A 57,671-nucleotide genomic window follows, 5' to 3' on the forward strand; every position below is an offset into this window, starting at 1 on the left:
CGTTTTTCTTATCTGTTATTTTGGTGCCAGGAATATGATCACCACTATTATTATAAACATTGGTTGTTTGCTGTAGAAAAGTATAAAGAAAATGTGCGCCAAAACTCGCTCTTTGGGGTATTACCTCAAAAAAAGGACCGATACCGATAAACTCGCATAAAGCATTCCCCTTTATTCTGATATATTGTTCCGGTGCGCCCGCAGCGGAAGTCATAGCTTTAACGCTTAGTGGCCCGAAGTTTACACCACCTAACGGAGATAAAAAAAATGTTTTTGAGAGTGGAAACATATACTGAACAATAGGTCCGACTAATAAACTTGTACCCCGGGTGTATATTCCTTTACTCTTTTTATCAGAAATGGAAAGCCCACCTGTTACGGTAAACCCAACAGATAACTTGTCAATAATATGGTAGCCTCCTTTCATGGATAGTGTGGCAGCTGTACCAATATATTGACCAAATGGCGCCACAGAGCCAGTTAATCCCAATCCACCGCCAATCCAAAAATCACCTTTGTTAATCCTGAGTGTGTAAGGTTTGCTTTTTTTTATACCTGGGCCCGAATCTATATTTTGTGCGGAACATATTGTGATCCACCCTGAGGCAAATAAAGGTATGAGGAAAGCAATGAACCCGATTTTTTTTGGGATTAGTCTTTGTTCGTTTTTCATAGTAAAAAATTAGATGGTTGTAAAATTTCAAACATTCATCCTTTCCAGCTGGCAAAACCAGAAAGGCATATGCAAAAGCAGTTGTGTTTACCCGAAGTCATAGTGCTTTCTTTCGCATTTATCTTGTCATTTGACGATACGGGAATCTTTACTGGATGAGCGATGTGAAAGAATATATCCTATGACTCTTTTGCATTGATGGATAAGGAGATAACCTGGGGATTATTTGTGGGGGATTAATGTAGCCAATCACTTCTTTTATAGTCCAAAATTCAATACAGCAGGTATAGACCAAAAACTTCATTCAACATGATTAATGCATCTTTTGAGGTATCGTTAAGAGCAGTAGGTTATATCCTTTTGTTCCCTGCATCAAAACGCTGCTGAATGCCATTTTCGTTCTTTGGTTGCTGCATTGTCCACAATTAAATGTTTGACCATGCATAATAGTTGTCGCCATTTTTCCAATATGGTATCTGCATCGGCAATAACGGGTGTTTTTCTGTCAATCTCAAGCGTCATCGAAATCAGTTTTTTAACAGCCGCCGCCATGACAATTACCTGCATTGAACACTACTGTGAAAATATATGGTCGAAAAGCCACGTCAATAAATGTATTGTTTCTTCCACCCCTTCCATAATTGTAACAACGGACCAGGCTGAAAAGTTGGGTGGAAATGAAAAATAAGAACATTTTAAGCAGCTGGATAATTTCCTTCCAGCCCAGGCAATTGTTATACAGATACCTGCCCTAATTGAGGTAGCTGTAAGTTTTACAGGTCCGGATATTTTAGAACATATTTGTCCGGATAAAGCTATCTGATCCGCCCCGGACTGGACCCAAAATAGGAAAGAGGTTGTATCAAAAGTAATTTGATGGGCTTGAGAATCGCGTAAACGAAATTTCTCTCCATCAGGCACCCGGATAAAATCGGGTAAAAATTACTTTTGATACAGCCTCTTTTTTGACAAAATTCGGTAATAAAGATAATGTCTTATGTGTTTTCTAATTATTCAATCAAATGGTCAAAATAATATTCGTGCTAAATGGATAAAATCCGTAAACAATCTGGTAATTTATATCAAATGCGAACGTCCAAAAAACATCATATTTGTGTCAACATTTGATGTCAGATATAAACCCTATTGGATAAGTTTTAAAACCCGTTGACAATAAAGATATCATATATTGACCCTTCAAGAGATCAGTGTAGCATTTATTTAAAATGTGATCTCTGAATCTGCCCATAGGTTTTATTCATGAAGCGAGAACGAATTATTTGCTTATACTGCCTTGCTTTCATGTGAAATTCCTCCATTAAACATACGCACGTTATCACCTGATGCCAGGCTGATAACCTGAAAATGCCATGTAGTTATACTGTAAGCACTGCCTTATCCGAGGCAGGAAAATATGCTCATTCTTTTACCCAAAAACAATTATCAGTTATAAAAAAAGTATCAAAAAAGCTGAGCCTGAGGAAAATAAAACTGTCCAGAATACAACTGACTAACCTGGAAGCCATACAAGGAGCCAGAGGACTTGTTACTTCTTCTATCCAGATATGCGACGGGTGTGGTGGCAATAGCACTATTTCATGCGGAGGGAGCTGGTTATCCCTGTAGCTAAACCCATCATTCCAATTCAAAAAAATACCACTAAACTATTATTTCCTGTTAACAGGAATGTTGCTGTAGTATTTACAACTATAAAATCGTATACCCGTTACCGTATTTTTTATCACTAATTATAAATAATCATTAACATGAAAAAAGAATCAGTAAAAAAGTTAAGTCTGAGCATGATCAAGGTTACCCGCTTAAGCAGTAACGCAGCTCAATTAATTCGGGGTGGTAATGCAATTTCCGGGCCTGTAGGTCCTACAGGCCCCACTACAGTACAACCTGATCCATGTGCATCACAATATCAGGCATGTACTATGGATTGTACATTTGGCTGTACCCCTTGGTGATCTTTGTAAATAAATCACAAAAACGACAAAACCCGCTATAAGAGCGGGTTTTGTCGTTTTTGTGATTTATTTACAAAGCTTCTATGTGCACTGGAGTGTACTTTTCTCGAACCACTTCCAATTATTTCCTGATTGCGTGTAAATAATAAGTTTTGGAAATTCAGTTTGGTGGAGTTGGTAAAGCAAGGAATTAACCCTTTCTATAGCGTCAATCTAAATTTATTACTTGATGGTTAAATGAATAATTACATAATTAAATTAAGTTTTTTTTATCAATTTCAAATTTTTAGTATCTTAATAGGGATTTATAATTCAAGGGTACTAGAAAATAATCACGATAGTTGTTAATCATACATATGAAGCTAAGTAACACATAAATGGAGTAGCGTGTATATAAGGGAAGTACAATCGATATCATATGCTGACTTGAAATGAATTCATTGTCTATTCCTAATTCACATTTATCAAAATTATTAGGTTAAAGCTGATTTGTAGCTTATGTACGGTAGACCCAACCCCGTCTATTATAAGCCCAAACTGGTTTACGAGATTCTATTTGGTTTACCCAATAGCCCATGTATTCCTTTATTTGACTGATACATATCAACTCATTTTCAGGTACACCGTTTTTCATGATACGGGGGAATCCAGCCGTTCCGTTTTATAGTCATCCAACACCTTTTTTCTGGCATGACAGCAAGCTACAAACGATATAAATTTCACCCAAAATTGATATTATCTATGACTCCTTCAACTCATGAAATGCTCAGCATATCATACTGTACAGTAAGTATGAACAGGATTGAGCAGGTAAAAGTGACATTGCCACTTAACATAAAGGAAAACGAAAGGTTTAGTAATTTAAAATTCCTGTTATTGGATTATAATTCTTCTGATGGATTGGAAGAATGGGTACGTGAGAATTTGGAGGAGCACATCCTTTCAGGGAAGCTCACTTACTACAAGTATCACGATGCTCCTTTTTTTAATGCCTCCCATTCCAGGAACATGCTTTTCAGGCTGTCAAAAAATGACATTATTTGCAATGTAGACGCTGATAATATTGTCTATGGAGAGTTTACCGAGCATATCATGGCACAATACCGACGGAACCCGGAAGTATTAATTGTAACCGATCTCTCCAAAGAGAAGTATGATATGAGAGACGCGGTAGGACGATTTTGTTGCAGGAGGAACGACTTTATACAGGTAGGAGGATACGACGAGAGTATAGTCGGATATGGATTCGAAGACGTGGATCTTTATAAGCGTATTAGCCGGCTCGGGCGGGAAAAATGTGTAATTGATAATGCTGGACTACTCGCTGTGCTCAATCATAGTGATGAGGAGCGGGTAGTTAACGACTGGCTTGTGCAGAAGCATCATGCTATATTTATCGGTTCGAAGGAGGGCGGCCTTGAGCTGCTGATCCTGACGGACGACCGACGGTATATCAGGGGAACGGCTATAACAGGGCGCTACGAAAAAGAAAACTTCCAGTTCGGTTATGATGAAGGACCTTGCGGTGAGTGGGAACATAACGCAGATGGAACTTTTACCCTCAGACCAACAGGTGGAGAAACATTGCAGTTACAAGTTATTGATGAGAAAGAAAATTACCTGTTATCCGGTCAAGGTGAGCAGTTGTACCTGATGCGCCTTACCGAAACGGAAGGTGTAAACAAAGCGGTCATGTTATACAGAATGTCTGTAAATCAGGAGATATACCAAAAAAATATAGCTAACAATCACTTAACTGCTAATTCAAAAGGATTTGGCTTTGGACTGGTATATCAAAATTTTGATACCCAAACGCCAATTGATCTGAGTCAGTTCAGCTAAGAAGAGAGATGTCAGAAATATTCGCGCTGGACAAGGGGTTTCCCCAAAATAAAAATGGACAAACCAAGATCAATCTCGATTTGTCCACTCTCGTGCCCAGAACTGGATTCCTTATGTTCTGGATATGAATACTTTGTAAATAAAGTGTGTCAACTTTGTGTCGTCAATTAAAAACATTTCTGTTTTTCCACGTTTTTAACCCCTTCCTCCCTATCGTTACAAAAATAGTGAAAAGATGTCCACATGAAAAATATATCCTTTCAATAGGTAATGAGACTCCTCTATAGCACATTTGGTACTCTATCCGTTTATGAAGAACAAGTTGGATCTATATAGACATTTAAATTATATAGGGGGTGACTTTATAAATTATAAGTTATTATTTTGATAGTTGGAGTCTCTTCTTGTCCTTCCCCACTAAAAGGTAGAAGATATTTTGATCTTTTATTCATTAGTTAAATGCGCGTGATTACTAGGAGATTTAAATCAATATATCAGGTTCGAATCCTGTCAGCCCGACGAAGCTGAAAAAGCCTTACAACGATGCGTTGTAAGGCTTTTTTGTTGGCAGTTGAATTTGAGGATAATGGATTTATGTGAAGGCTAGGGTACTGCAAATAAGAAGGCCTGTAAGTCCAACTTACAGGCCTTCTTCGAAATTTCCCCAACTGGAGTTCAATCAGCACAGTATCAATTACTATTGCTGTTGGAAATTTTCATTAGCAATGGCAAGCAATTTTAGTCCGCTTTTCTGAAGGTATATTTAAAATCCCAGGCAACTCCATCTCCATCATTGACTTTCTGCGTCAGCAGGAATCCGGTTTCAGCATTATAAGTGTTAATAGCCTCAAATGTATTATTGATTGTGTTACCGTTTGCATTGTTGGAATTGGTCCATTTAGCGTAATTGCCGGCACCAAGAGGTACATCAAGGAGCTCATCATAAGTCACCATGTACAAATACAGGAACGGATTCTTCTCAAATGCATACTGGAATCCATTTGGCTTATTGTCGTAGAAGTAATTATTGGTATTTATGACAGTATATTTATTGCTGCCATCGATGTTTCTTCTACCATAGACAATATTTTTGGTAGTCAGGTTGCCACCAGATATAGTGTACTCAGTGTAACCTACATATTTGATCTTATCGTTGGTAATAGTATCTTTGCTTCCCATTAAGACCGCCTGGTTATTCTTCATGGTAAATTCTAAAGTCGATTTAGAAGGATTTCCAGTAGTCCATGAGATCATCGTGATTTTGTCATTATTATATACCACACTATCGTTGTATTGCACCTTGTTATTTTGAATATCTACATATTCAACTTTTTTGCATCTACCGTCAGCACCATATATGAAATTGTAGCGGTAACCCCAGTTGCCATTTCCTGTATTATCAGTAAACAGACTCTGGATAATATTATTCTTAAAAGCAAAGCTATCAATAGCCTGTCCGGATCCATTATCTACAACTGTTAGCGGCAGATATTGCTGAACGGAGGGGGTATTATCATCTTTATCTTTCTTTCCGCAACTGGTCATTACAAGAGCAAGCATTGCTGCGCCTGCAGCCATTTTTAACATCATTCTTTTTTTCATAAGTATTAAGTAATTATTAATAGCGAGCATAATTAGCATCTCACACGGACGTAAACAGGGATTGGGTACTGCATTACATTCCATGATTGCCGGATTGATAGTATTAGGTTTATAGGTATGGGACAATTTTTCCTGGCTAGAATAACAGTTGTTGGTTCCTCACAGGTTAAATACAATTAATAGCGTTGTTAAATCATTATCTCTAATTGTAAGACAGACTTTGTAGTTTTATATTCAGGAATTTCCTTCTGATTTCAATAATTGTTTTTGTTTTGTACCCCAGTAAATCGGCAAATAAGTTTCCTGGGAAAGAAATGATGGCATTGTTATAGTCCATTACTACATTATTATAAATCCACCCGGAGGCAGAAAGGCGGTCCTCAATATCTGTCCACCTTTTCTGCAGTTGGAGAAAATTATCGCTGAACTTGAGATCAGGGTAATTTTCTGCTGCCTCCATAATTTGTTTTAATGTGCCAGTTATGCTGTTATTGAGTTCTATTTTTTCAATTTCACCAATATTATAGGAAAGTGCATTCGCATGCATTCTCGTCAATTTGATCAGTGCATCACATTCGCAATACATATAAGATTTTACGGTATCTATCAATTCAGGGATTAAATCGTAACGGTCTTGCAGAGCAGCATTTATGCTTTCTGTTGCGCTATCCACCACATTTTTCTTTCGAATAAGTTTATTACAAAAATAAATTGTAGGTATTGCTACTAGCCCGGCTGCAATTATTCTGATGTCCATATTTTAATTCCTTATTGTTTAATAATTATGCTAGTTACAGACCACATAAGCGCATCTTGACGATTCATTCAAACTACCGTCTATGTTGAATTGGCCAATAACCGTCGTCATTAGGGGTACGATTCCGGCTATTTCGTTACATTTTTTCTGCGAAGTAATTTTCAGAATATGGTATTCTGTTTAGCCATAGTTTCTTAATACGATATTTTCTTTGACAGGTTATACGAAACATGTTGGTTTTACAGGATACATATAGTATAGATGGTAATGAATTACGAATCAAAGCAGGTATTGAATACTTTGTTTCCCGAACGCTCCATCTGACTGCCAATGACATCAAAAATGCTTTATTAGCTCAAAAGTGGGAAAAAAAGGAATTAAAAAATCACCCAGTAGATAACCTTAGGCGAATAATCTATCAAACGTATCAACCAGTATATGAAAATATTGGCACCAGCTTACATAAAAGCATTTCAAAATAGATAGAAAGGGGGATTTCACTGTCAATTACCACAGATTGCATTATTTCCTAACTTACGAATTTGTCGCAGCTTTATATATTTACTAATAATTAATGTATTTTGGATGCGATGAAGTATACTTGCCTGGTTATAGAGGATAACATAATAGAGAGGGATCTTTTAGAAATGTATCTCGACAAAATCAATATCCTTGAAATTAAAGCTATCTGTAAACATGCTGCTGAAGCATTTAAAATACTATCCACTACAAAGGTTGATATTATATTTTCAGATATAGATATGCCCGACATTTCAGGTATTGAGCTATTGAAAGGTCTTAGAAACCCACCAATTTTCATCTTCATCACCTCTCATCCGGAATATGCTGCGGAGAGTTTTGAACTCGACGTAATGGATTTCATCCCTAAGCCAGTTAGCATAGAACGGTTTATAAAATCGGTAAATAAAGCGATAGAACACCTCGATCTCAGAAAAAAGGTACAGACTTTAGCATCGGAACAGAAAAGTGATCCCGATTTTTTCTTCATCAAAGACAGCAAGGGATATGCACGTATCAACTACGAGGAAGTCATCTATATGGAGAGCTTTGGAGATTTTTCCAAACTACACACTTTCGATGGACATACCTACACTGCATTAATCAATCTTAAAAACTTTATACTTCAGTTGCCAGGCTTCTTTGTCAGGGTTCACAAACAGTACCTTATCAATTTCAACAAAATTATGAGTGTGAGCACCCACGAAATTATTCTGGAAAGCGGTGCAAATATACCACTCAGTCCTTCCTATCGCGAGGAGTTACTCCAATTGATCAACAACCGAACGCTCAACAGGATAGCGAAGAATTCCGACATTTAGTTATTTTAAACAAACTCCTTCAATTCTTTAGGAGCGGAGGCTTTAGACGGCATAGATAGTATAAAAACAGTCCCTTGTTTATCATTGGGTGAAGCGGTTAATTGGGCATTCATCATCGCTGCAAATGTTTTACACAATGTGAGTCCAAGACCTGTACCTTTTTCTCTATTTGTACCAGCTGTGCTGCGGCCAAGTTCAATACTGTTGTGGCTATTGAACCGTTGTAACTGCGCTTCTCCCAGACCAATACCTGTATCGGCTATATAAAGCCTGACCAGATGGAAGTCGTGTTGAATCTTAACATCGATACGTCCTCCTTCCGGGGTAAATTTTACCGCATTGTTCAACAGATTTCTAACGATTAAAGAGATCATATTCAAATCACCAAACGCCTTAGCTTCGCTATCCTGAGAGAAAGATATGCGAAGATGCTTATGGGATGCATCTCCTTCTGCTGCAGTCACCAGCTCCTGCACCAGATTACTAATCTCCAGTATCTTTAAATCCGGTTTAAATCCTTGCATTTGACTATACGCCCAGTTTAACAGGTTTTCCATCATGGAGGAGGTATGCCCTAATGTTTGACTTATACTGAGCGTGTATGCTCTTAGCTTTTCCTCACCAAGATTCCCATGTTCCAATAGTTTGGAAAAGGATATTAGAGAATTCACCGGTGCACGCATGTCATGACTTACCACCCCTAAAATACGATCTTTGACTTTCCCTAACTCTTCCAGTTCGGTCTTTTGTATTAATACCAGGTGATTTAATTGCTGCGTTTTGCGGTGTGCCCGGTAAACCAGTAACGCTGCACCCGACAATCCCAATACCAATAATCCTAAAAATATAGCGAGGTTCCTATTTAGTTTGGCCTTTGTTTCTTGCTTTAGGATCTTTTCATCCCGATACTTTCTGTCCAAACTGGCATTTAGGTGTTGCCGTTCCAGTTCACTCTCCTTCTGCAACTTTTCCTTTTCCAAAATTGCCTGTTTTTGTAAGAACGCCAATTTCTCGATTCGCATTTCCTTTTCCTTCAATTCCAGCTGTTGCTTTCTTTCTCTTGCCTCCAAGGTTCTTTTTTGCAGCGCAAGACTCATCACATGCTGCCTGCTCTTATAATCATTTTCTTTGATCAAAAAATCCAGTTGCAAGCGTTTACGGGTTATTTCCCGTTCCTTTTCCTCATTAAAAATCTGATCGCGAAAACGAATGTAGGCTTTAAAATATTCAAGTGCTTTTGTGAATTGTCGTTGTTTTTCTGCCGTCTTGCTCAGTGCAAGATTGGCATCTCTTTGCAAGGCAGGAAAGTGATTCTCCTCACCAATATTCAGTGCTTCTGTTAGCAAAGGAGTTGCCTCATGATATTGTGCATGTTCGATATAGAAGTCAGCCAGGGCTAACAGATCCAGTGCAGACTCTTTTTTATTATATAAATGCTTATTAGATACTATGGCCTTCTGAAATGCCTCCAGGGCTTGTTCAGAAGATCCATTTACACTCAATATCTTCGCACGCGTACGGTAAATGGTACCAAAAAGAGAATAATCCTGGAGCTGATTAGCAAAGCCCAGGGAAAGATCCAGGAAGTTAAGTGCCACCTGATACTTTTCTGTCTTACTCATTCCCAACTCCTTCTCATCAGCCAGGAAATAATTGGCCCCAATACTTGCATAACTAAGTGCTAAGCCATATTCTTCCCCCTTAGATTGTTTAAAAACCTGCACTGCCTGTTCTAAATAAGTAATGGCAGTTTTATACTGTTCCAGGCTTTTATAAGCATCGGCAATATTAACATAACATCCTGCAGCATTTAATTTATTATCGAGCTCATTATAAACGGAAACTGCTTTCAGATTAGCGCTTAGTGCCTTATCGAAATCCGACCAACTGGCGTACATGGCGCCCAGGTTATAATAGATATCTCCATACAACCGTTTATCACCAATTTCCTGGGATTTCCTTATCCCTTTGTTATAGGTATCTTCCGCCTGAATATAATGTCCTTGACTTTGATAATAAAATCCCAGGGAATAGTAGGCACGACCAATAAAAGATTGCAGCTTTAATTTTTCGGCAAGCTTAATTGTCCTGTCTACATAGGTTTCTGCCTTATCGATCTCACCAAGCTTGCCATAACTCTTATAGATCTTTACGTAGCGTTCCAGCTTGTTTCTGTCTTCCGTCTGGGATTGGTTATCTGCAAAAAGCAAGCTGTCTAGCGTTAGTTTAACTTGCTGTTGGGCAAATCCTGTTTGAAATATAATAAGTAAGAATATAAGGTGATAGCAACGCGACTTCATGTTCAGCAGGCATTAAAAATGTGGCACAAGATACGAAACAGAGCCATAAAAGCTAATGCCTTTTCACTCATACTTTGGTTGGAAGAATTATTAAATCGCTTTTTTCGCAAACACAAGTACAGATTATTACCCTGTAGTAGGTGAATAAATTGGTGTGTCATTTGGTGTGTCAATTGTGTGTCAACAATAGTGGGAGAAAGCGTGAAAAAGCGCGAAAATTGACACTTGACAAAATTAAAAAAGGCTTGTAAGTCAATTACTTACAAGCCTCTTACGTGCCCAGAACTGGATTCGAACCAGCACACCCTTGCGAGCGCTGCGACCTGAACACAGTGCGTCTACCAATTTCGCCATCTGGGCAACTGATATTGTGTCAGGGGTGCAAATATAAGCACCCATTTTATTTTTCCAAAATTTTACTGAACTATTTTTTCAGTAAAGCTTAGCATAGCCCCTGAAAACCAGCGTTATAAACAATAAGCCCTACAGGTTGTTATCTATGCACAACCGCCCTCCATATGACTTCTATCCTCATCATCCTCCTGCTCATCGCGCTGAATTTCTATTTCTCTATAGCAGAAATCGGATTAATATCAGTAGATAAAAACAGTCTGCAACAGGCCGCTGATAGCGGCAATAAAAAAGCAGCGCAGATACTGAGTCTCATTAAAGAGCCCGATGTATTTCTCAGTGCGGTGCAGGTAGGCATTACACTCGTGGGCATACTGGAAGGGCTATACGGAGGTGATCTGATGGCAACCTGGCTGGAACCCATCTTTCTCTCCTGGCATATGAACAATGCATTGGCACACCTCACAGCGTTATTGGTGGGCGTGGGTACTATCACTTATCTCACCATCGTTATAGGTGAACTCATCCCTAAAACCCTGGCATTGCTGAATCCGGAAAAAGTATCTTCGATCATCACACCATCGATGATCATCTTCTCTAAAATTGCCTTCCCTTTTATTAAACTGCTTACCGTTAGCACCAAATTCATCCTGGGCATCTTCTCTATTAATACTATCCACGAAGAAAAGCTGACAGAGAATGACCTGCGGAGTATGCTGACAACAGCTTACAAACAGGGACTGATAGATAAAGGAGAATTTCTCCTGCATAAAAATATCTTCTCTGCCTATGATCTCACTGCGGAAAACATTATGACACCCGCCAGTATGGTCACCAGCGTGAATGAAAGTATGAGTTGGGAAGAGATAACGGACACGATTAAACGTAGTATCCACCGCACCTTTCCAGTGTCAGGTAATAAAGATGAAATAATAGGCGCCCTCATGGTGAAAGACTTTTTCCTTCTCCCTGAAAAAGCCCTGTCAGACAATATTACACCGGTATCCTTCTTATCACTGAACCAGGAAGTATATGATATCTTTCAACAACTGCGTCGTGAAAAAACAAGTATGGGCGTAGTGGTAAATGAATACGGCGAATGCGAGGGCATCATCACCTATCATGATATTGTATCAGGCCTGCTGGGCAGCCTGCCCGGCTACAATACCAAAGAACGTTACCTGGCACAACAACCCGATAAAAGCTGGCTCACCTATGGTTATACCCGTTTGAGTTATGTCCGCGAAACACTAGGCTATGAATGGCTGCGGGAATATGAAAAAGAAGATAGTACCGTAGCAGGATTACTCATCGATAAACTTAAACATATACCTAAAACAGGCGAAAAAATAGTGCTGTACCAGGTGGTTTTTGAAATACGCAAAATGGATCATCACCGCATTGATGAAGTAATTATCCGCATGCAGCCTGCTACGTGAGTATGTTTACTTCCCTATTTACTATCCCATTTAAACCACTTAATCCCCAACACGGCAAACACCAGCGTGTAACCAAGAGACAACAATAATGCATAAGTAGTTTCCAGCTTCCATGCCCCTGGTGCCAGGCTGCCTGCCTGGATCTTTCTTACTACTCCATAGGGCGACCATGCAACTACCTGTCCTATTTCATTTCCCAGCATCTCCAACTCACCAAACATTCCCACCATAATAAAAACAAAATATACCAGGCGTGTAGTGGAATTTACCGTTTCAGGATTTTTAACGCGGCCTACGATGGCCTGCCCGAGACTCAGATACACCGCCCCTCCTACCATGGCCATCAGCAAACCGGCTACATAACCTATTGGCGTGATAGAAATTTTATCTACATAAAACCCGACGATGAAAATCAATATGGTCATCAATACGATCATAGCAATTTGTGCAGACAAACGACTGATCATAATGGTCCAGGAAGATACAGGCCCTACACGAAGGCGCTGGAATACGCCCTTGTCGCGGTCGCGTGCTATAGCACTGGAATAACCCATGAGCCCAATGCTCGTAAGACCAATCGTAATACAGGAAGACAATACAAATACGCCGCCCAGTTTATCTACCAGTCCTTTCCAGGAAATTAAGATAACAAGCGGCACCAGCAACACCAGTCTGACAGAACGACGATTGCGCCATAAAGTGGTGAAATCCGCGCGCAGCAAAGCAGACATCACGGCAGTAGTTTTAGGTATTCTTGTTTCCATGAGTGAAGTATTTTGTTATGAACGGACAGCCCGTCCGGTAAGACCAATAAACACATCTTCCAGTGTTACTTTTCCTTTTCGCACTACACTGAGCACTTCCGGATCGTTACGATGCAGATCTATCAGCGCCTGTGGCGTATTAATAGCAATGATGCGGCCATGATCAATGATAGCGATACGATCACATACCGCCTCCGCCTCTTCCATGGAATGTGTGGTCAGCAGCACCGCATTACCTTTGCCACGAATACCTTCTATGCGTTCCCATAGTTGTCGGCGTGACTGTGGATCCAGGCCTGAAGTAGGTTCATCCAGCAGCACCAGCTGCGGATCATGAATAGTAGAAATCACCAGGGAAACCCTTTGCTGCTGCCCACCGGAGAGTTCACCAAACTTTTTACCGGCGGCATCCAGTAAATTAATTTCTACCAGTTTTTCTTTCACGGTTTCATTGTTGAGGTCAACACCATAGATACCAGCAAAGAGCCGGATAATTTCTGCAATGGTCAGCTCAGGCTGAAAGCTGGTAGCCTGCAACTGTACGCCCATATTAGCATGCGCGTGCAAAGGCTTCTCCTGCGTATTAAACCCCGCTACGGTAATGTTCCCTGAAAGTGGCTTCAATAGTCCTTCTATGGAGCTGAGCGTACTTGTTTTGCCGGCACCGTTTGGCCCCAGCAAGCCGAAAATTTCGCCGGAATGCACACTGAAAGAAACGTCTTTCACTGCCTGAAAAGAGCCATAGCGCACATTCAGCTGATCTACCTCCAGGATAGGAGCTTGTTGTTGATTGTTCATCTAAAGCGGTATTTAGTTTTAATGGACGATCGAAAATACAACAAGCCCGCTGATGTGCAGGTACTAAAAGGTGAATAATAGTGAAAGATCGGTAAACACGGAGGTATTACCGGTAAAACCGGTGAGGTCAGCAACGACGCAGCAGTATGGTTTTACGCCATGAAAACTGTACCTTGTATTGGTTGTGTAAACAGATCCAACAACTGATTTTAACTATCCCTCATTTCAATAACAAAACAGATCATGGAACTTTTAAAATGGGCCGACTTTCAATTTCATTTTGGTTTCAGAAAAGAATATTTCCCATTTTTTATCGAGCGATTGCATGCCACTGCAGCGCGTTTAGAGGAGATGACGGTACTTATACAGGAAGAAATGCTGGAGGAAAAAGAACCCGGGCACTGGTCTGTAAAAGAAAACATAGGCCACCTGATCGATATAGAATCCTTACATGAAGGACGGGTGGAAGACCTGCTGCAGGGTTATGATTTACGTGCAGCAGACATGCAAAATAAAAAAACGACGGAGGCACATTATAACCAGTTCCCTATCGGGGAACTCCTTCACCATTTCAGGGAAGTGAGAGGCGCCTATATCCAAAAGCTACTATCAATAGATCCGGACCTTCTGGATAAAAAAGGGTTGCATCCGCGATTGCAGCAACAGGTTAGCCTGGTAGACCTGCTCTACTTTGTAGGTGAGCATGATAATTACCACCTCACCGTTATTGCGCAATTAATTGCCCGCTATAATAAGTGATTCAACCTGTTCGTCTATTCTGCCTTCAAACTCTTCACAGGGTTCAGTAATGCCACCCGTACAGCCTGATAGCTTACTGTGATCAGTGCAATAGCCATGGCAGCAGTACCGGCAATAAGAAATATCCACCAGTTGATAGCAACCCGATACTCATAATTATTGAGCCAACGATACATCAGCCACCAGGCCAGCGGAAATGCTATCAAACAGGAGGTCGCTACCAGCTTTACAAACTCTTTTGACAAAAGCCCTACCAGTCCGGTTATAGAAGCTCCCATTACTTTACGGATACCGATCTCTTTTGTTCTGCGCTCTGCCGTGTAAGCTGCCAGTCCAAATAATCCGAGGCAGGAAATAAAAATGGCGAGTCCTGCGAAAATGCCAGCCAGCTTACCTATCAGCGCTTCCACCTTGAACAGGTTATTAAATTCGACGTCTGTAAATTTATATTCAAAAGGATAACTGGGATTCTGCAGACGCATTACTTTTTCTACTTTGTCCAGGGCAGCGGTAAGATCTGTACCGGGCTTCAAACGGATGCTCATATAATTGGCATTTTCACCCACACTACTGTAAAGCATAAACGAAGCACCACTGGCATACATATTATTGTAAGAAAAATTCCCCATGATACCTACTATCTGAAGCTGCCGGTTGTTATTCCGGATAATGCCTCCTATCCTGCCTTCAGCACCCATTTGTTTGGCAAATGTCTGGTTGATGATCACGTTATTACTATCGGCAGCAATGTTGGCATAAAAGTCACGGCCCTCTATTAAACGTATATCCATGGTAGACAAATACTGCGGCGTAGCAAATTCATTTGTAATCAGGACATTTTTCCGGGGATCTTTTCCTTTCCAGGTATAATTATCTGTATTATTCCAGATACTCAACATAGCAGATCCGCTCAGCGTGGCATTGGCTACCACACCGGTTGCTATCAGATCATGGTGGATCACATCAAAATGTTTGCTGATGTTGCCTTGTGCTTGCATGCTGATTAAATTATTCATGTTAAAGCCCAGGTTGCGGGCCTTCACATGTTCTATCTGCTGGTAAACGATTACGGTGGCTATAATAAGAATGATAGAAACAGAGAATTGTGTTACTACCAGTCCCCTTCTGATGAAACCTGCCGCCAGAGCCGTTTTCATGCGCATCTGCTTTAACGCGCCAAGTGGATTAAAAGAAGACAGGTACAAGGCAGGATAACTTCCTGCAATCAGACCTGTCATCAGGCCAATGGCTAATAATGAACACAGATGTAATGGCCGCAATATATTTACCGACAGCTGTTTTTCCACGATGGCATTAAAAAACGGAAGTACCAAATAAAGCATCAGCACTGCCAGCGTAATAGCCATAAAGGCTATCACCAGCGATTCCAGCATGAACTGACTTATCAGCCTGCCTCTGCCGGCTCCCATTACTTTTCGTACACCTACTTCTTTAGCCCTTTTCTCAGAATGTGCAGTCACCAGGTTCATAAAATTAATACAGGCAATGAGCAGAATGATGAGGGCAATGGCAGAAAAGAGTTGCACATATTGTATCCTGCCTCCCGCCATTTTACCATCTACAAACCGGTCACGCAGGTTCCAGTCGTTCATGGAAAATAAAAAGCACTTAGTGTCTATGTTGCCTTTGGTACGGAGGTAAGCAAATAATTGTTTATTCACTGCCGCTACATTAGCGGTGGGTGCTAATTCCACAAAGGTGCGTAAACCATTTTCGCCCCAACCTTTCATCCAGCTACTTTCAGCTTCTGCTATTTCAAAAGGCGCCAGCCATTGAAATTTAATGGTGCTATTTTCAGGAAGATTCTTAAATACACCACTGACCATATAATCTTCTTTGTTGTTCACCTTCAGCATCCTGCCTACGGGATCTGTTTTACCAAAGAAGTTGCCGGCCATCTTTTCACTGATAACAACGGAATGAAGTTGCTTAAAAGCATTGGCCGGATTGCCGCTGATGAATTGAAGTCCCAGCATAGAGAACAGGTTCGCATCTGCATAAAATCCGCTCTCATTCATATTTTTATCCTGCAGGGAGAAGAGCTCCCTGTCGCCCATGGTAGTCCTGGCAGCGTTAGCGATGCCTGGAACCTCCTGTAGTATTGCCTTTGCCATGGGGCCGGGTGTAGCAGAAAAAGTACCTGTTTTACCGTTATAGGTTTGATTTTCCATTACCCTGTACAGGTAATTTCTTTTGGTAATGTCGTGATTAACGGTCATCTCCGACTCTATCCACAAACCAATGAGTGCCGCACAGGTAATGCCAATGGCAAGCCCGGTGATATTCAAAAAACTGTAGCCTTTATTTTTACGCAGACTGCGAAAAGCCGTTTTAAAATAATTAATAAACATAGCTGACTGGTTGAGAATTATCGGACATTAATATACATGCACGTTACTGTTTACCAAATAAATGCCACCTTACCGGTACTATGATTACCAATGGTTTAATTTATTTTTCCGTACAATAAGTGTCCGCAATTGATCAACAAATGTTCGAAACCGGACAATAGCTTTACAACGATACTAATTGTCTGCGTAGCGCTTCCAGCACCATACCAGTGCGGCTTTGCACGTTCAGTTTATTAAACAGGATTTCGCGGTAGCCGTCTACCGTTCTTTCGGTTACATTCATCTTAACAGCGATGGCTTTATAGGTAAGGTCGCTGCAGGCGAGACTAAGAAATTCCTGTTCCCGGTCAGTGAGTGTTTGTTTTTGTTCGGATTGAAGGATGAGGCGACGGTAATTTACATTTGCGGCATCGTTATGATACTGGCCGGTGGTGTGTATATCGCGCAGGGATTTTTCCAGTTCTGTGGGATGTATATCTTTCAGGAGATATGCGCAGCAACCGGCTTTCAGCATTTCAATGATAGTAGCGTCATTGTCTTTCATAGACAGGGCAGCCATCTTCACACCGGGATATAATTTAAACACAGCAGCCGCGGTTTTGGCGCCATCCATTACGGGCATATTTACATCCAGTAACAGCACATCCGGTAGTGATGGCAGATTAGCTAATTTATCCAGCATTTCTTTTCCGTTCATTGCTTCCACTACTATATTAAAGCCGCTAAAACTGCTGATCAGTAAACTAAGGGATTTAAGGAATAACTGGTGATCGTCTGCAATGCCAATGTTGATGTTCATACACAATAATTATTCAACGGGTAATGTGATCAATACTGCTGTACCGCCGGCGGTGGTTACTTCCCAGCGGATCTCTCCTCCCAGCAGGTTAGTGCGGTGTTGCATGTTACGAATACCCATCCCCATGGATGACATATTCTGTTTATCAAAGCCTGCTCCATCATCTGCAATGATCAGAATCAGTTTTTTCTCTGCCAGTCTTATACTGATGTCTATCACCTGGGGCTGTGCATGTCTGATACAATTTTGCATGGCCTCCTGGATAATGCGGAACAGTATGATCTGAGGTTCTGCCTGTAACGGCAACTCCAGCAGCTCATAGGTGAACTTCACCTGTATAGCCCTGCTGGCATTGATTCTGTCTATTTCTACTTTCAGGTTATCTATCAAACTGAACTGATCCAGCCATTGACGACTGAAAGATTTAGATAGCGCCCGCAGATGATGAATAGCTGTACTGAGGGTTTCTTCAGCAGTACGCAGGGTATTGGGTACTACTGACATGTTTCGTTGGGTTACATTGATTAACAATTTAGTACTGCTCAGTAACTGTCCTATATCGTCATGCAGTTCTTGTCCGAGGTGGGCAAAGGCCTCTTCCTGCATTTCTATTTGAGACCACATCAATTGTTTGTCGTAATCTTCTTTCATTAATTTAAGCTGGTGTAAATAAGCATCCTGCTTCTTTTTATAATTAATCACCGCCGCTACTACTACAAGTCCCAGTATGGTAACCAGCAAAGAAATAAAAATTACACCTACAAAGAGATCTTGTTTGACCGGAAGCATAGTATGCCTTTTATCAGCATAATATACAACAGGTAATTGGATAAAGAGTTTAAAACTGCAAAAAAGTAAGGCGCTTTATGAGCGTCGCTTTCCAGCAGCAGGTTATAAAATCCATTTACACTCATAGAAGCAGAGAAATAAATAAAGAAAGCAAGGGTTAACCAAAAAAAAGGGTGCCGGAATATAGACGCTTCGCTATCCGGGGTTATTGAAAAAAAGGATAAAAGGCACCAGCAGATGACCAGGAAGCTTTCTATTGTGATGTTTATACCGGGGAAAACCCGCCATCCTCCTAATACAAAGCTGTAGAACAGGGAAACCAATCCAAAAATAATAATGGAAATGCCCATTAATAATCTCCAGCGGGGAGCCCTGATGCCTGATCGTAAAATGATTGTTATCAGACTATATTCCAGCACCACGAAAAAATGATACACTATAAAAAAAGCAAAACCCTGCGTTCCGATTATTTCCACAATCACTTCCGTGATGATAGAAACTCCTAATAGTATAGCCAGTAACCTGATCTCTTTCACATCCAGGTGAAATAAACTAATTACAAAACAGGCTACCAGCAATACGTAATAAGCATAGATCCATCCATTCATCAGTACGCAGATTATAAAGCTTTATTTCTTAAGATAATTGACTCAGGTCCGCTGTGGCTAATGGCGATCCCTGGGCTCTCAGTAAATCAAAAAGTTGTCTTAAAGGAGGTAATGGTCCGCCACCACCACCGTTACCTCTTTCTTCAATAGAGGGATCACTTGAACTATGCACCATATCATTGGTGGTAGCTTTTGTGAGCAATTGATCATATCCGATCTGTGCCCCAAAAATATCAATTCCTTCTGCCAATAAACTTAATTTTTGATTGGCTTCGGGTATGGCAAAATAAAAACGTATAAATTCGCAACCTGGCTGGCTAAGAATACGTAGCAAAGATGCTTTACTGAAATCTATACTAAAGATACCCTGAAAAATCTCCAACGCTGCCGGGTTGTTCAACAACATGGTGTAAAAATTATTGAGCATACCTAAATAGGCAGCAAAAGTTATGGGCATACCAAAGGTATCAGTGCCTCCGGTAAAAGGCATGTGATAGTCCAGCTGCTCAGGCGTAGGATTCAGGTGGCCCTGGTTGTTACAATCATAACCGGATAAGGACATTAGATCACTCATGTTTCATAGTTTAGTGGAAACAAATATTTATATTTTTCTTCATGCCTGATACCGGGGTTTTCCCCGGTAAAGCCCGATATTTTAGTAATTTTAGGAAAGAGAATCTTATCGTATTAAATTTCATTTTATGGAAAACTATGACTGGAGCCGGTTTGTATTGAAAATACCGGTTAAATCCACTATTCAGCAGGCTTTTGATGCCTGGAACTCCCCCGCAGCACTGGAAAGCTGGTTCCTGCGCCGGGCAGATTTTACAAATGAAGCAGGAGAACAACGGGCTGCACACAGTCCTCTTGAAAAAGGCGACGAATTCAGCTGGTACTGGCATGGCTTTACAGACGAAAGCGCAGAACATGGGGAAATACTGGCCACTAACGGTCACGACTATCTGCAATTTTTATTCGGGAAGGCTGGTATTGTAACTGTACGTATCAGTGCGGCAGAAGGAAGCACCATAGTGGAATTGCAACAGGAAAGTATTCCGCTCGATGAAACTTCCAGGGTCAATTATTACATTGGCTGCTCCAATGGCTGGACCTTTTACCTGGCCAACCTGAAATCCTTGCTGGAAGGTGGTTTAGACTTACGTAATAAAAATGTGGCATTACAACAGGTGGTCAACTCCTGATTATAATTTTAACAACCCCAGCTTGTGCAGCGCGTTCACGGGCTTATTATCCCAGAACAACTCAAAGTCTTCCAGGCCGGCGGCTTCATAGCTTTCTTTGACCTCCTGTAAAGTATATGTTTTAGGATTGCTTACTGCCAGGTGTTGCAGCATCTCTGCCAGCCATACGCCCTGCGGTGGTTGTACGCTGATATTTACTTTTTCTTTTTTACTCTGAAAAGTTAGGGAAGACATTTCCCAGGTAGCTCCTTTCTTGGATTTGGTGATCACTTCCATCGCGGGTTGTTTACCGAGGAACACTACTTTGGAAGTTGGTTTGATGGTACCCACCTCTTCTTCCGTGAGTGCCGTAGTGATATAATCCGGATGTACACTGGTTTTGGGCACTTTAAACTCAAACCATTTGGATAACGGATAATCAAAGCAGGCGCCATGCATATAGTTGAGCAGGGATTTTTTTAATCCGTAGCTGAATGTTTCATGATCTGCACCGGTAGGGTCAATATGCATAATATCATTATTAGCAAAAGCACCCACTTCGTCTGTTTCCTTTTGTACATTGAATTTAGCGGGTTCCAGTCCTACCGGGCTATGCGCCGTCATGGTAAACTGGTGCCAGAATGCGGATTGCAGGATACCTGCCTGGAACATCTGCCGTACCATCTCCAGTGCGTCTATTGTTTCCTGTGCTGTTTGTGTAGGAAAGCCGTACATAAGGTAAGCATGCACCATAATACCGGCTTCCGTAAAATGACGGTTTACGCGGGCCACCTGGGCCACTGTAATGCCCTTCTGAATCAATCCCAGCAAACGATCAGACGCTACCTCCAATCCTCCTGAAACAGCGATACAACCCGATGCTTTGAGCAACAAACAGAGGTCGCGTGTGAAGCTTTTCTCAAAGCGGATATTCGTCCACCAGCTAACGGTGAGTTTGCGGCGGATGATTTCCAGCGCCAAAGCCCTCATCAGCGCGGGTGGCGCGGCTTCATCCACAAAATGAAAACCGTTTTGTCCTGTTTGCGCAATGATGGTTTCCATACGATCGCACAGCAGCGATGCGGTGATTGGCTCGTAAATTTTTATGTAGTCGAGAGATATATCGCAGAAAGTACATTTACCCCAATAACAGCCATGTGCCATGGTGAGCTTGTTCCAGCGCCCATCGCTCCATAAACTGTGCATAGGATTCACGACTTCAATAGCAGAGATGTACCCGTCCAGCAACAGATCGCTGTAGTCCGGTGTGCCCAGCTGCGCCTGTTTATAATCGTGTGTAGCTTTGTTATTGACATATGTTACTTTTCCATCTGCCAGCAAAAAAGTGCGTTTCAGTTCTTCCGCTGTTTTCTTCCCTTCCAAAAACTGTACAAGGTTCTCTACCGGCGCTTCTCCATCATCCAGCGTAATAAAATCCACAAATTCAAATACGCGGGCATCTGCGAGTGCACGCAGTTCTGTATTAGGAAAACCACCGCCCATGGCTACTTTAACCGCAGGATAATTTTTTTTGACCCACTGTCCGCAGCGGAAAGCGGCGTACAGGTTGCCTGGAAATGGAACAGAAATAGCCAGCATGGCTGGTTGTACCGTAGCCATACGTGCAGATAATATATCAATTAAGATGTTGTCTATATAAGTATACGCTGCGTGCAGTGCTGCATACAACTCGTCAAAGCTGTTGGCAGAGCGGCTCAGGCGTTCAGCATAGCGACTGAATCCAAAATGCGGGTCCACACATTCCATGATCAGGTCGGAGAGATCTTCCAGGTACATGGTGGCCAGGTGTTTGGCCTTATCCTGGGTACCCATGGAACCAAAGGCCCAGTTGAGATCGTCCAGTTGTGCAAAGCGCGATGCTTCCGGTAAATAATCCCGTTTGCAGATCAGGTGCGCTAAAGTGGGGTTTTTACCCTGTAAAAATAAAATGACGGCATCAATGGTATGCACATAATCATCCTGCAACACCAACATGCGGGCTACGTTTTCTGATACCGCTGCCGGCGGCGCTGCGGCGATGTGTGTAAACAATTGCTCCAAACCCTGTTTTGAAAATAAGCGCAACGTTACTTCAATACCCAGGTCTGCCTGAAAGGAAGAAATATTTTTAGTATTCAGAAATCCTTTCAGATAAGCAGTGGCCGGATATGGCGTGTTTAGCTGTGTAAATGGTGGTGTTATTAAAAAAACAGAATTACTCAAGTCAAATTATTTAAAGCGCAAATTTAGTTCAAATTGTCCGAACTGTGGTTATTGTCTTTCCCAGGATTAGGCTGATTATACTGATTATTCTGATTTTATTTTACTGATTATAAAAAGATTAGCGAAGATTAAAGCGATTGTATCCGCTTTAATCTTCGCTAATCTTTTTGAATCTTCCAAAATCAAAAAAATATAATCAGTATAATCAGCCTAATCCTGGGAAAGACAAAATCACAGTTCAGACAATCTCCGCTCATCAGGATAACCATAATAATCAAAGTTTAACACTCGCTCCCAATGTCACCCACCTACCCGGCATGGGTACTGCACTTGCTTCTATATAAGTAACATCGAGCAGGTTATTGGCATCTGCATAGATCTGGTAACGGGATCGCCTATACGCAATACGTGCGTCTATTACGGTGTAGTCTTTGTAATTAATACGCATACAATAACGTGCGGCAGCTGATATGCTGAAATGCTGCAACAGCTGCGTACGCACGTTGGCAGTAAACTGATGACGTAAACTCTCAATCACATACCTAGACATTTTTGTAGTGATGCCATCTCCTTTAAATTCAGGAGAGAGATAGTTGTAACCTGCATTTACACCTACACTGTTAAATATTCCATTCGGCTGCAAAGCAGTGCTGTAACCAGCATTGAAGGTAAGTCCCTTCATATCTGCACGATGGAAATTTTGTGGTTGCCACGGAATACTATTCGGATCTTTTACACCGGCAGTATCTTTTACATAATCTATGAAATCAGTAATCTGTCTGTAAAAGGCTGATCCTGCAAAAGAGAATTTCCCGCTGAATTTGCGGATACCGGCTTCTGCATAAACTGCTTTTTCAGGGCCCAGCTTATCATTACCAACGATAGCGCGGCTTTTATAATACAGATCTGTATAGGTAGGTAGTCGCTGTGCCGTACCTACATTGGCAAAGAGTTTCAGGTCAGGTGTAATATTAAAACCAACATCTGCGCCGGGAAAAAACTGCCAGCCATAAAAAGAATTATAGTTGAGATACCCACCGAGCGTGAAATTAAAACGACGATCAGCTATTGATTTGTACTCCCCAAACAGACCCAGGTTGGTTCTGTCGTGGTTACCAAGGTTGCTGCTTTTAATATGCTCGTACCGTGCTTCCACGCCGGCACCGAAGGAGCCGATACTGGTAGCAAAACTATTATTCAGTTCAGCATCGAGCACCTGGGTATTATGAAGATTACGGAACTGATCCGGCTTAATGTATATATAATCATCTTTCGTATAACGATAGCTGATCCTTGGTGTCATTACCCATGCCGGGGTAATCTTAGAGGTGTTACTCACCGCCGCCAGGAATGTTTTCACAGTTTCTTCCGATTCCTTATCACCCGGAGGTGCATAAAACCCGTTGGCACCATATTTATTATTTACGAAACCTGCCAGCACATTGTACTGATGCAGACTATCCCTGTTAAATGCCGCCTGGTAAAAAGCCCTGTAGTTGTCGTATGCTGTGTTGTAACGGTAGCCATTGCCCTCATTACGGCCCAGCGACAGCAACTGGCTGCTACCATCCTTTACCAGGGAGCCGGTAGCACCTATGCCATAGGCGCCGTATAAATTACCTTTCTCATTCTTTTTAAAGCTGCTGCCGCCGCTGCCGTTCACCATTACACCACTTTCGGTGGCTTTGCGGGTAATGATATTGATAGCCCCGTTCAGTGCGTTAATACCGTATATGCGGGCTGCTGCACCGCGCAGCACCTCAATATGATCCACATCAGAAAGGGAAATGGGCAGGTTCATGATATTGTGACCTGTTTGCGGATCGGTGATCTTGATACCGTTGAGCAGTACAAGCGTCTGGTCAAACGTACCACCATCAATGCCTATATCCGCCTGAATCCCGCCAGGGCCGCGTTGCCGTACATCCAGTCCGGGTACATATGCCAACACTTCCGTTACAGACGACACCGCCATGGCATCTATCTGTTTACGGCTGATAATAGTGACATTACGGTTACCCGCCTTTAACGGCGCTGCCAGCCTGTTTTCCTGCACAATCACTTCATCGAGGTGATGTGAGATGAGGGTGGTATCAGTACGCTGTTGCGCCGCTGCACGGCTACACAGGCCAAGGAAAAGGAATACAAGAATTTTATTATTCGAAACAGCTATGCGCATCTTTACAATAATTGCTAAAAAAGAGCGCAAAAGTACGCATTAAATTATTGGTTCAATAATTCGTGTCTTTCTTAATATCATTACCCTCGAAAAAAGGCCTACCAGCAGCGCCAGTAACAACAAGCCTACACTTGTCCATACGATCTGATGTACACCAATACGCGCAATGGCCATACCACCAATAGCAGCGCCGATAGTAACCGCCAGGTTGCCGCAGGAAGTAAAGATGCTGTTTACAAAGGCAGGCGCTTCCCTTGCATGGATGGTAACATTCACATTGCTGATCAGAAAACCACCGGTATGAATAAATCCCCATACACAAATCGTTACCAGCATAGGCACAAACTGAAAGCCTGCTATATACACCAATACATGCGCAAGACATAACAGCACAATAAAAACAAGTGTAGTAGTAACTATATTTTTACTCAAGAGCTTTCCTGCCAGCCAATTGCCGCCTACTCCGCTGATGCCGAAAACCAGCAGCATTAAGCTGATTTGTGAACCATTCATTTTAGTGACGGTGCCCAGGTAAGCTGCCAGATAACCATAAGTAGCATACATGGCGGTGATCATTAAAAAGGCCAGTAACAAACCACTCCACAAAGCAGGCTTACGAAAGATTTGCAGTTGCGTACCGTAACTGATGCGCGCTATAGCCGGCATGGGTGGCAGCAATACCAATAATCCAATTAATGAAATACCATTCACCATCGCACAAAGCACAAAAGCCGCCTGCCAGTTAAACATAGCTGCCATAAAAGTAGCTAATGGAATACCTAACACACTGGCAATCGTGAATCCTCCAAATACAATACTTACTGCGCGGGGAGATTCCGCCGAAGGTACTGCTGCCGCTGCTGTCGCCAATCCTATCGACCAGAATACGGGATGCAAAAATGCCGGTAATATCCTCGCAAATAATAAAACCGGGAAAGTAGTAGCCAGTGCAGAAATGATGTTGGAAATAGTAAAAACAGCCAGCACAAAAGTCATTGCTTTTTTTCTGTCCATACCGGAAAACAACAATGTTGTAAAAGGACCAAATACAGCAATGATAATGGCAAATGCACTCAACAACCAGCCTGCTTTATCTATGCTTATTTTAAAGGCGGATGCGATCTGCGGTAAAATACCAATAACTCCAAATTCAGTAGTAGCAATACCAAAGATGCCCAATGCAAGTACATAAAGTGTTCGTTTCATAAATTTTTCTATTGATGGAAATTTTATGCAAATTTGCAGCAGACACCATCAAAATTTATGATATACACCTTTATGTATGATACACACTTTTAGGAAAGTATATTAATTATCAATCATTTACACAGCCATGCCAGAGTTTTTTCACGATAACAAGCTATACTATACCCCTATTGAATTTGCACTCAACCATATTGGAGGTACCTGGAAGATGCCCATTTTGTGGCGGTTGCAAAAAACAATATTGCGTTATGGTGAGTTAAAAAAAGATATCCCGCACATTACACATAAAATGCTGACATCCCAATTAAAGGAGCTGGAAGAAAAAGGATTGATCACACGTACTGTATATCCGGTGGTGCCTCCCAAAGTAGAATACAGCATTACTCCCAAAGGATTACAGGCAATACCTGTTATTGAACATATTATGAAATATGGATACGAACTAATAAAAGAAGCGGGGATTGATTATCCACCAAAAAAATAGCCCGCTTACTGCAACGCATATACGAAGTTGCCTGCATAACCGAAGAACAATACGCTAATCTCCCTCTGAAATATTAATGCCGGTTAAACTTTAAAAAAGAAAAACGTCTAACTAAGATATTTCTAAAGCAGTGTCCATGAATAAACGCAGCATTTCTTTGCTATTCACCATGCTCATGATGGCGGGTTGCAGCAAATCAAACAATACACCGCAACCCCAACCGGGCGGCCATTCCTTCCTGATTTTTGACGGTATACATTATGCTAACAAGCCTGACCTGCAGCCTGAAGGACTGCTTCCGTTGAATCTTGTATATGCCAACAGGTTAGTGTCGCCGAATCCGGCAGATAACACACAATTTTTACCGGATACAGTAAAAATAAAGGCAGTAGCCACACAATACCTGACGCAGCCAAATGTACCTGTTACATTAGATATTGAAAGCTGGTCTTACGCAACCAATGCGCTCCCTGCTACTATCAGTAAATTCAAACAAGTAGTCAATACTTTCAAAAACATAAACCCCGCTGTTAAACTGGGCTTTTATGGAGTAGTGCCAAACGACAGATACGACTGGAATAACATACAACCGGTTGGCGGCAGCAACTACCTGCAGTGGCAGCGATTAAACGATGCCATGATACCTGTAGCACAGTCTGTAGATCTTTTCTTCCCGGCTGTTTACACCTTTGACACAGATACTACCGCGTGGAAACAATTTACTGCAGCTTCTATCCGTGAAGCAAGAAGATATGCTCCCGGAAAACCGGTATATGCCTACATCTGGCCACAGTATCATGATGGTACACCGCTTTCTTTACAATTCGTGGACCCCGTTATATGGCGTTGCGAGCTGGAAACACTTTATCAGCTGGCAGATGGTTGTGTGATATGGAGTGGCAATAAAGGTGTGAACGGTACCATTCAGTGGAGTAATGATATGCCCTGGTGGCAGGAAACCCGGAACTTTATAGCGCGTCATCAGCTGCATTAAACATCGTCCTTTGCATTACCGGCGGGTGCAAAAAATTGTAGAAAAAATCGGTATTTTTGACCCTGTTATGTCAGCAAATAATAACAGAAAAGCACAAATTATCAAGTGGTTAAAGAAGATAGGCTTCTGGGGCTTTATTTTCTTCCTGGTAAAAGGCCTGATATGGCTGGCACTGGGCTATTGGGTATTAAAATAATCCATTTTATAGCTGCCGGAAAAGACGATCAATCTTTCCCGGCAGTAAGGTCTGCAAGTACCTGCTAAAAAATATTATATCCCACCAAACGATCCATAGCTGCTGATCTCATTCACCACCTTTTTCAGGTGATTATTTACTGAACGATACACACTTCCACCCATACTGATCCTTTTTACGCCTGCATCTTTTAATATATCAAATGAAGGCAGGTCGGGCATTGCCAGCACATTAACGGGCAACGAAGTAGCGGTTGTTACATGGCGTATATCTGCCGGCACTTTAATAAATGGAACAAAGATACTATCGGCACCTGCTTCCTCATAAGCTTTGATACGTGCCAGTGTTTCATTCAGCGCATCAGGCACCTGCAATAAAAAAGTATCTGTTCTGACATTAATGAACAGGTCAATATTTTTTTGGGCGAGCTGATTTTTTATGAATGCCAGTTTTTTGCGGAAGGTATCTGTTGGCCCAAGGATCAGCTTTTCTGCCTGTACAGAATCTTCCAGGTTGATACCCACTACGCCGATATCATGCAGCTGCTCAATATGTTTTACTACTACGTTTACATCTTCACTATATCCTCTTTCAATGTCTGCAGAGAGCGGTACTGTTGCCTGTTTGGCAATTTTCTCAACGATAAAAAATAGTTCTGCAAAAGGAATACGTTCTCCATCTTCATAACCCAGGGTATCTGCAATTGCAGAGCTGGAAGTGCCGATAGCCTTGATACCATTTTCCTGCAGGATACGCGCACTGGCTGCATTCCAGGCGTTGCCCAATAAAAGTGGTTCGTTTTGCTGATGTAGTTCCTTGAATAGACTGTAATTACTCATAGTCCGATTTATTATTACGTGAAAAATTAATTATATGGTGAAGATGCCGTTGATAACGGTTACCGCTTCTCCTCTCAGCAGCACCCGATCCTGTTGCAATACTACTTTCAATTCGCCGCCACGTGCAGATGCCTGGTAAGCGAAGAATTCATTTTTGTGCAATCGTGCCGACCAGTAAGGGGCTAAACTGCAATGTGCCGAACCTGTTACCGGATCTTCGGAAACGCCCACCGGTCCTGCGAAATAACGGGAAACAAAATCATAGGGAGCATCTTCTCCTGCCCTGGCGGTGATAATACACAGATGATCTTTCAACAATTTTTCATCGGGTATAAAACCAGCTACAGCCTCTGCGGACTTTAATTCCACGATATAACGGTCAAAGCTATACGTTACATTCACATAATTATCCTTAAATAGTTCCTGCAACGGAGCAGGTAAGGTGGCGGGCTCATGATCCCTGGCAGGGAAATTCAGTTCTATCCAGCCATCCTGCTGACGGGCAGTAAGTACCCCGCTCAATGTGTCAAACCGGATAGTGTCGTGCACCCGCACCAGTCCTGCTTCCCAGAGTACGTGTGCGCTGGCCAGGGTAGCATGTCCACACAACTTCATTTCCACCTTTGGCGAAAACCAACGCAGGTGATATCCGTTTTCTGTTGGCAACAAAAACGCGGTTTCTGCGAGGTTATTCTCTGCTGCAATAGCCTTTAGCAAAGCATCTTCCGGCATACTATCCAATAAACATACACCTGCCTGGTTACCTTTAAAGGGCACCCTGGTGAAGGCATCAACCTGGAAAAATCTGATCTTCATGTGGTTAATATTATAAAAGAACAACACAAAAGTGCGATAATTTAACATACAAAAACAGATACAAAACTTTCAATTTCGACCATATCAGATTTTAAAATGACGGAGCCGGAGAAAAAAATAATACTGAATATTGTCACACTCGTCACAGCTGCTTGTCTAAATAATAAACAGGCAGGTTAGCATCAAATCAATACATTTACTACCTGGAGCATATTCATTCAATTATTATAACGTTGGAAGAAAAAGTTGACATAACATTACTGGTATCACAAGCTGCCGGGGGCGATAAAAAAGCCCTCAACAGCCTGATGACAGCCATTCAGCCGGATATTTACAATCTTTCGCTCCGGATGTTATGGAATCCGGATGAAGCTAAAGATTGCACGCAGGATATACTCATTCGTATTCTTGGCAGTATCAGCAGTTTTCAGGGCCATAGTTCCTTTAAAACCTGGTACTACAGGGTTGCCTCCAACCACCTGCTTAACCACAAAATAAAGCAGGATAAAAGGGCTGCAGCCACGCTTTCCTTTGATGCACTGGGTGCTCTGCTCAATGAAAACTTATCAGAACCGGTTGTAGCATCAGATCTGGAGAGGAAGATAATGGCAGAGGAAGTGAAGATCGGGTGTAGCCTCGGCATGCTGCAATGCCTGGATAATGGCGGCAGGCTGGTTTACATCCTGGGAGAAATCATTGGTATCAACAGTATACAGGGTGCTGTTATTATGAATATCAGCAGTGAAAATTTCCGGCAGCAGCTTGCCCGGGCCAGGAAAAAGATCACAGCTTTTGCCGGTCAGTATTGCGGCCTGGTAAATACGGCCGCTGCCTGTTCCTGCAATAAAGCCATTAACCGCGCCGTACAATCGGGCATGGTAAATACACAACAGTTACGTTACGCTCATGATGGTGAAAGTTTACAGCTGCTGCAAAAGCTGGATCGTATTGTAGATAAAACCAAACAGCTGTTTACAACTATCCCGCGATATAATACACCGGCAGCAACACTGGATACTATCAGGGCCATCCTTATAAAAGAAAAAATGTAATCCTTCTTAATTAAATTTTCTATGAAATATAACATTAACGGCATTGAGCTGCAGGTGCAGTCAGCCGGCAACGGTTCCGTGTCCATACTTTTTCTGCATTATTACGGCGGATCGTCCCGTACATGGACGGAGGTGATCGATATATTGCAGGATGCGTATCATTGTATCAGCTATGATCTTCGCGGCTGGGGGCAGTCGGATAAACCTGAAACGGGCTATAGTATTGAGAGCCTGGCTAATGATGCTGTCGCACTCATTCAACAGTTACAGCTACAACGATTTATCCTGGCAGGGCATTCTATGGGCGGAAAAGTAGCGCAGTTGCTGGCATCCAGGCAATTGCCGGGGTTGGAAAAGCTAATACTCGTAGCCCCCTCTCCTCCAGTGCCTACCATATTACCCGCGGCAGAAAAAGCATTTTTATTACATGCTTACGACAACCGTGAAAACATTCAACTGGCGCTGGATAATGCGCTCACAGCAACTCCGCTGCCACCGCACATCCTGGAAAGAACCATTGCAGATAGTTTGCAACATTCGCCTGCATCGCAGGCCGGATGGCCCGAAATAGCCATGCCGGAAGATATTTCGAAAGCAGTACAGCATATAAATGTGCCTGTTTTAGTACTATCCGGTGAGCATGATAAAGTAGATCCGGTAACAAGATTGCAAAAGGAACTGTTACCTTTTATACCCAACGCCGTGATGGAGGTATTACCCGGCACAGGGCATTTATCTATGCTGGAAGCCCCCAGGCTGGTAGCCAACAGTATCCTTGCTTTTATATCCTGATTAATAAGAAGAAGCGGTAGGTATAAATATTTTACTTGCTCTCTGGCAAGAAGGAAATATCCATATAATATTTTTCAGGATTCTTCGGATCTATATAAACATCTATTTTTTTATCGTTGATAAAAGGAGTAGGATCAAACCGGACTAATTCACTATTATAGAAATGTAACTTATTAGTTGTATTATCCTGCCAGCTGCCAAGAATAAAATAATTTATTTCTCTTCCTTCAAAATCATTTACTACCACCTTTACAAAATCGGCAGCTACCGCTTTTCCGTTTTGCTTCAACCACTGCTCCGATGCGCTTTTCCTGGCACTGATGATAAAAAAAACACCCACAAACAAAATAAATGCTAACCCCATAGCAGCTACGGCAAAAGGACCTGCATACTCATCTGCGCCTCCTAGTTGTACATTATCCGGGTTGGTTTTATCATAATAAACGGGCACTTTCTCTCCTACCTTATAATCTGGTGGATAAGAGGAAACGGAAGATACATAAGTGTGTGAGGAACCGTCTGCAGCCAGATAACTTACTACCGGGGCATATGTTGAAAAAGTCTTCTGTTCCGCACCTTTGCCACTGGTGCTTTGTGACTCTTTCATTTCAATAACAGTACCTTCGGTTTGTGCAGCATTTGCCCGGAATTTTTTAGCACTGATATACATAAATCCACTAATGATGAGCAACAAAAAACCAAGCACTAAAAAGCCTTTTGCAACTAGTTTCAATGTTTTTTTATTCATCTTTCAGAGGGGTTTTATAACATACAATATAACATTATAAACTTACGTAATTTTCCCCATTGTTAATGAATCACGAAGGCTGCTTCATCACGTTGAGCACTGCTGCTTCATCCTGGTCAGGTTTTATTACACTGGCAGCTGCAAACCAGGATGTTGCCACTTCTCCTAACAGAGCCGGGCTTCCTGCACTGGTAGCAAGTGCCACACCATAAGCCGCATCCTTATGCCGCAACGATGTTGTAAAGGCTGGTTGCTCCGCAAAATTGCGTTCCGCCATACGGCGTGTATACCTTACCACTTGCGGACTGGCGGCTGCACTATTTTCTATGGCTGTTATAACCGTTTCCCGGTCCAGGCCAAGACTTTCTGCCAAGGCTAATCCTTCTGCCAATGCCGCAATTTGTACGGCGCCCATTAAATTGATCAGCAGCTTATAGGCAGTGCCGGTACCTACCGGCCCAAAATGCCGGATCACAGCAGACATAGATGTCAGCACCGGCCGTATACGTTCCAGATCAACCGGATCAGCGCCCACTAAAAGTGTAAGATTGCCTGCTGCTGCAGCTTCCGGCAAACCGGTAACGGGGCAGTCGATATAAATAAGATCGTGCTCTTTTGCCGTAGCAGCCAGCTTTGTTACATGCACCGCAGATATCGTAGAACATTCTATTACAAATGATCCGGGCTGCATATTTTCTAATGCTCCTGCTGCACCCAGCCATACCGCAGCTGAGGCGGCATCATCTGCTAACATAGCAATAACCACCGATGCTTCACGGGCCGCTGCTGCGGGACTATCCGACCATACAGCACCTGCTTGCAACAGAGAAGCAGCCTTAGCACGGCTACGGTTCCATACTGTTACGTGATAACCACGTGCAAGGAGACACGACGCAATGCCGTGCCCCATTCTACCAAGACCTAAAACAGCTATTGATTCCATAGATAATATATTACTCCCGATGCCTCTAAAAGGGGAAATGACATTACTGTTTAAAAAAATTAGTTTAAAAGATGATGATCAGCCGCACTTGTTTCCCTGATAAAAATAACTGCATCATATAATTCCTTAATGTCTTTTGTAGTATATGAACCACGCTTTTTTTCTTCGGTATAACCTATTAATCTATGCTCCAGACCTCCAAAACCATCTGATGGAATATTATTCGTATAAAATAAAAAAACATCCGGCGTCATTTTATTCAATAATGCTTCCCAGGAATTTTTTGAAGGTATATTTAGTTTGTATGATGTGAAGATGTTATCCCTGTTGTCGAACCTGTCTTTTGTGGCACTATATGTACCCATAGCGGTGATGGTACCTATGTTATAATAATCAGCATGATCTTTTTTAATATAACCGCCCATTCCGCCTCCATTATCATCTCCAAATCCTGGTGCATAAGCTATATGGGCATTGTGCGCCCACACCAGCGCCTTCGTTTTGTTTATGTTAGCCACATGCAACACCATCTCGCTCATTAACTGATCCCTGGATAATACCTGTTGTTTATAGGATGGTTTATAAAAAGCATCTATGCCATGCAGGCAATTTAAAATACATTCTTCCGCTGTTTCACTTAAATGAATGTTATTAGTGACTACATACTCTTTTATCTGCCTGATTTTTTTATAAATATCAATAGCATTGATGACTGTGGCCATGGCATCATATTTAAACTGTCTATCGTTAATATGCTGCCACATAGAATCCTGGAAAGCGGCCTCATATTCAATACTGTCCGCTATCTGATCCAGTCTGGGTATCTGTAGGGTATTGATCTCCTTTCTGAAGATCTGTGTTGTTTTCTGAATAAATACAAAATCAATTCCTACAATATTAACCTTGACAGCAGCTGATAAATTATGCTTCCTCACCCAGGAGAGAAAATCCTTAAATTCAGTGGTCTGATATATGGAAAGCAGGTTATCTTTCATTATAAGAGAGATGTCTTCAGCCGGATCATTTATTCTTTTGTTGAGATAATAGGTGTCGCCATATGGGTTTTCAAGAAAAATAAGTTTATACCCCTTCTCTTCAACCAACATCTCAGTAAGTATGGCTCTAACCCGTGTAAACTCTTTTGTGCCGTGAGTACCTTCTCCCAGGCCAATAATACTTGCTCCTCCTATCGTATCTATAAATGGCTGTAAGCGTGACTTTAGCGGGAAAGTATCATTCACTGCTGTTAAGGATATAATTTTATCTGCCATCTTTGAGTCAACATGTGTACCCTGTGCCAGGGTTTGGGTAAAGGAACAGCATAAGAAAAAAAACACCTGGATTCTCATTATTTATTTTTTATGCTTAAATGTAATAATATTTACTATTACGCCCTAAAAATAGCAAAGTCGCATAAATCATATGATTTATGCGACTTTGCATATGTTGTACTCTCTTATCCGGACTACAATTATTAAACCACTTTCTTCGGAGGCAATGCAAAAGCTACTGCATCATGTTCAAAATGACCCTTGTGCGATCCATCGCAAAATGGTTTATTGGCGGAGAGTCCGCAGCGACAGATAGCCACTGTATCACGTCCTGCAAGGTCGTATGCATTACCGTTCCTGTCAACAATTTCAAAATCGCCTTCAATTTTAAGAGAGCCGTTGTTATTCACCGTAATTTTAGTAGAAGCCATGTATGTTTTTAATTTAGCCTGCAAAAATAGGAAAACTAAACCACCCCACGGGAGAAATATCTCACCCGCAGGCCAAAGCGCTCATCCCCAAATTACTGCATCCCGCTACTTTTGTTTTTATATTTGGGAGAGATGTTATTGTTTTGTTCCATCAATCACCCAACAACAGCCCTTGAAAAAGCATTTATCTATCTCCCTTTATTGGAAATGCCAGCTGATAGGCTGGTCTGTTGCCAGCTTGTACTGGGGCTACACCGGCCTGACCGGGCCAAATTTTAATTTACTGATTGGCATTTTCCACTTTATTGCGGATGTAACCATCAATATCCTGTTAACACATATCTATAGAAATTATGTGCTGCAGCAAAACTGGAATGCCTTAGGACCTAAAGCACTGGTATGGAAGATTATTCCTGCTATACTGATACTGGCCACTGCTTTTACGCTGACCGTCAACATCCGGTTTTATCTTTTTTATTGGTACCTGGCACCAGGGCCTAAAGATTCCTTCTGGCAATACCTGTTGGTATATGGGCCAAATACTTTTATCGGCGGTGTAAGATTGATGTCTATCTGGGTATTGGCTTATCATATGTATCAGTACGCACAACGCGAAATCAATACCACAAAAGAAAACGCGCGACTGGCAATAATAGCAAAGGAAGCGCAGTTAAGTAATTTATCTGCCCAACTCAATCCGCATTTCTTTTTTAATTCATTGAATAATATTAAGGCGCTGGTCATTGAAAATCCGGTATCTGCCCGAAGGGCGATTGATTTATTATCAGATTTATTACGCACAGCGCTCTATGGCAAAACAGATAAATTAATTGCAGTACAGGATGAACTGAGCCTGGTAAAGGATTACCTTGAACTGGAAAAACTACGGATGGAAGAACGGCTGCAGGTGCGTTTCTCAGTAGATATGCACCTGGTACAAACACGCATTCCACCTTTAAGCATTCAAACCCTGGTGGAAAATGCCATAAAACATGGCATTGATAAATGTAAAGATGGTGGCCTGATTGATGTACAGGTAACATCCTCCGATGGCCTCCTGAAAATTTGTGTAGAGAATCCGGGAATACTCAGCAAAACCACGCCTATGAACGGGTTAGGGCTTAAGAACCTCTCCGAAAGACTCCAATTGGAATTCAATAACAAAGCCACCCTGTCTATTGTACAGGTATCCGGAGAAAAAGTACTGACCACTATTTTAATTCCTGTCGCATGAAAAAGATCCAGGTAATTATCATCGACGATGAACGCTCCGCCCGTGAAGAAATTAAACGGGCACTTGCCCCCTATCCTGATTTTGAGGTAACCGGAGAAGCAAAAAATGCAGATGAAGCGAAAGAACTCATTGAGACAAAAAAGCCTGATCTGATTTTTTTAGATATACAGATGCCTGAAAAATCCGGGTTTGATCTTTTGGCATCACTGGAAGATGTGCCGGAAGTAATATTCACTACTGCTTATGATCAATATGCCCTACAGGCTTTTGATAACAATGCGCTGGACTACCTGATGAAACCTATACGGGAAGAGCGTTTCACCAGAGCTATAGAAAAAATCAGGAAACAGTTTACAGATAGGGCCACTACAGATCGCAGGATCTTCGTAAAAGACAGGGACCAATGCTTTTTTATTCCCCTCTCTGATATTTATTTAATTGAGTCCGTTGATAATTATGCCCGCTTATATTTTAATGAAAAAAAAGTATTGCTAAAAAGTTCGCTTAATCAATTAGAAGAAAAACTGGATGCTACTATCTTCTTCCGGATCAACAGAACACAGCTGATTAATGCCGGTTTCATTGCACAGATACATGCCATGCCGGGAGGCAAATTACAAATCAGTTTACAGCAAGGTATGCGCCTGGAAGTTTCCAGCCGGCAATCCGTGAAGTTTAAAAACTGGCATACCATATAAATTCATTTACCCACTTACTTTAAAATGCTACTCAGTATGAAAAAACTACTGTACCTGGCCTTGCTGTGCATTGTTGTCAATGATGATGCAAGGGGACAACAATTATTTTTTCCAAAAAATGAAGCCTTAACCGTGTCTATGCCGGCTTTGGCCACACAGGTAGCCACGCAGCTTAAAAAGGAAGGCGCCTGGCTCATTCCTGACGGCGACCAGGAATTTCATCTCACTAATTTAATGACAGCACAAATGGTGGCCGCACAATATACTGCTGCCATTAAAACGATCAGTGCCTGCCAGGATATTTATCGCGCGAGAAACCCTGATTATGCAGCTAAATTACTGATGCCTTATCAAACATTCTGTAAAGCAAAAATAAGGGCGGGAAGCATGCATGAACCCTTTGCACTGGCATTTAAAACCGTCTTCCTTGACGCCTTTCACCGTTTATCTGAAAAGGACAACTTTGATACCGACAGCAGGTTTCTGCAGCGTATAAGTACATTGGAAACTGAATTTAACAGCGCACTGGAAAAACAACATACCACAGACAGTATTCCGCTTGTTGCTGCTATCTTTCTTTGCTCAAAATATAATGCCCTGCAGGTATTTAAAACCATTGTACCACTGGCAAAGCCCCTACTGGCGGCAGAAGACCGGAAACATTATATCATACAGGGCAGTGTGCTGATCAAAACGCGGGATGGTGCATTTATTTCCGTAGTAGTAGTCAGAAAAAAAGCAATGACGCATGCTTTGCCTGTAGTGTTTGTATTTAACATCTATGCCAGGACCAGGGACATCTCCGATGCCCGTGAAGCCGCCGCAAATGGTTATGTAGGTGTAGTAGCCAACACCCGCGGAAAGCGGTTAAGTCCGGATGAAATAGTACCCTATGAGCACGACGGCAACGATGCCTATGATGTGATAGACTGGATCAGTAAACAACCCTGGTGCAACGGTAAAGTAGGCATGTACCAGGGGAGCTACTGCGGCTTTACCCAGTGGGCATCTACCAAACATGGTGTGCATCCTGCCCTGAAAACCATTGTGCCATCGGCGGCGGTAGTACCCGGCTACGATGTGCCCAAGATGAATAATGTGTTTATGAATTTTGTTTATTCGTGGATTCCTTACGTTACCAACAATAAATTTCTGGATGATGTTACTTACGATGATAATGCCAGATGGAATGATTTAAAGCAAAAATGGTTTGCTTCCGGTGCTGCGTATCGCTCCTTAGATAGTATTGACGGGCATCCCAATAAAATATTTCAGCGCTGGCTGGATCATCCTGCGTATGACGAATATTGGCAAAACATGACTGCTTATCAGCAGGATTTTGCGAACATCAATATACCCATCCTGTCTACCACCGGCTATTACGATGGAGCACAAGTTGGTGCGATGTATTATTTTAATCAGCATCATCAATATAATCAGCATGCTAATCACTATTTATTAATTGGTCCTTTTGATCATTTTGGCTCGCAGCGCCTGCCAACACCATATCTGAGAGGATATAAAATTGATGATGTTGCCAACATCAACATTCATGCAATTATTTATCAATGGTTTGATTATATATTGAGAGGTGGCACTAAACCCGCTATACTGAAAGACAAGATCAACTACCAGGTAATGGGCAGCAATGAATGGAAACATGCCCCATCGTTACAGCAAATGAATAATGATACCCTGACGTTTTATCTGAGTGATACCATATCCGGTATACATCATAGCCTCACCGGGCAAAAGCCCTCAAAGCAGCTGTTTTTTTCGCAAAAGGTTGATTTTGCGGACAGGTCCACCCAAAACAATTACGCCACCTCATCCCTTATAGACACAGCATTTGATGCCGGTAACGGGCTTTCGTTTATCAGTAAGCCGTTTCGTTCCTCATTTGAAATCAACGGATCTTTTTCAGGAGAGATAAAGATAGCGATCAATAAAAAAGACCTGGATTATAGTGTAGACCTGTATGAATTGATGCCGGATGGAAAATATTTCTTCCTGTCCTATTTCCTGGGGCGGGCCAGTTATGCCACAGACATCACCCAAAGACACTTATTACAACCCGGTGTTGTAACAGGCATCCCCTTTAGTAATACTTATTTTACAAGCCGGAAAATCAGTAAAGGGAGCAGATTAGTGATCGTATTAAATGCAAACAAACACCCGCACGACCAGATAAATTACGGTACAGGAAAGGATGTGAGCAGTGAAACCATAGCTGATGCACAGGTGCCGCTGGAGATAAAGTGGTATAACAATAGTTTTATTAAGATTCCCGTTTTTAAATATGATTTGGGTATTTATTAAAAAAAAATGGTACATTCAACATGCATTAAAATCACACTTTATGACACTTATATGGACGCTGATTATCGGCGGTATTGCTGGTTGGCTTGCCGGCAAAGTAATGCGCGGTGATGGGTTTGGTATTATAGTAGATATTCTCGTAGGTATTGTAGGTGGTTGGCTGGGTGGCTGGCTCTTTGGTATATTGGGCCTCCATTTTGGTAATGGAAAAATCGGAGAATTGATTGTTGCGTTTTTAGGAGCGGTAATCCTGATTTGGATTGTCCGGCTTGTTAAACGTGGTTAAGCTATTTTTTATCAATGCCGGAGCTGTTGAATAATGGCTCCGGCATTGATCTATAATTTACCAGCGCTTTAATTAAGCGTAATCTCTGGTAAATATTGTTATCTCCTTAAGTGAAGCTCCTCTGATTCTTTTGTGTGGCTTTCGTCACCATTCCCCCGGCTTGCCTGCCTCCAGCTGCATTCCCCACCAACATCATAAAAGCAGGTTTCCATCACATTTATAATCCACTACATCACATTTACCCATAGCAATCTTATAATAATTTCACCTTGGTGTAAACATCCATCCCATATGAACAAACATATTTTATTGGCATTCTTCCTAAGCCTTCCCTTTTTGGCAAATGCCCAATCTCCCAAGAACCTGGTTTCCTTCGGACAAGCGGATAGTGTTACCTCTGATATTTTAAAAGAGCAAAGACCTTTATGGGTGTACTCCCCTCCTGTTGATACCAGCATCTTTGCAAAGCCCGCCTACCCTGTGTTGTACGTGTTAGATGGTGATGCTCATTTTGCCTCTCTGATGACAATGATATTTCAATTAAGCGTTATTAACGGCAACACAGCATTGCCGCAAATGATTATAGTAGGCATTCCCAATACAAGCAGGAACCGCAGCAGGGATCTTACGCCCTTTAGCAATGCATCGGACAAGACTTCCGGTGGCGGTGAAAAATTCACAGCATTCCTGGAAAAAGAATTAATCCCTTATATCGACAACCATTATGCCACAGCGCCTTACAGGATATTTATAGGACATTCTCTCGGCGGCCTGCTGGTGGCCAATACGCTGATCAGCCACCCTGGTATATTTAATGCCTATGTTGCTATTGACCCCAGCCTGTGGTGGGATAATAGTCATCTCTTAAAAGAGGCTGATCACCAGCTGCAACAAAATAATTATAAAGGAAAAAGTTTCTTCCTGGCCATCGCCCATACCATGAATCCCGCTTTGGATACGGTGCAGATAAGAAAAGACACTGCATTAGGCTCCATACATACTACTGCTATCCTGCAATTATCGGAGCAATTAAAAAAGTATTCCGGCAATAATTTAAGATGGAAAAGTAAATATTATGAAGATGATGACCATAACTCTATACCATTGATTGCAGCATATGATGCGCTGCGGTTTATTTTTCATAATAACAGGTTTCCGACCTACCTGTATTTTGACAAAAACGGCAGTCCAGATTCCCTAAAAAAGCTTATCATAGCTCACTATCAGCAGCTATCACGAGAAATGGGATATACAGTACGTCCTTCAGAAATAGCCTTCAATCAATTTGGCTATATGCATCTTCAACAAAATAATTTCGATAAAGCACAAATGTTCTTTCAGCTGAATATTGATTATTTCCCGGAGAGCTTTAATACTTACGATAGCATGGGAGATTATTACATAGCGAGAAACGACCAGGCCAAGGCTATCGCTTATTGGGAGAAAGCGTTAGCCATCAAATATGTAATCTCCACCAAAGAAAAACTGGATAAAACAATTGCACAGAAAAAATAGGTACCCGCATTGGCCGGTACTTACCTGCATTCATTGTGTTATAAAAAAATCATTGTTCTTCCACTACTGACAGGATATTCCCGGCAGGGTCCGTAAACCAGGCTATAACGGGTCCTCCGCCGCGGAAAATACCTTTTTCATCTGTCTTCAACTCGCCCTCATATTGTAGAAATTTCACACCACGTTTGGTCAGCTCGTCTACCGTTTCTTCCACATTTTTCACCGGGAAATTTAAAGTGGTAAAAGTTGCCGGTGTATGATTGGGTTTGGAGTAGAGCAATATCCTGCCGCCTCCTGCCATCTGTAACGTTAACATGTACTCTTCCTCCACCACATCCAGTCCTAATGTTTGGTGGTAAAATTTTTTTGCCTGCTGCAGATCATTTACGGAAAAGCTGCTGAATGCCTTGGTTTGCTTGAACATAGCGCTGAAGTTTATTACGTGAAAAATAAATCCATATGGCTATCAGCTCAAATTTAGTTCCATTAAAACAATTGCAAAGGGGTATGTAACCACTCTTTTTCATGTGCATACCTGATAAAACATTTATTTATCCAGGTAAACCAACAAAAATACCACAGTCAGATATAACCAAAGCATGGAAAAGCTAACATGCACAACCGTTTCAAATAGTTTTCCTTTCCATAATTCCGGCGAATAAACAAAAAATTGAAATACCAAACGTATTCCCCAAAAAACAAAAAGACCCAATGATATTTGTCTGCCTAATTTGGTGAAGATGATGTCATGTGTACAACAAAGACAAAGCACTCCGATTAAAAACACCATCAATGCTACAAAAAATGTATGCACATACATCATCTGACTATTAATAAGACTTAATGGCTGCAATTCTTTTTTCCAGTTAAAATATTTCGGGAATACGATATGTATGATTGATAAAAATATTAAAACAACACCAATTATTTTAAGCTGTAATTCCATCACTTTTTAAGTATATAGGTAGAAACAAAAGGCGTTAATTTAAACACCTTATCAACTGACAATCCTGCATTAGTAAGGGTTTGCATCCATTTTCTTTTTGAAAGAAAATGTAAAAAACCAATATTATAGGCAACAAAATTATTGATATCTCTCAGATGTTCTACTAAAATTATTTGGCCATCGGCACGCAACGCATTCTTCAACTGTTGAAAAAAATGAACCCGTTCTTCATCGTTCCTTATTTCATGCGCAGAAAATATAAGGCAGATACAGTCTGCCGAATTTTCGTTTAACGGCACCTTGCTTGTGCTGATTACTTTTGTTGCCGGGAACGCCGGATATGCTTTGCGGGCCCTTTCAATAGAAACTTCCGTATGCCTGAGCGGATCATAGAAATCGAATACAAGCAGTTTGGCAGCAGGATATTTTTTTGCCAGTATGGCACTGGTTTCATCAAAACCTGCATGCATGTTTACTATATTTCCGGAAGACCTCCCATTTAAAACAGGCAACCAATTTAAACTATATAAGCCAGTATAATCATAAATATACCAGGATACAATTAAAGATACCACTGTACTTAAAAGGGTGAACAGTGCGACTATAGCTGCCGTCAGCTGCGAATAATAAGGAAGAAAACCTTTAACGGTAAAGAGCAGGATGATTGAGCAAAAGGCAATAACATAATACTGCCAATTAAATCGTATGATATTGGTAATTCCCTGAAAAGGTTTCCTGCTCAACGTTTCCATACTTCCGTTTTGCCTTTTTTCCAGTGATAGGGTATATTTTCAATAATAAAAGCATTGGCCAGTACTATTCCGTTCAATGCTTTTTGATTGATAAAACCGATGTGATGTTTTACCACTTCCACTGGCCGGGGTGTCCAGTTTTCCCTGACACCTTCAATGATTAATACCGTTCCTTTTTTTTCGTTGTAAGTGAATGTAAAAGGTAAAGGACCGGCAAACCGCCTTGCTTCTTTCCAGTCTTTAAAGGGGGAACCTTCCGGCAGGCTTACGTCGGACCGGTTAATATTCACTTCAATGGCAATGTCAGATTTTATAGAAGAGATAGTTACTTTGGCCTGATCAGTACGAAAATGAATATCCGTGCGGGTGTAGTTATAATGCGTAAAGATATTTCCTAACAAAGCCATTCTTCTTTTATCGGTTGCTGATTTCAGAATATATAGCCCTCTCAATTTTTTACCACTATTAGTAGTATATCTGACAAAAATCCTGCATCCTATCAAAAAAAAATCATTCCCCATAAACACCGAAAAGCCTTTTGGACGCAGATCTTTTGTTTGCACCAGTGCGATGGCAATAAAGGCCCACCGGTCATTAAAAACATCCGGTTCAAGGCAGGGAGGAAGCAGTTTTTCTATCTCCTCCTTTGGCACTGCATACGTGAGCACGAGTGAGCTTTCAAAAAAAGCCTCCACAGCAAAAGGATGATTTTTCAACGTTAGCATTACCAAAAAAGATTAAGCACGTAATGTGGATTTGTCATTGTTGAATGCATTAAAGTATATGACAACAATGAAAATGGCCGCTAAGATAACATTTACCCGGCCAAATAAAAGGAGGTCCGGCACGGCAAAAAATTCTATGATATTCATGGTCGCTACTAATACTATCTGCATCCAGGCACACCAACGGGGTTTAATCTTGCTCAGTATCCATATAAACATCCCTATTTCCAGCACCCCAATAATTTTAGTAGCTGCATAGGAATATTTAGCGCCAAGTATGCTGGCAAGCTGGCAACAATCATTTGATGTCTTGGAACCAGGTTTAATAGTTTACAAAACAAACCATTTATAAGCCAGACCAAAGCAATGGCTATGTTAATCGTTCTTTTTGAGAAAGGGTTGTTCATTTAATTAATTTAAAAACTGCAGCGGACCGGAAGACTGCAACCCGTTACCATCCAACAGGGATAAATACCACACTACCGCACCGGCTGGTGCTACAGGACAATTTATCTTATTGCTCTTTACCGATACCCGTATGCTTTCCCATTTCCTTTTTTCGGGAAGAGAGGTAGTGTCTGTTGTATAGTTTAAAAAAGATTGAACGCTATCGGATGCATTGCTGATACTGGCAGTTACCTGTCCGTTTGTTATACGGAAATCTTTTATTACAGGCAACGGAGGAGTATTATTAAACAGGTGGTTGATGAACGTAAAGATCTCATCATTTGCCCATCCATAATGGTGGCTGTGTTTCATGCCAACTTTGATACATAGGTACCTGTTGCGCACCAATGCGTAAGTATGGGCATACGCCGTTAACCAGAAATGCACGTCATTAGCGCCATTGATAAATAATACCGGCATGCCGGCTTTACCAATATAATTGGACGGGTCGTATTGTTTTATCCACGTTTCCTGGTTTTGAAGACTGATACCCGCTACCGCTTTCGCCATATTACCGCACTCCCATAAATATCCGCAGCCGTAAACCGGTACGGCGGCCTTGTAGCGGTTATCCAGACCGGCCATCATACAGGTAATGACTCCGCCCCAGCTGATACCGGTAATGGCTATACGGTTACTGTCTATTTCCGGAAATTGCCTGATCAGGTTATGCGCCAGTAAAACATTGGCAACGGCCTGGTATAGCCATTGGTCATGCAGGTCGGGGGTAACATCAAAATAGGGTGTTTGCCCGTTTGTTTCTTCCAATCCATTTTCCAGGTGTTTTCTTTCAGGGCCGTTTCCCCGAAGATCCATTGCAATGGCTGCATATCCTTTTTTTGCCCACATGAGGGCCCATTCTCTGAAGGCTGTCCCTCCACCTCCATGTACCAGTACCACTGCCGGGAGATGTTTATCCAGGGATCGGTTTCCGCTGATGGTACCCGGTGTGGCGTAATAAGCAAAAACAGATTGTGCATGTTGTTTATAAGGCAAACCCTGATAAATAATACCAATGGCAGAATCAACCGCCATTGTTTTAAAGGCGGGCGTTTCATCGATACCGGGAACATCCCAGATAGTTCCTTTTACGCCGGTTTGTGCAGTGGCGGTCTTAATCGTCAAAGCCTTTATAACAATGAATAGAAAAACACAGTGTTTAGTCATATAGAAAAGAAACCCTAATATAATACGTATTGCTGAAATCTTTATATGCAGTGTATTTTAGTTAATTTCGTTTCAATTATTTTTTTTAAGATTAAAAAACGGCCAACAGCATGGACATCAGGAAAATACACGAGCAGTTGAAAGCGGAAGGATTTACTCCTGAAAACACCACACCACCCGGAGGATCTTATGTATCTGTAAATATCCGGGCTAACATTGCCTATATAGCAATACAATTTCCGATAGCACAGGAACAATTCCTTTTTACAGGAAGGCTGGGGCAGGAACTAACCACGCAGGACGGGTACAAAGCTGCCAAACTCGCTGCCATGAATGTACTCGGGCAAATCAATAAATATGTGGGCTTTGATAAAATAACAGGATTAAATCATATTGATGTTTATTATCAGGCGGCGGGAAATTGGGATGACGGGCCCATTGTTGCCAATGGCGCGTCAGACTTGTTCCTCAATATCCCCGGAGATGCCGGGAAGCACTCCAGGGCAATATTCGGTGTTGATAAACTACCAAGAAACTTCAGTGTAGGGTTAACCACTTCATTTACTATTAAGGAAGATTAAAATTAGCAACTACCCACCTAATCCCAATAATAAGCCAACATGAAAAAAGTACATTATATCTCAGGGATACTATTGATAGTTTTCATTGCCATGCATTTGTTTAACCACCTGATGAGTTTATTTGGCCCGGGTGAACATATTTATGTAATGGACCGGTTGCGGCTAATCTATCGCAATGTATTGGTAGAAACACTCTTGATGGCCGCCTGCGCAGTACAAATCATTTCAGGTATACAACTCATACGAAACAGAAAAAGGCAATCCCACTCCGCTTTCGATAAGCTGCAAGTACTGACAGGATGTTATCTGGCAGGATTTCTGGTCATACATTTAAGTGCTGTTTTTGGGGGTCGGCTGGTTTTACACCTTGATACAAATTTTTATTTTGGTGCAGCAGGGTTAAATGCTTTCCCTGCCAACCTTTTCTTTATTCCCTATTATTCGTTTGCCGTCCTGGCTGTTTTCGGGCACCTGGCATGTGTACACCAAAAGAAAATGCGCATTGCCCTGTTTGGTGTATCACCTCAAAGACAATCGCTTATTATGGTTATTATAGGAGTAATTATAACGGGCAGCATTCTTTATGGCCTGACCGATGGGTTTAAAGGACAAGAGATCCCAAAAGCATATCATATATTAATGGGAAAATAGGCTAATACAGTAGTACATAGTATTTGGGGCAACGGTTTTATTCCCCGTTGTCATGCATATCCATTTCCAGCATTTTACTAACGCCGGCATATTCTGCAGCTGCCTGCGGGCATAATACTGCACCTAAGGAAGTCATAATCTTTTGTGTTACGAGATCAATATCTTCTGTTGTAATTAATAAAGAAGGGGTATGATTTCTGAACCGGCGTAATAAATTGTGTTTGTGTTCTCCGGTCACGCCAACCAGTTTATTCATCCTGTTAATAGCAGCATGATACAATTCTTCATAATAAAAAAGCATGTTCATAAAGGCGTATTTAGTATAGCTCAAATGTAGGCTTAAGCGTATAACCGCAGCTATATGAAAATATTATGACCTATAATTATTAATTATAGATAGATCTTGCCATTTTTATAAACCGTTTGTTCAGCTCACTGGTTTCGCCTTTCCGCTGAATAAAGTAAAAAGTGCGCTCTATCCGCAGTCCTTCAAACTGCAGGATGGTAAGCTCTCCGTGCTGTAATTCCTTCACGATGGAGCGTGTTGAAAGGAATCCTACACAGCCGGATTCCAGCAGGAAATTTTTCAGCGCCTCCGTTCCTCCCAGCCGCACTTTAATCTTCAGGTCGCTCAGTCGTATTTTACTTTTCAGCAAGCCGTTCTTAATGGCCTCCAGTGTACCACTACCCCGCTCTCTGATAGCTACCGGCATGTTCAATATCTCTTTCAGCGGATAGTTCTTTTTCTTTGCCAGCGGGTTATCCCGGCTGCACACGGCAACAATCTGGTCTTTCAGGAAAGACTGATAGGTAATGTTGGTCAGCTTACCTTTTTCTTCTGTAACGCCTATATTGATTTCCTTGTCCAGCAATGCCTGCAGCACAATTTCACTGTTCCTGTTGAGCAAAGAAATATCCACCAGCGGATACTCCCGGTGAAAGGCAGACATCACCTTGGGTAAAATGTACAACGCCGCGGTAGTGCTGGCGCCGAGGTTGAGCATACCGGTAGCCTGCTGTGTATCGTGTATCACAGAAATATCAAATTCTGTTTCCTGTTGTATCAGCTTCACCGTTAATAACCGGCTATACAGCAACAGACCAGCTTCTGTTAACTCTATCTGCAATCCTTTTCGCTCAAACAGTTTGGTTTTGTATTGTTCTTCCAGTCCTTTTACATGGGTACTTACAGCCGGCTGGGAAATAAACAACTCCTGGGCGGCCTTTGAAAAGCTTTTCTGGTGAGCAACTTCCATAAAAACGAGGTGACGGTTAGATAGCATAACATCACATTTTTCAACAAATTATCGAAAAAATAAGAAATCCGGCACCATTAATTGGCGCCGGACAGCTATCAAACTAATTCTCACTAACTATAAGAAGGTTTATATCAAAAAAATTATTGCAATTTGGCCAGCCACAAAGAGGCATTCATAAACAGTGCAGCATGGCTGTATAAAGGCCAGCTTACGTACAGATTATTACCGGGTGCGCCGGTACCATCGTCCATAGGAGAGCTATCCGTAACCACGTATATACGTCCGGATCCAAAAGTGGAAGAAGCGCTCATGAGGTGCGTATTGCCCTGCGCATAACCGCCCTGCCAGATCAATCCCTGTACACTTGCATTGGTAGCAGGATTGATGGTAATGGTGGCGCCGTTATTAAATTCCAGCTTCGACACACTGCCCTGTGAGCCATTCAGTATGGGATTGCTGCTGCTATTAGTAAGTACATTAGTGGTGATCTCAGAAATATTGGTAAGATCAATGCTGAAGCCAAAAGGATTATTCTGTACACTGTTATTCGTCATCAGGTCATTCCATATAGCCGGGGAATCATAACCATCGTTATTACGGTCGCTCATGGTATGATCAGAAATCATAAATAATCCGCCACCATGACTCACGAAATTAAGGATCGCTGTTTTTTCTGCAGCTGTGAAAAGGATATTAGGTTCATCTACCACAAATACATCGTAGTTAGCGAGGTCCTGTGGATTGGAAGTATTACCGTAAGTAAGCGCAGTACCTGAAGGCAAAGTTTCTACAGTATTACCAGTCTTAACCAGCGCAATACCCCAGCTGGAAATGGCGCCGGTCCAATATGTTTCCGCAGTGGATGCGGTGATACCTGATTGGGCAGGAGTTGGGAAACGTTGCGGTATACTGTTATCTTCATCAATTACCCAGTCGGCATTACCCGCCGTTTCTGCTTTGGTAGCATCAAACAGGAATTTTTTTCCTTTACCGGTTCCTGTTCCTGTTGTATCAGTGGTACCATAATTGTTGATGATAAAATCATCAAAGTCGATCCTGCTGCTGGCACCATCCGTTTTACGTATTTCAAAACGAATATTACCTGCCACATTAACGGTAAAAGTGGCTGCCTGCAATGTGTTCGCACTGGTGGTAATGGTGCTCCCCGTTTGCGTGTAGTTGCTGCCACCATTAGTGCTGTACCATAATTGCCAGGTGCTGTTACCATCAGATCCAAACTTCGCATGTTGAACGGTAACTGTTCCCGCTCCATTGGGGTTATCAAAATTCATGGTCAGCTTGCCGCTGTTTCTTACGCGGGCGGCCTGTGTGCCGTTCTTAACATCATTACTCAGGTTACCTAACAAGGCATCAGTAAAGGTCCATGATCCGGAGCTAAGGGTTACACCGCCGGTGGCATAAGAACCTTTGGTGCCACTATCAAAATTTTCAGAGACGCCTACTGTGGATTCAGTAGTAGCTTTATGCCATGCAGATTTCTCCGGCGGGACGGTATTATATCCCTTTTCCTTTGCGCAGGATGCAAAAAGTAAGATGCCGCAGCAAACAATAGACAGGTTAAAATTTGTCAGAATTTTCATAACAATAGATTTATTATTAAATATAATAAACTCTACTGCGCCCATCATATTAAGCTTAGGTTAACTGCGGCATCCAACTTTTTGTTTCAAAATTATCTTTTATTTTTTAGCGGTGCTATTCCTGATTGGCACAAACAACACAGCGTCTGCAATGACAATACCATCTGCGTTTTTATTAGTGATTTCTACAAAACTGTTATCTCCGGCAGGAAGATCATAAGTTCCCAAAGCCACCCAGCCGCCGGTTGTTTGACCAGAGGCGATGATGTCTGCCGACTTAATAAATATTTCCCTGGATTGTTTACCATCAAAAACGTTGAAATGTTTCACTGAACTTTCATGTTCCATTTTTGAGGAATAAATATAAACAGCATAGTTTCCTTTTTCTTTGATCGTTGGCGTGAATTTCACTTTCTTTACGTCCTCACTTTTGCCTTCAAAATATAACATAGAAGGACCGAACCCGCCGAGTTGCTTCAGCTTCCAATCTCCTGTGATGGATACTTTAGCAGCATTTTCATTGTCAATTAATATCTCAGGTGTTGACCCATCTGCTAACGGATTAACTGCGAGTATCCGTTGCAGTTCCTTCACATCTATTTCCTGTACCGGCTTTTTAGTATTGATGGCCAGCGTAGCCGCTACTGCAGACGATTGTCCCAGTACCATAAACACCGGTTCCATTCTGATAGAGCCATAAGCGATATGAGAGGCAGATAAACATACCGGCACGAGCAAATTTTTGCAGGCTGTTTTTGGCGGCACAATAGCGCGGTAAGCAATCGGATAAGGCGAAAATCCATGCTGCTGTACATCCCCTTCATTTTTCACCTGTGCTTTGCCGTTGGCGTCCAGTACTACCAACCGCTGGCAATTATGCGAATCCATGCCATAAGCGCCGGTACCAACGCCATCGGCTACACGCTCTTTGCCCAGGCAGTTGTTTTCCGTCATTACATATTCCCCGATCATCCTGCGGGCTTCCCTGATATATGGTTGCGGCGACCAATGATCATTATCCGTGTATTCATCCTTAGGGTATCCCCAGCGCTTCACTTCCGCACGAACAAACGCGGGCACTTCTGGATCATTCCCCAGAAAATACAGTAATCCTTTATTATGCAATGCCAGCGCTTTATTGAAATCTTTCCGTTCCTGGTAAGAAGCATCCGGATAACGATAGTTTGCTCCTATCATATCGGTAGAAAAACCGCCTTTATTATTGATGTCTGTTTTTCTGTTGGGCATCAAAGACCAGTTCATATCCAGTTTGAGATTAGTCCACGGCTTTTTTTCCATTACCCGGAGTAACAATTCATACTTTGATGCATCGTATCCTTCCGGCTTTGTTATGGGGATCAGGTTAGTGCTGTCATCTGTTAAACAAATCCTGTAGTTATACGCCTGTACGGCTTTATCGCCTGAACCTTGCGGCTGTAATGTATTAGTGCTAATGCCCCATAACAATCCGCTTGCCGGGTTACCTGCTATTTTATAAGGATCTATTCCATCGGGTAATTGATTTGTCCATTGATGATTGGCAGGAAATTCAGGCACCTGTACCCCATTGATATGTTCGCCATACTGCGCATTGCTTTCCCGGCCTACGGTGTAAGGCACGCCTGCTTTAGCCATGAGATCACCTTCATAGGAGCAATCAATAAAAACGGTAGCAGCAATTGTTTTATTGGTGGCACTATTGGGCTTTTCAGCATTTTCTACTACTATATTTTGAATATATCCATTCCTATTTTTAACTGCTTTGATAATGCGGTGGCTATATAACACTTCTATCTTCACGGCTTTCAGGTAGTCATTAAAAATACCTTCTGCTACATGTGGTTCAAAGATCCATTGTTCAAACTTGCCATAATGCTGGCCTATGCGGCGGTAAAAATTATTTGCCAGTCCTGTTACAGCATATTTATTACCGATATCAGTATAGCCCAGGCCGCCGGATGACAGCCCTCCTACGTGCTTTCCGGGTTCTATCAAAATAACTGTCTTCCCTGATTTAGCCGCGGTGTATGCTGCTATAACGCCACTTGAAGTACCGCCGTACACACATATATCGGCGGTGGTATTTTTCTGTGCAAAACTCACCATATTAAAGGCCAGTATGCACAATAAAGTGATCATATAATTTTTCATGCTTTCTTTTTTCATCATTAATTATAAATCAGATAGCTGTTTTGTCAGGGAGTAATGGTATAAGTAAATATGCCGTATGCATTTGCATATCCCAGTCCAATCTCAAACCCTTCTGTAGCTGTATTTAAGGTGATGATCACCGTTTTTTTACTGGTTTGCAGTGCGTTATTTAATCCCGCAATATTTATATCTGCCCGCCAGCTGCCGGCAGGGATGGTAACGCTTAACGGGGGGACTGTATAATCCACTCCGGCAGCAGCCGTACCGGCCAGTGCAAAAGATACGGTTACATCTTTAGTGTATAGCTGGTTTAAATAAACCCTGGCTACGCCGGTTGCATTTTTTTTACCGGTAGCCGAGTTGGTAAATGTTACTGTGCCATCGGGTACTTTGGCCACTGTGTATACCCGCTTAGGTGCATCGGGATATACAGGGTCCTCTTTTTTGCAGGAAGATGTCAGTAACAAGCTGCATACAGAAAGGCATGATATGATAAAAGATAACTTGTTTTTCATGTGTTTGAATTTAAAAATGTAAGTGAGCGATAACATTAATACCCGTGGTTTTGAACGAGGTTGGTGTTGATCAGTAATTCGCTGCTGGCAATGGGCCATCTTACCCAATCGGGATTAGTGTTGCCGGTAACGGTGGCGTACCGGCCGCTGCGTACCAAATCGAAATAACGCTTGCCTTCAAAAGCCAGTTCTTTTAACCGTTCATTTTCTATAGCTACTCTTACATCGGCTTGTGTGGCGGCTGTGGTGCCATTTAGTCCAGCTCTTGTTCTTATTTTATTGAGTTCCGTGATGGCATTATTTGTTTGCGTTAACTCGTTGTAAGCCTCTGCACGAAGCAAAATAATATCTGCCAGTCTGTACAGGATGTAATTGGAGTCAAAATATCGCTGGCTGCCAATAAGGGTACCCAGGTATTTGGTACCATAATCTTTGTTTACATCTCTCCATGGCGCTGATGGACTGCCGGTATTGGTGTAGGTAGCGCTCTTGCGTAAATCACCGGGTTCAAAAGCAGCTTTCAACTTCTCTGAGGGGCATACCAGCCAGCTGCCACCGGGATAACTGGTAGGTGAAGTTTGACCAATCGGTAAAAAGAAACTCACTACTGTATTTCCATTTTCATTGTTGCCGTTGCTAAATTGCAATTCAAAAATGGACTCCGTAGTATTTTTAGCTAAGAAGATACTGCCATAATCAGCACCTGCTACCAATGTGTAGTTAGCCGGAGTGCCGGTAACAATTTTATCTGTAATATCCAGTGTTTCCTGGTACTGCTTTTTCCACATGTAATAATCTGCCAACAGGGCTCTTACTGCGCCTTTGGTGGCCCTTCCCCTGGTGTCTGTCAGCGCGGCATAAGTATCCGGCACCCTGCTTTCTGCTGCCAGCAGATCGGACAGTACCAATGCATATACTTCTGCTGGTGTTGCCTGTTTTGGAAAATAATTCTGCGTAGTTGAATAATAGGGTGCTGTTAAAAGTGGTACATTTTCAAATGTTCTCACCAAATAGAAATACAACAGTGCTCTTAAAAAATATGCTTCACCTAAGATCCTTTCTTTTGCAGCAAAATCAGGTATTGCCGGCACATATTTTAATACATTATTAACTCTGTTGATGGTGGTGTAAACACTGCCCCAGGCACTCAGGGAAATATCTGCATTCACGTTACCGTTTATCAGCTGCAATGTTTCTGTTATCGAAAGATCGCTTGGACCGTACACATCAGCTCTTGCTTCTCCCCACAATAGTAAAGAACGGGGCAAGTCCTGCACACCGTCGTAGCAGCCAATGATAGCCGCTTGTGCAGCACTTTCATTTTTTAAAGAACCGTCTGCTGTAATGGCACTTTCGGGTTTCAGGTCAATCACCTGCTTACAGGATAATAAAGTGCCTATAAATAAAATGAGGATTGATATATAAGTTATACTGCGTTTCATAAATCATTTTTTTGAGATGAAAGGCTGGTTAGAAGCCTAAAGTAGCACCCAATGTAAACGTCCTGCACTGCGGATAATTACCATAGTCAATGCCCAGGTCAGTTACAGAAGAACCAAATGCAGACACTTCAGGATCCCAACCGGTGTAGCTGGTTAAAGTGAACAGATTTTGAGCTGTTACATAAAACCGCAGGCTTTGTATTTTCATTTTTTGAGTAATAGCTGGCGACAGGTTGTAGCCTAATGTTACCGTTTTAATGCGCAGGTAAGAACCGTCTTCTATCCATCTTTCAGATGCCCGCCTGTTATTACCCGGATCGCCATGATCCGCTCTTGGCACGTTTGTAACATCTCCTTCTTTCCGCCACCGTTTTAATACACCCGTACCTGCTGCAGCAAAGGCGTACATATTTTCTACCACTGCCCTCGATCCGTTATAGATCTGATTCCCGTAAGAGAACTGTGTAAATACATTCAGCTCAAATCCTTTATAAGAGAGGTTGTTGCTAAAGCCCCCGGTGAACTTTGGTAACGCATTGCCGATGATGACCCTATCGTTATTATCGATGATGCCGTCTCCATTCCTGTCTTCAAAAATCTCATCTCCACCTCTGAACAGGTACCCTGTGCTACTCAAATCCCGGATGCCTTTTTTATTATCTGCCGAGTAAGCATATACGCCTGAAGTATGCCAGCCATAAAATGCGCCGATAGCATCTCCTACTTTCAGGATGGAAAGGGGATTGCTGGCGCCTTGTATGTTGCCGCCCTTACTGATAATAATTTCTTTGCCACCACCAGCCAGGCCGGTGATTACATTTTTATTAAAGGAGATATTAAAATTGGAAGACCATTTGAATTGTTTGGCAGAGATGTTGATAGTATTAATATTTAATTCAACACCCCTATTCTCTGTGCTGCCCACGTTTTGCAGCGAAGACCTGATACCTGCAGAAGATGGTAACTCCACGTCCAGTAACAGGTCTTTTGTTTTTTTAATGTAGGCATCTACCGAAAAACTTAATCTTGCATCAAAGAAGGAGGCATCTACCCCCGCATTGTATTGCGTGGTGGTTTCCCATTTTAAATCAGCGTTTGGTAAATCACTGGGCGCCACACCGGCATATCCATTGTAATTCCTGCCGGTGGCATATACGCCCTGCGATCTGTAATCGCCAATATTGTCGTTCCCTGTTTTACCAATACTTGCCCTGATCTTTAAATCGCTGAGCGCCTTCAGCCTTTTCAGGAACGGCTCATCAGATACCCGCCAGCCTACTGATGCAGCGGGGAAAAGTGCGTATTTATTATTTTTACCAAATTTGGAAGAGCCATCATTTCTTAAACTAAGCTCTACGAGATATTTATTGTTAAAGTCGTATCCAATGCGGGAAAACATGGACTCAATACCACTGGCGCTGTTGAAAGAAGAAGCCCCTACCAGCGTACCTGCCGCATTGATAGTAGTAATGCTGCCGGTGCTGAAATTACTGGCGCTGGCCATGGTACTTTCTGCGCGTCGTTGCTGAATACTGTAACCCAGTAACGTATTAAAATGATGTTTATCCTTTACAGCGAATTTATAGTTTAAGGTATTTTCATTGATCGTGGTTAAATACTGGCTGTAATTGGAGATGCCGGAAGCCAGGCTCAAATCAGTGGCCGATTTATAAGCATCATCTTTCAATCCACTAAAATCAACGCCCCAGGTAGTACGGAAATTAAATCCTTTTAATAGCTGGTACTCTCCATAAACATTACCGATAACACTGTTTATACCAGTAGCCATTTTATCCTGCGTAGCCACCATTACAGGATTGGAATAGCCTGCAGGGTCGCCCACATAGTAGCTGCCATCTCCGTTGTAAACGGGTAATACCACTGCTTTGTATAAAGATACCCTGATGACAGAACGGCCATCATCTTCTCCCGGTACTCTTTGATAAACGGAACGCGAAAGCGATAAACTGTTTCCGATCTTTAGCCTCGGTGTTGCTTCATAATCGGTATTAATGCGCAGGTTATAACGTTTAAAATTTGTTCCGAGTACTACCCCATCCTGGTTAAAGTAGCCACCACTCAAAGCATAGCGCAGTTTTTCATTCCCTCCGCGGATAGACAGATCGTAATTACTGATTGGGGCAGATCTTAATACGGCACCTAACCAATCTGTATTAATATGAGTGGAGCTATCCGGTATTACAAATGCATACAGCGACCCCAATCCACTGCTGAGCGCATTGGCGCGTTGTTCTTCAATCAGCTCTATGTATTGGCAGTTGTTGATTTTTTTGGGGCGTTTGCTGGCAATATCTTTTTGAAAACCGGTATAATAATTCAGGGTGACAGCCGGAGCGCCGCTTTTACCACGTTTGGTAGTAATTAATACTACGCCGTTAGCTGCCCTGGAACCGTAGAGGGAAGCCGCACTTGCATCTTTTAATACTTCCAGCGACTCAATATCATTTGGATTAATAGCCGCGATGCTGTTGGTAGTTGTGCCCATAGCCAATGAAGATGGATTGCCTGATTGTACCGGCACGCCGTCTACCACATACAATGGGCTGTTGCCCGCATTGATAGAGGTGATCCCTCTTACCCTTACCGTGATGGCGCCACCGGGTTGACCGGAATTTTGTATTACCTGCACGCCCGCCGCTCTCCCCTGTAACAACGCATCAGTGCTTGACACAGGGACATTGGCAATATCTTTTGATTTGATAGATGATACTGCATTGGTAACGTATTTTGTTTTTTGTGTGCCATACGCCACTACAATCACTTCATTCAGCTTCGTAGGATCTTCCACCAGGGTGATATTTATTTCCTGCCCGCTGCTGACCTTGCGTTCCTGCGAAATATAGCCCACATAGCTATATACCAATACTGCCTCGTTGCCGGGCACTTTCAGGGTATAGGTCCCCCCGGCATTTGTATTGGTGCCTATAGTGGTTCCTTTCACCCTGATACTAACACCTACCAGGGGTTCATTATTCACGGCGGTCACCTTGCCTGTAATAATAACCGGTGGCGGCGATGGTTCATCGGGTTTGGGCTTTCGTCTTATGACAATTGTTTTCTGGTTAATGGCATACGTAAGTGGCTGGCCGTCGAAACACTTTACCAGCACGTCTTCCAGCGATGCATTACGGAACTGCACATCCATTGGTTTGGTGTCTTGCAGCATCTGATCCGTGTAAATAAAGTTATACCCGGTTTGTGTACTGATCTTCTTTAATACCTCGTCGAGGGATACATTTTTCCCGGCAATAGTAATTTTCTGCGCGTACGACGACGCAGCTACATGAAGAAAGGCAGTGATCAATAAAACAAACGTAAGTTTCATAACCAACAGGAATTTATTAAGCGCGCGGACTTCCCGCCGGCGCCCTGACAGAACGTGGAATTTCATACCTTTGAATTGTTTGGGTTTTAATTTGGTTGTTATATTAGCGTATAGATCATTTGGGAACCCGGACGTCAGCCAGGGGCGTCGTAAGCGCTCCTGGTTCTTTCACAGATTGTTTGCGATGTAAACTTTATGGCATAACGGTAATCCTCCTTCCATTTATTTTAAAGTGAACTAATCCTGTTAACTGCAGCATATCCAGTACTTCCGATACTTTCTCAAAACGTGAGGTAGCTCCTACAAATTCTTCCTTCGTAATATTTCCTTCATACTGAATATCCACATCATACCATCTTGCAACCTTGCGCATAATGCTTTCAATATCTTCATGAGAAAAATTAAAATACCCGTTCTTCCATTGTATCGCCTCTCCTGCATCTACATTGGAAACCAATATATCATCTCCTACTTTCGCCTGCTGGCCTGGTTTCAGGAGCTGTGAACGATGTGTTATGGCATGCAATATTTTTACACTGCCTTCCAGCAAGGTGGTCCTGCTATTTTTTTCATCGGTATAGGCATTAATATTAAAATGCGTTCCTAACACGGCTACGGTTTGATTGCCGGCTGTTACTTTAAAGGGCATAGCAGCATTTTTGGCCACTTCAAAATATGCTTCCCCGGTTAGTTCCACTAACCGTTCCTTCCCATTAAAAACAGGCGGAAACTTTAAAGATGAACCTGCGTTGAGCCACACCTTGCTGCCATCCGGCAGTGTAACCTGGAACTGCCCGCCCTTAGGCGTTACAATGGTGTTATAAGCCGTTGCCGGCGCATCTGCTTTACCTTTGCCTGCTTCGTAAATAATTTCCCCGTCTTTTGTTTTATTGATAGCGGTATGGCCTTCACTGGCGATAGTGCCGTTTTGGGCACTGTCCAGCAGAATGGTGACGCCATTGGCAAGGATCAGGACAGCTTTATTACCACCCGGTGCTACATCATTTTTATATAAAGGGTTTAGTGCTGCCACCGGCGCCTTAGCGCTGTTGTGACGCGGCAGGAAATAAAATGCCGCAGCAGCTGCCAATACCAATAATACAGCTGCTGCCGCCACCCGCCTCAACGGATGCCACCAGCTAACCTGTTCCGGTACACTTATATCGTCGTGGCTACTTAATGTATCCAGTCTGGCTTCAATTTTCTGTATCAACGCCAGCCGGTTGCCGGAGGTGTAGTCCGCTTTGGTTGCAGCTATTTGCTGATAGCGGTCCATCACTTCCTGCACGTCCGCTATGGGAGCGCTTTTTAACCAGCCAATAAATAGCTTATGTTCCGCTTCCGTATGCCGGTTTTCAGCGAACTTTATCAGGAATTCATTAATTAGTGTTGCTTCCATATCTGTATGTAAGACGAAGCAGCGGATCAAAAGAACCCCTCAGGAATTTATTTTTTTAAAAAATTGTGTGCTAAGATTTTTACTATTAATACAATAAAACACGTTATTTTTCTTTT

At 42.1% G+C, this 57,671-nt stretch carries 53 protein-coding genes and 1 tRNA gene (1 of these 54 only partly in view); 19 read left to right on the top strand and 35 right to left on the bottom strand.

Annotation, left to right across the window (positions count from 1 at the left end):
* Both CLV51_RS25010 and CLV51_RS29250 read right to left on the bottom strand, forming a co-directional pair.
* Positions 1-673, bottom strand: partial view of a hypothetical protein gene (locus CLV51_RS25010; RefSeq protein ID WP_106530835.1) — the 5' portion only. Its footprint begins 38 nt before the window's first position; the window shows 673 of its 711 coding nt (coding positions 1-673); the start codon lies at positions 671-673; the stop codon falls past the left edge of the window.
* Between the two features lie 372 nt (positions 674-1,045).
* Complete coding sequence (locus tag CLV51_RS29250; protein WP_158267149.1) at positions 1,046-1,195, bottom strand: hypothetical protein; 150 nt, start codon at positions 1,193-1,195, stop codon at positions 1,046-1,048.
* 843 nt (positions 1,196-2,038) lie between these two features.
* Between CLV51_RS29250 and CLV51_RS28955 the strand changes: the two genes are divergently transcribed.
* Positions 2,039-2,299: a hypothetical protein gene (locus CLV51_RS28955; protein WP_146151375.1), complete on the top strand. Its 261-nt coding sequence runs from the start codon at positions 2,039-2,041 to the stop codon at positions 2,297-2,299.
* Between the two features lie 1,088 nt (positions 2,300-3,387).
* Positions 3,388-4,488 carry a glycosyltransferase family A protein gene (locus CLV51_RS25025; protein WP_158267150.1) on the top strand — a complete coding sequence of 367 codons (1,101 nt, stop codon included), beginning with the start codon at positions 3,388-3,390 and terminating at the stop codon, positions 4,486-4,488.
* Between the two features lie 738 nt (positions 4,489-5,226).
* Here CLV51_RS25025 and CLV51_RS25030 read toward each other — a convergent pair.
* Both CLV51_RS25030 and CLV51_RS25035 read right to left on the bottom strand, forming a co-directional pair.
* Positions 5,227-6,090, bottom strand: a complete 864-nt coding sequence (locus tag CLV51_RS25030) for a hypothetical protein (protein WP_106530839.1) — start codon at positions 6,088-6,090, stop codon at positions 5,227-5,229.
* A gap of 202 nt (positions 6,091-6,292) precedes the next feature.
* Entirely contained in the window at positions 6,293-6,847 is a 555-nt protein-coding gene (locus CLV51_RS25035; RefSeq protein ID WP_106530840.1) for a LemA family protein, read from the bottom strand.
* 230 nt (positions 6,848-7,077) lie between these two features.
* Between CLV51_RS25035 and CLV51_RS25040 the strand changes: the two genes are divergently transcribed.
* Positions 7,078-7,329, top strand: a complete 252-nt coding sequence (locus CLV51_RS25040) for a hypothetical protein (protein ID WP_106530841.1) — start codon at positions 7,078-7,080, stop codon at positions 7,327-7,329.
* A gap of 108 nt (positions 7,330-7,437) precedes the next feature.
* Positions 7,438-8,187, top strand: a complete 750-nt coding sequence (locus CLV51_RS25045) for a LytR/AlgR family response regulator transcription factor (protein ID WP_106530842.1) — start codon at positions 7,438-7,440, stop codon at positions 8,185-8,187.
* A gap of 5 nt (positions 8,188-8,192) precedes the next feature.
* Here CLV51_RS25045 and CLV51_RS25050 read toward each other — a convergent pair whose 3' ends face one another.
* Both CLV51_RS25050 and CLV51_RS25055 read right to left on the bottom strand, forming a co-directional pair.
* Positions 8,193-10,397 (bottom strand): tetratricopeptide repeat-containing sensor histidine kinase, encoded by a 2,205-nt coding sequence (locus CLV51_RS25050; RefSeq protein ID WP_158267151.1) that lies wholly within the window; start codon positions 10,395-10,397, stop codon positions 8,193-8,195.
* A gap of 366 nt (positions 10,398-10,763) precedes the next feature.
* Positions 10,764-10,847 (bottom strand) — tRNA-Leu (locus CLV51_RS25055).
* A 158-nt stretch (positions 10,848-11,005) separates the two neighbouring features.
* Between CLV51_RS25055 and CLV51_RS25060 the strand changes: the two genes are divergently transcribed.
* On the top strand, positions 11,006-12,277 hold the full coding sequence (locus CLV51_RS25060) for a hemolysin family protein (RefSeq protein WP_106530844.1): 1,272 nt from the start codon (positions 11,006-11,008) through the stop codon (positions 12,275-12,277).
* A gap of 14 nt (positions 12,278-12,291) precedes the next feature.
* Here CLV51_RS25060 and CLV51_RS25065 read toward each other — a convergent pair whose 3' ends face one another.
* Together CLV51_RS25065 and CLV51_RS25070 are read right to left on the bottom strand one after the other, a co-directional pair.
* Positions 12,292-13,041, bottom strand: a complete 750-nt coding sequence (locus CLV51_RS25065) for an ABC transporter permease (protein WP_106530845.1) — start codon at positions 13,039-13,041, stop codon at positions 12,292-12,294.
* A gap of 15 nt (positions 13,042-13,056) precedes the next feature.
* On the bottom strand, positions 13,057-13,839 hold the full coding sequence (locus CLV51_RS25070; RefSeq protein WP_106530846.1) for an ABC transporter ATP-binding protein: 783 nt from the start codon (positions 13,837-13,839) through the stop codon (positions 13,057-13,059).
* A gap of 243 nt (positions 13,840-14,082) precedes the next feature.
* Between CLV51_RS25070 and CLV51_RS25075 the strand changes: the two genes are divergently transcribed.
* Complete coding sequence (locus tag CLV51_RS25075; protein WP_106530847.1) at positions 14,083-14,598, top strand: DinB family protein; 516 nt, start codon at positions 14,083-14,085, stop codon at positions 14,596-14,598.
* Positions 14,599-14,612: 14 nt separating this feature from the next.
* Here CLV51_RS25075 and CLV51_RS25080 read toward each other — a convergent pair whose 3' ends face one another.
* The 5 genes from CLV51_RS25080 to CLV51_RS25100 form a co-directional block, all read right to left on the bottom strand.
* A complete protein-coding gene (locus tag CLV51_RS25080; RefSeq protein WP_425430499.1) occupies positions 14,613-16,856 on the bottom strand; it encodes an ABC transporter permease in 2,244 nt (747 codons plus the stop codon).
* Positions 16,857-17,133: 277 nt separating this feature from the next.
* Positions 17,134-17,769, bottom strand: coding sequence for a response regulator transcription factor (locus CLV51_RS25085; protein ID WP_106530849.1), 636 nt, complete (start codon positions 17,767-17,769; stop codon positions 17,134-17,136).
* A 9-nt stretch (positions 17,770-17,778) separates the two neighbouring features.
* Positions 17,779-18,558, bottom strand: coding sequence for a sensor histidine kinase (locus tag CLV51_RS25090; RefSeq protein ID WP_106530850.1), 780 nt, complete (start codon positions 18,556-18,558; stop codon positions 17,779-17,781).
* Positions 18,528-19,166, bottom strand: coding sequence for a hypothetical protein (locus tag CLV51_RS25095; RefSeq protein ID WP_106530851.1), 639 nt, complete (start codon positions 19,164-19,166; stop codon positions 18,528-18,530). Before CLV51_RS25095 ends, CLV51_RS25090 begins: the two co-directional genes overlap by 31 nt.
* A gap of 28 nt (positions 19,167-19,194) precedes the next feature.
* On the bottom strand, positions 19,195-19,740 hold the full coding sequence (locus CLV51_RS25100) for a hypothetical protein (RefSeq protein WP_146151377.1): 546 nt from the start codon (positions 19,738-19,740) through the stop codon (positions 19,195-19,197).
* 127 nt (positions 19,741-19,867) lie between these two features.
* Here CLV51_RS25100 and CLV51_RS25105 point away from each other — a divergent pair, with 127 nt between their 5' ends.
* On the top strand, positions 19,868-20,368 hold the full coding sequence (locus CLV51_RS25105) for an SRPBCC family protein (RefSeq protein ID WP_106530853.1): 501 nt from the start codon (positions 19,868-19,870) through the stop codon (positions 20,366-20,368).
* Here the strand turns inward: CLV51_RS25105 and CLV51_RS25110 are convergent, their stop codons facing one another.
* The 3 genes from CLV51_RS25110 to CLV51_RS25120 form a co-directional block, all read right to left on the bottom strand.
* Positions 20,369-22,570, bottom strand: a complete 2,202-nt coding sequence (locus CLV51_RS25110; RefSeq protein ID WP_106530854.1) for a B12-binding domain-containing radical SAM protein — start codon at positions 22,568-22,570, stop codon at positions 20,369-20,371.
* Between the two features lie 274 nt (positions 22,571-22,844).
* Positions 22,845-24,749 carry a TonB-dependent receptor plug domain-containing protein gene (locus CLV51_RS25115; protein WP_106530855.1) on the bottom strand — a complete coding sequence of 635 codons (1,905 nt, stop codon included), beginning with the start codon at positions 24,747-24,749 and terminating at the stop codon, positions 22,845-22,847.
* 39 nt (positions 24,750-24,788) lie between these two features.
* On the bottom strand, positions 24,789-25,955 hold the full coding sequence (locus CLV51_RS25120; RefSeq protein WP_106530856.1) for an MFS transporter: 1,167 nt from the start codon (positions 25,953-25,955) through the stop codon (positions 24,789-24,791).
* A 127-nt stretch (positions 25,956-26,082) separates the two neighbouring features.
* Between CLV51_RS25120 and CLV51_RS25125 the strand changes: the two genes are divergently transcribed.
* The 3 genes from CLV51_RS25125 to CLV51_RS25135 all read left to right on the top strand — a co-directional run bounded on the left by CLV51_RS25125 (position 26,083) and on the right by CLV51_RS25135 (position 27,629).
* Positions 26,083-26,439: a winged helix-turn-helix transcriptional regulator gene (locus CLV51_RS25125; protein WP_106530857.1), complete on the top strand. Its 357-nt coding sequence runs from the start codon at positions 26,083-26,085 to the stop codon at positions 26,437-26,439.
* Positions 26,440-26,575: 136 nt separating this feature from the next.
* On the top strand, positions 26,576-27,433 hold the full coding sequence (locus tag CLV51_RS25130) for a hypothetical protein (protein ID WP_106530858.1): 858 nt from the start codon (positions 26,576-26,578) through the stop codon (positions 27,431-27,433).
* Positions 27,434-27,500: 67 nt separating this feature from the next.
* Positions 27,501-27,629, top strand: a complete 129-nt coding sequence (locus CLV51_RS25135) for an alanyl-tRNA synthetase (protein ID WP_106530922.1) — start codon at positions 27,501-27,503, stop codon at positions 27,627-27,629.
* A 74-nt stretch (positions 27,630-27,703) separates the two neighbouring features.
* Here the strand turns inward: CLV51_RS25135 and CLV51_RS25140 are convergent, their stop codons facing one another.
* Together CLV51_RS25140 and CLV51_RS25145 are read right to left on the bottom strand one after the other, a co-directional pair.
* The gene (locus CLV51_RS25140; protein ID WP_106530859.1) at positions 27,704-28,468 is read right to left on the bottom strand and encodes an isocitrate lyase/PEP mutase family protein; all 765 of its coding nucleotides are present in this window, start codon (positions 28,466-28,468) and stop codon (positions 27,704-27,706) included.
* 30 nt (positions 28,469-28,498) lie between these two features.
* The gene (locus CLV51_RS25145; RefSeq protein ID WP_106530860.1) at positions 28,499-29,284 is read right to left on the bottom strand and encodes a PhzF family phenazine biosynthesis protein; all 786 of its coding nucleotides are present in this window, start codon (positions 29,282-29,284) and stop codon (positions 28,499-28,501) included.
* Positions 29,285-29,517: 233 nt separating this feature from the next.
* Between CLV51_RS25145 and CLV51_RS25150 the strand changes: the two genes are divergently transcribed.
* Together CLV51_RS25150 and CLV51_RS25155 are read left to right on the top strand one after the other, a co-directional pair.
* On the top strand, positions 29,518-30,336 hold the full coding sequence (locus CLV51_RS25150) for an RNA polymerase sigma factor (protein WP_158267152.1): 819 nt from the start codon (positions 29,518-29,520) through the stop codon (positions 30,334-30,336).
* Between the two features lie 21 nt (positions 30,337-30,357).
* On the top strand, positions 30,358-31,128 hold the full coding sequence (locus tag CLV51_RS25155) for an alpha/beta fold hydrolase (RefSeq protein WP_106530862.1): 771 nt from the start codon (positions 30,358-30,360) through the stop codon (positions 31,126-31,128).
* A gap of 31 nt (positions 31,129-31,159) precedes the next feature.
* Here the strand turns inward: CLV51_RS25155 and CLV51_RS25160 are convergent, their stop codons facing one another.
* The 4 genes from CLV51_RS25160 to CLV51_RS25175 form a co-directional block, all read right to left on the bottom strand.
* A complete protein-coding gene (locus CLV51_RS25160; protein ID WP_106530863.1) occupies positions 31,160-31,876 on the bottom strand; it encodes a DUF3592 domain-containing protein in 717 nt (238 codons plus the stop codon).
* A 70-nt stretch (positions 31,877-31,946) separates the two neighbouring features.
* Positions 31,947-32,819 (bottom strand): NAD(P)-dependent oxidoreductase, encoded by an 873-nt coding sequence (locus CLV51_RS25165; RefSeq protein WP_106530864.1) that lies wholly within the window; start codon positions 32,817-32,819, stop codon positions 31,947-31,949.
* A 59-nt stretch (positions 32,820-32,878) separates the two neighbouring features.
* A complete protein-coding gene (locus tag CLV51_RS25170; protein ID WP_106530865.1) occupies positions 32,879-34,168 on the bottom strand; it encodes an erythromycin esterase family protein in 1,290 nt (429 codons plus the stop codon).
* 125 nt (positions 34,169-34,293) lie between these two features.
* Positions 34,294-34,521, bottom strand: coding sequence for a CDGSH iron-sulfur domain-containing protein (locus CLV51_RS25175; RefSeq protein ID WP_106530866.1), 228 nt, complete (start codon positions 34,519-34,521; stop codon positions 34,294-34,296).
* Between the two features lie 172 nt (positions 34,522-34,693).
* On the opposite strand from CLV51_RS25175, the gene CLV51_RS25180 reads away from it, so the two are divergent.
* The 5 genes from CLV51_RS25180 (at position 34,694) to CLV51_RS25200 (ending at position 40,573) form a co-directional block, all read left to right on the top strand.
* Positions 34,694-35,755: a sensor histidine kinase gene (locus CLV51_RS25180; RefSeq protein ID WP_211302117.1), complete on the top strand. Its 1,062-nt coding sequence runs from the start codon at positions 34,694-34,696 to the stop codon at positions 35,753-35,755.
* The gene (locus CLV51_RS25185) at positions 35,752-36,453 is read left to right on the top strand and encodes a LytR/AlgR family response regulator transcription factor (protein WP_106530868.1); all 702 of its coding nucleotides are present in this window, start codon (positions 35,752-35,754) and stop codon (positions 36,451-36,453) included. Before CLV51_RS25180 ends, CLV51_RS25185 begins: the two co-directional genes overlap by 4 nt.
* A gap of 36 nt (positions 36,454-36,489) precedes the next feature.
* Positions 36,490-38,772 (top strand): CocE/NonD family hydrolase, encoded by a 2,283-nt coding sequence (locus CLV51_RS25190; RefSeq protein WP_211302118.1) that lies wholly within the window; start codon positions 36,490-36,492, stop codon positions 38,770-38,772.
* A 40-nt stretch (positions 38,773-38,812) separates the two neighbouring features.
* On the top strand, positions 38,813-39,058 hold the full coding sequence (locus CLV51_RS25195; protein ID WP_106530924.1) for a GlsB/YeaQ/YmgE family stress response membrane protein: 246 nt from the start codon (positions 38,813-38,815) through the stop codon (positions 39,056-39,058).
* 291 nt (positions 39,059-39,349) lie between these two features.
* Positions 39,350-40,573 (top strand): alpha/beta hydrolase-fold protein, encoded by a 1,224-nt coding sequence (locus tag CLV51_RS25200; RefSeq protein WP_106530869.1) that lies wholly within the window; start codon positions 39,350-39,352, stop codon positions 40,571-40,573.
* A gap of 49 nt (positions 40,574-40,622) precedes the next feature.
* On the opposite strand, the gene CLV51_RS25205 is transcribed toward CLV51_RS25200, so the two are convergent.
* The 5 genes from CLV51_RS25205 to CLV51_RS25230 form a co-directional block, all read right to left on the bottom strand.
* On the bottom strand, positions 40,623-40,997 hold the full coding sequence (locus CLV51_RS25205) for a VOC family protein (RefSeq protein WP_106530870.1): 375 nt from the start codon (positions 40,995-40,997) through the stop codon (positions 40,623-40,625).
* 521 nt (positions 40,998-41,518) lie between these two features.
* Positions 41,519-42,271 carry a methyltransferase gene (locus CLV51_RS25215; protein WP_106530872.1) on the bottom strand — a complete coding sequence of 251 codons (753 nt, stop codon included), beginning with the start codon at positions 42,269-42,271 and terminating at the stop codon, positions 41,519-41,521.
* On the bottom strand, positions 42,259-42,996 hold the full coding sequence (locus tag CLV51_RS25220; RefSeq protein ID WP_106530873.1) for a DUF2071 domain-containing protein: 738 nt from the start codon (positions 42,994-42,996) through the stop codon (positions 42,259-42,261). The genes CLV51_RS25215 and CLV51_RS25220 overlap by 13 nt, the downstream gene beginning before the upstream one ends.
* A 12-nt stretch (positions 42,997-43,008) precedes the next feature.
* Positions 43,009-43,215 carry a hypothetical protein gene (locus CLV51_RS29670; RefSeq protein WP_425430500.1) on the bottom strand — a complete coding sequence of 69 codons (207 nt, stop codon included), beginning with the start codon at positions 43,213-43,215 and terminating at the stop codon, positions 43,009-43,011.
* Positions 43,216-43,407: 192 nt separating this feature from the next.
* Complete coding sequence (locus CLV51_RS25230) at positions 43,408-44,610, bottom strand: alpha/beta hydrolase family protein (RefSeq protein ID WP_106530874.1); 1,203 nt, start codon at positions 44,608-44,610, stop codon at positions 43,408-43,410.
* Positions 44,611-44,720: 110 nt separating this feature from the next.
* Between CLV51_RS25230 and CLV51_RS25235 the strand changes: the two genes are divergently transcribed.
* Both CLV51_RS25235 and CLV51_RS25240 read left to right on the top strand, forming a co-directional pair.
* A complete protein-coding gene (locus tag CLV51_RS25235) occupies positions 44,721-45,191 on the top strand; it encodes a RidA family protein (RefSeq protein ID WP_106530875.1) in 471 nt (156 codons plus the stop codon).
* Between the two features lie 39 nt (positions 45,192-45,230).
* The gene (locus CLV51_RS25240; RefSeq protein ID WP_106530876.1) at positions 45,231-45,842 is read left to right on the top strand and encodes a hypothetical protein; all 612 of its coding nucleotides are present in this window, start codon (positions 45,231-45,233) and stop codon (positions 45,840-45,842) included.
* A 37-nt stretch (positions 45,843-45,879) separates the two neighbouring features.
* On the opposite strand, the gene CLV51_RS25245 is transcribed toward CLV51_RS25240, so the two are convergent.
* The 8 genes from CLV51_RS25245 to CLV51_RS25280 form a co-directional block, all read right to left on the bottom strand.
* On the bottom strand, positions 45,880-46,149 hold the full coding sequence (locus CLV51_RS25245) for a hypothetical protein (RefSeq protein ID WP_106530877.1): 270 nt from the start codon (positions 46,147-46,149) through the stop codon (positions 45,880-45,882).
* Between the two features lie 79 nt (positions 46,150-46,228).
* The gene (locus CLV51_RS25250) at positions 46,229-47,125 is read right to left on the bottom strand and encodes a LysR family transcriptional regulator (protein WP_106530878.1); all 897 of its coding nucleotides are present in this window, start codon (positions 47,123-47,125) and stop codon (positions 46,229-46,231) included.
* 116 nt (positions 47,126-47,241) lie between these two features.
* The gene (locus CLV51_RS25255) at positions 47,242-48,702 is read right to left on the bottom strand and encodes a hydrolase (protein ID WP_146151378.1); all 1,461 of its coding nucleotides are present in this window, start codon (positions 48,700-48,702) and stop codon (positions 47,242-47,244) included.
* A 99-nt stretch (positions 48,703-48,801) separates the two neighbouring features.
* Positions 48,802-50,853 carry an FAD-dependent oxidoreductase gene (locus tag CLV51_RS25260; RefSeq protein ID WP_106530925.1) on the bottom strand — a complete coding sequence of 684 codons (2,052 nt, stop codon included), beginning with the start codon at positions 50,851-50,853 and terminating at the stop codon, positions 48,802-48,804.
* Between the two features lie 44 nt (positions 50,854-50,897).
* Positions 50,898-51,368 carry a hypothetical protein gene (locus CLV51_RS25265; RefSeq protein WP_146151379.1) on the bottom strand — a complete coding sequence of 157 codons (471 nt, stop codon included), beginning with the start codon at positions 51,366-51,368 and terminating at the stop codon, positions 50,898-50,900.
* Between the two features lie 35 nt (positions 51,369-51,403).
* A complete protein-coding gene (locus tag CLV51_RS25270) occupies positions 51,404-52,810 on the bottom strand; it encodes a RagB/SusD family nutrient uptake outer membrane protein (RefSeq protein ID WP_106530881.1) in 1,407 nt (468 codons plus the stop codon).
* 28 nt (positions 52,811-52,838) lie between these two features.
* On the bottom strand, positions 52,839-56,156 hold the full coding sequence (locus CLV51_RS25275) for a TonB-dependent receptor (RefSeq protein WP_158267153.1): 3,318 nt from the start codon (positions 56,154-56,156) through the stop codon (positions 52,839-52,841).
* 193 nt (positions 56,157-56,349) lie between these two features.
* Positions 56,350-57,555 (bottom strand): FecR family protein, encoded by a 1,206-nt coding sequence (locus tag CLV51_RS25280; protein ID WP_146151380.1) that lies wholly within the window; start codon positions 57,553-57,555, stop codon positions 56,350-56,352.
* Positions 57,556-57,671 lie beyond the last annotated feature (116 nt).

Origin of the sequence: Chitinophaga niastensis (genome assembly GCF_003014755.1) — a bacterium.
GTDB classification, from domain to species: Bacteria; Bacteroidota; Bacteroidia; order Chitinophagales; family Chitinophagaceae; genus Chitinophaga; species Chitinophaga niastensis.

What these genes read in the sequence shown, in the direction of transcription:
- CLV51_RS29250 (WP_158267149.1), bottom strand. Translation starts at nt 1,195, where the DNA reads ATGACGCTTGAGATTGACAGAAAAACACCCGTTATTGCCGATGCAGAT.
- CLV51_RS28955 (WP_146151375.1), top strand. Translation starts at nt 2,039, where the DNA reads ATGCCATGTAGTTATACTGTAAGCACTGCCTTATCCGAGGCAGGAAAA.
- CLV51_RS25025 (WP_158267150.1), top strand. Translation starts at nt 3,388, where the DNA reads ATGACTCCTTCAACTCATGAAATGCTCAGCATATCATACTGTACAGTA.
- CLV51_RS25030 (WP_106530839.1), bottom strand. Translation starts at nt 6,090, where the DNA reads ATGAAAAAAAGAATGATGTTAAAAATGGCTGCAGGCGCAGCAATGCTT.
- CLV51_RS25035 (WP_106530840.1), bottom strand. Translation starts at nt 6,847, where the DNA reads ATGGACATCAGAATAATTGCAGCCGGGCTAGTAGCAATACCTACAATT.
- CLV51_RS25040 (WP_106530841.1), top strand. Translation starts at nt 7,078, where the DNA reads ATGTTGGTTTTACAGGATACATATAGTATAGATGGTAATGAATTACGA.
- CLV51_RS25045 (WP_106530842.1), top strand. Translation starts at nt 7,438, where the DNA reads ATGAAGTATACTTGCCTGGTTATAGAGGATAACATAATAGAGAGGGAT.
- CLV51_RS25060 (WP_106530844.1), top strand. Translation starts at nt 11,006, where the DNA reads ATGACTTCTATCCTCATCATCCTCCTGCTCATCGCGCTGAATTTCTAT.
- CLV51_RS25065 (WP_106530845.1), bottom strand. Translation starts at nt 13,041, where the DNA reads ATGGAAACAAGAATACCTAAAACTACTGCCGTGATGTCTGCTTTGCTG.
- CLV51_RS25070 (WP_106530846.1), bottom strand. Translation starts at nt 13,839, where the DNA reads ATGAACAATCAACAACAAGCTCCTATCCTGGAGGTAGATCAGCTGAAT.
- CLV51_RS25075 (WP_106530847.1), top strand. Translation starts at nt 14,083, where the DNA reads ATGGAACTTTTAAAATGGGCCGACTTTCAATTTCATTTTGGTTTCAGA.
- CLV51_RS25085 (WP_106530849.1), bottom strand. Translation starts at nt 17,769, where the DNA reads ATGAACATCAACATTGGCATTGCAGACGATCACCAGTTATTCCTTAAA.
- CLV51_RS25090 (WP_106530850.1), bottom strand. Translation starts at nt 18,558, where the DNA reads ATGCTTCCGGTCAAACAAGATCTCTTTGTAGGTGTAATTTTTATTTCT.
- CLV51_RS25095 (WP_106530851.1), bottom strand. Translation starts at nt 19,166, where the DNA reads ATGAATGGATGGATCTATGCTTATTACGTATTGCTGGTAGCCTGTTTT.
- CLV51_RS25100 (WP_146151377.1), bottom strand. Translation starts at nt 19,740, where the DNA reads ATGAGTGATCTAATGTCCTTATCCGGTTATGATTGTAACAACCAGGGC.
- CLV51_RS25105 (WP_106530853.1), top strand. Translation starts at nt 19,868, where the DNA reads ATGGAAAACTATGACTGGAGCCGGTTTGTATTGAAAATACCGGTTAAA.
- CLV51_RS25115 (WP_106530855.1), bottom strand. Translation starts at nt 24,749, where the DNA reads ATGCGCATAGCTGTTTCGAATAATAAAATTCTTGTATTCCTTTTCCTT.
- CLV51_RS25120 (WP_106530856.1), bottom strand. Translation starts at nt 25,955, where the DNA reads ATGAAACGAACACTTTATGTACTTGCATTGGGCATCTTTGGTATTGCT.
- CLV51_RS25125 (WP_106530857.1), top strand. Translation starts at nt 26,083, where the DNA reads ATGCCAGAGTTTTTTCACGATAACAAGCTATACTATACCCCTATTGAA.
- CLV51_RS25130 (WP_106530858.1), top strand. Translation starts at nt 26,576, where the DNA reads ATGAATAAACGCAGCATTTCTTTGCTATTCACCATGCTCATGATGGCG.
- CLV51_RS25135 (WP_106530922.1), top strand. Translation starts at nt 27,501, where the DNA reads ATGTCAGCAAATAATAACAGAAAAGCACAAATTATCAAGTGGTTAAAG.
- CLV51_RS25140 (WP_106530859.1), bottom strand. Translation starts at nt 28,468, where the DNA reads ATGAGTAATTACAGTCTATTCAAGGAACTACATCAGCAAAACGAACCA.
- CLV51_RS25145 (WP_106530860.1), bottom strand. Translation starts at nt 29,284, where the DNA reads ATGAAGATCAGATTTTTCCAGGTTGATGCCTTCACCAGGGTGCCCTTT.
- CLV51_RS25155 (WP_106530862.1), top strand. Translation starts at nt 30,358, where the DNA reads ATGAAATATAACATTAACGGCATTGAGCTGCAGGTGCAGTCAGCCGGC.
- CLV51_RS25160 (WP_106530863.1), bottom strand. Translation starts at nt 31,876, where the DNA reads ATGAATAAAAAAACATTGAAACTAGTTGCAAAAGGCTTTTTAGTGCTT.
- CLV51_RS25165 (WP_106530864.1), bottom strand. Translation starts at nt 32,819, where the DNA reads ATGGAATCAATAGCTGTTTTAGGTCTTGGTAGAATGGGGCACGGCATT.
- CLV51_RS25170 (WP_106530865.1), bottom strand. Translation starts at nt 34,168, where the DNA reads ATGAGAATCCAGGTGTTTTTTTTCTTATGCTGTTCCTTTACCCAAACC.
- CLV51_RS25175 (WP_106530866.1), bottom strand. Translation starts at nt 34,521, where the DNA reads ATGGCTTCTACTAAAATTACGGTGAATAACAACGGCTCTCTTAAAATT.
- CLV51_RS25185 (WP_106530868.1), top strand. Translation starts at nt 35,752, where the DNA reads ATGAAAAAGATCCAGGTAATTATCATCGACGATGAACGCTCCGCCCGT.
- CLV51_RS25190 (WP_211302118.1), top strand. Translation starts at nt 36,490, where the DNA reads ATGAAAAAACTACTGTACCTGGCCTTGCTGTGCATTGTTGTCAATGAT.
- CLV51_RS25195 (WP_106530924.1), top strand. Translation starts at nt 38,813, where the DNA reads ATGACACTTATATGGACGCTGATTATCGGCGGTATTGCTGGTTGGCTT.
- CLV51_RS25200 (WP_106530869.1), top strand. Translation starts at nt 39,350, where the DNA reads ATGAACAAACATATTTTATTGGCATTCTTCCTAAGCCTTCCCTTTTTG.
- CLV51_RS25205 (WP_106530870.1), bottom strand. Translation starts at nt 40,997, where the DNA reads ATGTTCAAGCAAACCAAGGCATTCAGCAGCTTTTCCGTAAATGATCTG.
- CLV51_RS25215 (WP_106530872.1), bottom strand. Translation starts at nt 42,271, where the DNA reads ATGGAAACGTTGAGCAGGAAACCTTTTCAGGGAATTACCAATATCATA.
- CLV51_RS25220 (WP_106530873.1), bottom strand. Translation starts at nt 42,996, where the DNA reads ATGCTAACGTTGAAAAATCATCCTTTTGCTGTGGAGGCTTTTTTTGAA.
- CLV51_RS29670 (WP_425430500.1), bottom strand. Translation starts at nt 43,215, where the DNA reads ATGTTTATATGGATACTGAGCAAGATTAAACCCCGTTGGTGTGCCTGG.
- CLV51_RS25230 (WP_106530874.1), bottom strand. Translation starts at nt 44,610, where the DNA reads ATGACTAAACACTGTGTTTTTCTATTCATTGTTATAAAGGCTTTGACG.
- CLV51_RS25235 (WP_106530875.1), top strand. Translation starts at nt 44,721, where the DNA reads ATGGACATCAGGAAAATACACGAGCAGTTGAAAGCGGAAGGATTTACT.
- CLV51_RS25240 (WP_106530876.1), top strand. Translation starts at nt 45,231, where the DNA reads ATGAAAAAAGTACATTATATCTCAGGGATACTATTGATAGTTTTCATT.
- CLV51_RS25245 (WP_106530877.1), bottom strand. Translation starts at nt 46,149, where the DNA reads ATGAACATGCTTTTTTATTATGAAGAATTGTATCATGCTGCTATTAAC.
- CLV51_RS25250 (WP_106530878.1), bottom strand. Translation starts at nt 47,125, where the DNA reads ATGCTATCTAACCGTCACCTCGTTTTTATGGAAGTTGCTCACCAGAAA.
- CLV51_RS25255 (WP_146151378.1), bottom strand. Translation starts at nt 48,702, where the DNA reads ATGAAAATTCTGACAAATTTTAACCTGTCTATTGTTTGCTGCGGCATC.
- CLV51_RS25260 (WP_106530925.1), bottom strand. Translation starts at nt 50,853, where the DNA reads ATGAAAAATTATATGATCACTTTATTGTGCATACTGGCCTTTAATATG.
- CLV51_RS25265 (WP_146151379.1), bottom strand. Translation starts at nt 51,368, where the DNA reads ATGAAAAACAAGTTATCTTTTATCATATCATGCCTTTCTGTATGCAGC.
- CLV51_RS25270 (WP_106530881.1), bottom strand. Translation starts at nt 52,810, where the DNA reads ATGAAACGCAGTATAACTTATATATCAATCCTCATTTTATTTATAGGC.
- CLV51_RS25275 (WP_158267153.1), bottom strand. Translation starts at nt 56,156, where the DNA reads ATGAAACTTACGTTTGTTTTATTGATCACTGCCTTTCTTCATGTAGCT.
- CLV51_RS25280 (WP_146151380.1), bottom strand. Translation starts at nt 57,555, where the DNA reads ATGGAAGCAACACTAATTAATGAATTCCTGATAAAGTTCGCTGAAAAC.